Annotated in this window: 55 protein-coding genes, 1 tRNA gene and 1 riboswitch (1 of these 57 cut by a window edge); of the genes, 34 read left to right on the top strand and 22 right to left on the bottom strand. The window is 48.7% G+C overall.

What is annotated here, in order from left to right:
• Positions 1-688: the 5' portion of an NAD(P)/FAD-dependent oxidoreductase gene (locus H6G00_RS12775; protein ID WP_190797016.1), read on the bottom strand. 293 nt of this gene lie to the left of the window's left edge; 688 of the gene's 981 nt are visible here — the first part of the coding sequence; the start codon lies at positions 686-688; its stop codon lies beyond the left edge, outside the window.
• A 410-nt stretch (positions 689-1098) separates the two neighbouring features.
• Here H6G00_RS12775 and H6G00_RS12770 point away from each other — a divergent pair, with 410 nt between their 5' ends.
• From H6G00_RS12770 to H6G00_RS12760, 3 genes are all read left to right on the top strand, one after another.
• Positions 1099-1341 (top strand): hypothetical protein, encoded by a 243-nt coding sequence (locus H6G00_RS12770; RefSeq protein ID WP_190797015.1) that lies wholly within the window; start codon positions 1099-1101, stop codon positions 1339-1341.
• A gap of 331 nt (positions 1342-1672) precedes the next feature.
• Positions 1673-2140, top strand: a complete 468-nt coding sequence (locus H6G00_RS12765; protein WP_190797014.1) for a GNAT family N-acetyltransferase — start codon at positions 1673-1675, stop codon at positions 2138-2140.
• 4 nt (positions 2141-2144) lie between these two features.
• A complete protein-coding gene (locus H6G00_RS12760; protein ID WP_190797013.1) occupies positions 2145-2528 on the top strand; it encodes a DUF4440 domain-containing protein in 384 nt (127 codons plus the stop codon).
• 63 nt (positions 2529-2591) lie between these two features.
• On the opposite strand, the gene H6G00_RS12755 is transcribed toward H6G00_RS12760, so the two are convergent.
• Entirely contained in the window at positions 2592-3545 is a 954-nt protein-coding gene (locus tag H6G00_RS12755; protein WP_190797012.1) for an SGNH/GDSL hydrolase family protein, read from the bottom strand.
• 240 nt (positions 3546-3785) lie between these two features.
• Here H6G00_RS12755 and H6G00_RS12750 point away from each other — a divergent pair, with 240 nt between their 5' ends.
• Positions 3786-3926 carry a hypothetical protein gene (locus H6G00_RS12750; RefSeq protein ID WP_190645460.1) on the top strand — a complete coding sequence of 47 codons (141 nt, stop codon included), beginning with the start codon at positions 3786-3788 and terminating at the stop codon, positions 3924-3926.
• A 180-nt stretch (positions 3927-4106) separates the two neighbouring features.
• The gene (locus tag H6G00_RS12745; protein WP_190797011.1) at positions 4107-5924 is read left to right on the top strand and encodes an ABC transporter ATP-binding protein; all 1818 of its coding nucleotides are present in this window, start codon (positions 4107-4109) and stop codon (positions 5922-5924) included.
• A gap of 266 nt (positions 5925-6190) precedes the next feature.
• Here H6G00_RS12745 and H6G00_RS12740 read toward each other — a convergent pair whose 3' ends face one another.
• The 4 genes from H6G00_RS12740 to mrdA form a co-directional block, all read right to left on the bottom strand.
• Positions 6191-6331, bottom strand: a complete 141-nt coding sequence (locus tag H6G00_RS12740) for a hypothetical protein (RefSeq protein WP_190797010.1) — start codon at positions 6329-6331, stop codon at positions 6191-6193.
• Positions 6332-6463: 132 nt separating this feature from the next.
• Complete coding sequence (locus H6G00_RS12735; RefSeq protein ID WP_190797009.1) at positions 6464-7423, bottom strand: HEAT repeat domain-containing protein; 960 nt, start codon at positions 7421-7423, stop codon at positions 6464-6466.
• A gap of 32 nt (positions 7424-7455) precedes the next feature.
• Positions 7456-8382 carry a homoserine kinase gene (gene thrB, locus H6G00_RS12730; protein ID WP_190797008.1) on the bottom strand — a complete coding sequence of 309 codons (927 nt, stop codon included), beginning with the start codon at positions 8380-8382 and terminating at the stop codon, positions 7456-7458.
• Positions 8383-8477: 95 nt separating this feature from the next.
• Positions 8478-10295, bottom strand: coding sequence for a penicillin-binding protein 2 (gene mrdA, locus H6G00_RS12725; protein ID WP_190797007.1), 1818 nt, complete (start codon positions 10293-10295; stop codon positions 8478-8480).
• A 363-nt stretch (positions 10296-10658) separates the two neighbouring features.
• On the opposite strand from mrdA, the gene H6G00_RS12720 reads away from it, so the two are divergent.
• The 5 genes from H6G00_RS12720 (at position 10659) to H6G00_RS12700 (ending at position 16351) form a co-directional block, all read left to right on the top strand.
• Positions 10659-11786, top strand: coding sequence for an ABC transporter ATP-binding protein (locus H6G00_RS12720; RefSeq protein ID WP_190797006.1), 1128 nt, complete (start codon positions 10659-10661; stop codon positions 11784-11786).
• A 95-nt stretch (positions 11787-11881) separates the two neighbouring features.
• Entirely contained in the window at positions 11882-13033 is a 1152-nt protein-coding gene (locus H6G00_RS12715; protein WP_190645449.1) for a spermidine/putrescine ABC transporter substrate-binding protein, read from the top strand.
• Between the two features lie 61 nt (positions 13034-13094).
• Positions 13095-14012: an ABC transporter permease gene (locus H6G00_RS12710; protein WP_190797005.1), complete on the top strand. Its 918-nt coding sequence runs from the start codon at positions 13095-13097 to the stop codon at positions 14010-14012.
• A gap of 128 nt (positions 14013-14140) precedes the next feature.
• Complete coding sequence (locus H6G00_RS12705) at positions 14141-14878, top strand: ABC transporter permease (protein WP_190797086.1); 738 nt, start codon at positions 14141-14143, stop codon at positions 14876-14878.
• 186 nt (positions 14879-15064) lie between these two features.
• The gene (locus H6G00_RS12700; RefSeq protein ID WP_190797004.1) at positions 15065-16351 is read left to right on the top strand and encodes a phospholipase D-like domain-containing protein; all 1287 of its coding nucleotides are present in this window, start codon (positions 15065-15067) and stop codon (positions 16349-16351) included.
• 54 nt (positions 16352-16405) lie between these two features.
• Here H6G00_RS12700 and H6G00_RS12695 read toward each other — a convergent pair whose 3' ends face one another.
• Positions 16406-18199, bottom strand: coding sequence for a glycosyltransferase family 39 protein (locus H6G00_RS12695; protein ID WP_190797003.1), 1794 nt, complete (start codon positions 18197-18199; stop codon positions 16406-16408).
• 82 nt (positions 18200-18281) lie between these two features.
• Entirely contained in the window at positions 18282-18953 is a 672-nt protein-coding gene (locus tag H6G00_RS12690) for a hypothetical protein (RefSeq protein WP_199318456.1), read from the bottom strand.
• A 300-nt stretch (positions 18954-19253) separates the two neighbouring features.
• Here H6G00_RS12690 and H6G00_RS12685 point away from each other — a divergent pair, with 300 nt between their 5' ends.
• The gene (locus tag H6G00_RS12685) at positions 19254-19607 is read left to right on the top strand and encodes a DUF565 domain-containing protein (protein ID WP_190797002.1); all 354 of its coding nucleotides are present in this window, start codon (positions 19254-19256) and stop codon (positions 19605-19607) included.
• A gap of 97 nt (positions 19608-19704) precedes the next feature.
• A complete protein-coding gene (locus H6G00_RS12680) occupies positions 19705-20205 on the top strand; it encodes an orange carotenoid protein N-terminal domain-containing protein (protein ID WP_190645439.1) in 501 nt (166 codons plus the stop codon).
• 173 nt (positions 20206-20378) lie between these two features.
• Here the strand turns inward: H6G00_RS12680 and H6G00_RS12675 are convergent, their stop codons facing one another.
• A complete protein-coding gene (locus H6G00_RS12675) occupies positions 20379-20612 on the bottom strand; it encodes a hypothetical protein (protein ID WP_190797001.1) in 234 nt (77 codons plus the stop codon).
• A 474-nt stretch (positions 20613-21086) separates the two neighbouring features.
• On the opposite strand from H6G00_RS12675, the gene H6G00_RS12670 reads away from it, so the two are divergent.
• The 5 genes from H6G00_RS12670 (at position 21087) to H6G00_RS12650 (ending at position 27063) form a co-directional block, all read left to right on the top strand.
• Entirely contained in the window at positions 21087-21956 is an 870-nt protein-coding gene (locus H6G00_RS12670) for an inositol monophosphatase family protein (protein WP_190797000.1), read from the top strand.
• A 248-nt stretch (positions 21957-22204) separates the two neighbouring features.
• The gene (locus tag H6G00_RS12665; RefSeq protein WP_190797084.1) at positions 22205-23311 is read left to right on the top strand and encodes a saccharopine dehydrogenase NADP-binding domain-containing protein; all 1107 of its coding nucleotides are present in this window, start codon (positions 22205-22207) and stop codon (positions 23309-23311) included.
• Positions 23312-23414: 103 nt separating this feature from the next.
• Complete coding sequence (locus H6G00_RS12660; protein ID WP_190796999.1) at positions 23415-25016, top strand: mechanosensitive ion channel domain-containing protein; 1602 nt, start codon at positions 23415-23417, stop codon at positions 25014-25016.
• Between the two features lie 132 nt (positions 25017-25148).
• Positions 25149-26258, top strand: coding sequence for a hypothetical protein (locus tag H6G00_RS12655; RefSeq protein ID WP_190796998.1), 1110 nt, complete (start codon positions 25149-25151; stop codon positions 26256-26258).
• A 34-nt stretch (positions 26259-26292) separates the two neighbouring features.
• Complete coding sequence (locus H6G00_RS12650) at positions 26293-27063, top strand: FHA domain-containing protein (protein WP_190796997.1); 771 nt, start codon at positions 26293-26295, stop codon at positions 27061-27063.
• Positions 27064-27135: 72 nt separating this feature from the next.
• Here the strand turns inward: H6G00_RS12650 and H6G00_RS12645 are convergent, their stop codons facing one another.
• From H6G00_RS12645 to H6G00_RS12635, 3 genes are all read right to left on the bottom strand, one after another.
• Positions 27136-28632: a YdiU family protein gene (locus H6G00_RS12645; protein WP_190796996.1), complete on the bottom strand. Its 1497-nt coding sequence runs from the start codon at positions 28630-28632 to the stop codon at positions 27136-27138.
• An 82-nt stretch (positions 28633-28714) separates the two neighbouring features.
• Complete coding sequence (locus tag H6G00_RS12640; RefSeq protein ID WP_190796995.1) at positions 28715-29101, bottom strand: hypothetical protein; 387 nt, start codon at positions 29099-29101, stop codon at positions 28715-28717.
• Positions 29102-29293: 192 nt separating this feature from the next.
• On the bottom strand, positions 29294-29743 hold the full coding sequence (locus H6G00_RS12635) for a DUF4112 domain-containing protein (protein WP_190796994.1): 450 nt from the start codon (positions 29741-29743) through the stop codon (positions 29294-29296).
• 218 nt (positions 29744-29961) lie between these two features.
• Between H6G00_RS12635 and H6G00_RS12630 the strand changes: the two genes are divergently transcribed.
• From H6G00_RS12630 to H6G00_RS12615, 4 genes are all read left to right on the top strand, one after another.
• A complete protein-coding gene (locus H6G00_RS12630; RefSeq protein ID WP_190796993.1) occupies positions 29962-30141 on the top strand; it encodes a hypothetical protein in 180 nt (59 codons plus the stop codon).
• Positions 30142-30232: 91 nt separating this feature from the next.
• Positions 30233-30643: a fasciclin domain-containing protein gene (locus tag H6G00_RS12625; RefSeq protein WP_190796992.1), complete on the top strand. Its 411-nt coding sequence runs from the start codon at positions 30233-30235 to the stop codon at positions 30641-30643.
• Positions 30644-30993: 350 nt separating this feature from the next.
• Positions 30994-31091, top strand: a riboswitch (TPP riboswitch).
• Between the two features lie 8 nt (positions 31092-31099).
• Positions 31100-32476 (top strand): phosphomethylpyrimidine synthase, encoded by a 1377-nt coding sequence (gene thiC / locus H6G00_RS12620; protein ID WP_190796991.1) that lies wholly within the window; start codon positions 31100-31102, stop codon positions 32474-32476.
• 142 nt (positions 32477-32618) lie between these two features.
• Positions 32619-33203, top strand: coding sequence for a hypothetical protein (locus tag H6G00_RS12615; RefSeq protein WP_190645419.1), 585 nt, complete (start codon positions 32619-32621; stop codon positions 33201-33203).
• Between the two features lie 148 nt (positions 33204-33351).
• Here the strand turns inward: H6G00_RS12615 and H6G00_RS12610 are convergent, their stop codons facing one another.
• Positions 33352-33954: a GspH/FimT family pseudopilin gene (locus tag H6G00_RS12610; protein ID WP_190796990.1), complete on the bottom strand. Its 603-nt coding sequence runs from the start codon at positions 33952-33954 to the stop codon at positions 33352-33354.
• On the bottom strand, positions 33954-35777 hold the full coding sequence (locus H6G00_RS12605) for a serine/threonine-protein kinase (RefSeq protein WP_190796989.1): 1824 nt from the start codon (positions 35775-35777) through the stop codon (positions 33954-33956). Before H6G00_RS12605 ends, H6G00_RS12610 begins: the two co-directional genes overlap by 1 nt.
• A 282-nt stretch (positions 35778-36059) precedes the next feature.
• On the opposite strand from H6G00_RS12605, the gene H6G00_RS12600 reads away from it, so the two are divergent.
• From H6G00_RS12600 to H6G00_RS12580, 5 genes are all read left to right on the top strand, one after another.
• Positions 36060-36209, top strand: coding sequence for a hypothetical protein (locus tag H6G00_RS12600; RefSeq protein WP_190796988.1), 150 nt, complete (start codon positions 36060-36062; stop codon positions 36207-36209).
• Between the two features lie 148 nt (positions 36210-36357).
• Positions 36358-37389 (top strand): histone deacetylase family protein, encoded by a 1032-nt coding sequence (locus tag H6G00_RS12595; RefSeq protein ID WP_190796987.1) that lies wholly within the window; start codon positions 36358-36360, stop codon positions 37387-37389.
• 126 nt (positions 37390-37515) lie between these two features.
• Positions 37516-38478 (top strand): polyphosphate kinase 2 family protein, encoded by a 963-nt coding sequence (locus H6G00_RS12590; RefSeq protein WP_190796986.1) that lies wholly within the window; start codon positions 37516-37518, stop codon positions 38476-38478.
• A gap of 342 nt (positions 38479-38820) precedes the next feature.
• A complete protein-coding gene (locus H6G00_RS12585) occupies positions 38821-40827 on the top strand; it encodes a TolC family protein (protein ID WP_190796985.1) in 2007 nt (668 codons plus the stop codon).
• Positions 40828-41111: 284 nt separating this feature from the next.
• Positions 41112-42344 carry an MFS transporter gene (locus tag H6G00_RS12580; RefSeq protein WP_190796984.1) on the top strand — a complete coding sequence of 411 codons (1233 nt, stop codon included), beginning with the start codon at positions 41112-41114 and terminating at the stop codon, positions 42342-42344.
• A 215-nt stretch (positions 42345-42559) separates the two neighbouring features.
• Here H6G00_RS12580 and H6G00_RS12575 read toward each other — a convergent pair whose 3' ends face one another.
• Together H6G00_RS12575 and H6G00_RS12570 are read right to left on the bottom strand one after the other, a co-directional pair.
• Positions 42560-42772 (bottom strand): hypothetical protein, encoded by a 213-nt coding sequence (locus tag H6G00_RS12575; protein ID WP_190645407.1) that lies wholly within the window; start codon positions 42770-42772, stop codon positions 42560-42562.
• Between the two features lie 73 nt (positions 42773-42845).
• Positions 42846-43301 carry a DUF4383 domain-containing protein gene (locus tag H6G00_RS12570; RefSeq protein WP_190679844.1) on the bottom strand — a complete coding sequence of 152 codons (456 nt, stop codon included), beginning with the start codon at positions 43299-43301 and terminating at the stop codon, positions 42846-42848.
• 441 nt (positions 43302-43742) lie between these two features.
• Between H6G00_RS12570 and H6G00_RS12565 the strand changes: the two genes are divergently transcribed.
• From H6G00_RS12565 to H6G00_RS12540, 6 genes are all read left to right on the top strand, one after another.
• Positions 43743-44378: an HPF/RaiA family ribosome-associated protein gene (locus H6G00_RS12565; protein WP_190796983.1), complete on the top strand. Its 636-nt coding sequence runs from the start codon at positions 43743-43745 to the stop codon at positions 44376-44378.
• Positions 44379-44571: 193 nt separating this feature from the next.
• The gene (ubiG, locus tag H6G00_RS12560; RefSeq protein WP_190796982.1) at positions 44572-45333 is read left to right on the top strand and encodes a bifunctional 2-polyprenyl-6-hydroxyphenol methylase/3-demethylubiquinol 3-O-methyltransferase UbiG; all 762 of its coding nucleotides are present in this window, start codon (positions 44572-44574) and stop codon (positions 45331-45333) included.
• A gap of 225 nt (positions 45334-45558) precedes the next feature.
• Complete coding sequence (gene crtW, locus H6G00_RS12555) at positions 45559-46311, top strand: beta-carotene ketolase CrtW (protein WP_347278176.1); 753 nt, start codon at positions 45559-45561, stop codon at positions 46309-46311.
• Between the two features lie 409 nt (positions 46312-46720).
• Complete coding sequence (locus tag H6G00_RS35325) at positions 46721-47371, top strand: WGxxGxxG family protein (RefSeq protein WP_190796981.1); 651 nt, start codon at positions 46721-46723, stop codon at positions 47369-47371.
• 234 nt (positions 47372-47605) lie between these two features.
• The gene (gene gntT / locus H6G00_RS12545) at positions 47606-48946 is read left to right on the top strand and encodes a guanitoxin biosynthesis MATE family efflux transporter GntT (RefSeq protein ID WP_199318454.1); all 1341 of its coding nucleotides are present in this window, start codon (positions 47606-47608) and stop codon (positions 48944-48946) included.
• Between the two features lie 33 nt (positions 48947-48979).
• Positions 48980-50710, top strand: coding sequence for an ABC transporter ATP-binding protein/permease (locus H6G00_RS12540; RefSeq protein WP_190796980.1), 1731 nt, complete (start codon positions 48980-48982; stop codon positions 50708-50710).
• Here the strand turns inward: H6G00_RS12540 and H6G00_RS12535 are convergent, their stop codons facing one another.
• The gene (locus H6G00_RS12535) at positions 50711-50917 is read right to left on the bottom strand and encodes a chlorophyll a/b-binding protein (RefSeq protein ID WP_190679849.1); all 207 of its coding nucleotides are present in this window, start codon (positions 50915-50917) and stop codon (positions 50711-50713) included. It lies immediately after the preceding gene.
• A 278-nt stretch (positions 50918-51195) separates the two neighbouring features.
• Here H6G00_RS12535 and H6G00_RS12530 point away from each other — a divergent pair, with 278 nt between their 5' ends.
• Positions 51196-51744: a general stress protein gene (locus H6G00_RS12530; protein WP_190796979.1), complete on the top strand. Its 549-nt coding sequence runs from the start codon at positions 51196-51198 to the stop codon at positions 51742-51744.
• 81 nt (positions 51745-51825) lie between these two features.
• Here H6G00_RS12530 and H6G00_RS12525 read toward each other — a convergent pair whose 3' ends face one another.
• The 3 genes from H6G00_RS12525 to H6G00_RS12515 all read right to left on the bottom strand — a co-directional run bounded on the left by H6G00_RS12525 (position 51826) and on the right by H6G00_RS12515 (position 54651).
• Entirely contained in the window at positions 51826-53082 is a 1257-nt protein-coding gene (locus tag H6G00_RS12525) for a glycosyltransferase (RefSeq protein ID WP_190796978.1), read from the bottom strand.
• Positions 53083-53187: 105 nt separating this feature from the next.
• Entirely contained in the window at positions 53188-54021 is an 834-nt protein-coding gene (gene mazG / locus H6G00_RS12520; protein ID WP_190796977.1) for a nucleoside triphosphate pyrophosphohydrolase, read from the bottom strand.
• Between the two features lie 39 nt (positions 54022-54060).
• Complete coding sequence (locus H6G00_RS12515) at positions 54061-54651, bottom strand: metal-binding protein (protein WP_190796976.1); 591 nt, start codon at positions 54649-54651, stop codon at positions 54061-54063.
• Positions 54652-54777: 126 nt separating this feature from the next.
• Here H6G00_RS12515 and H6G00_RS12510 point away from each other — a divergent pair.
• Positions 54778-54850, top strand: a tRNA-Val gene (locus H6G00_RS12510).
• A gap of 210 nt (positions 54851-55060) precedes the next feature.
• Here the strand turns inward: H6G00_RS12510 and H6G00_RS12505 are convergent.
• Positions 55061-55312, bottom strand: a complete 252-nt coding sequence (locus H6G00_RS12505; RefSeq protein WP_190796975.1) for a hypothetical protein — start codon at positions 55310-55312, stop codon at positions 55061-55063.
• Between the two features lie 414 nt (positions 55313-55726).
• Positions 55727-56614, bottom strand: an 888-nt coding sequence (gene cas12k / locus H6G00_RS12500; protein WP_199318453.1) for a type V CRISPR-associated protein Cas12k, incomplete at its 5' end; no start/stop codon positions are given.

Genomic DNA, 56614 nt, shown 5'->3' with positions numbered 1-56614 from the left:
CATTCATCTGATGGTCTTCACCCAGGAATTGCTTGATTGGACTTTCGACCAGTTGATAGCCATGCTCCTGTAGTTTCTGTCGCAATTCGCCAACTTCAAACAGTCCTTGCGTAAACACGGTGATGTGTGGAGTAAACCAACCCAAGGGAAACGCAACTTCTGCATTGCTGGCACTGTTGGCCAATACGCCCACTGTTTTGTCTACCATTTCGTAGCCATCACAGATGAGGCAGACGTGCAGATTGTATCCGGCATAGTCATACACGTTTCGCATGGTGTCTAGGTTAGGCAAGTAATCAATGATGCCGCTGGCGGCAATCAGGTACTTGGTGCGAAAGGTCTGATAGAGGCTGTCCTGGCGACCAATCTTGACTTTAACGGCAAAGGTTTCGCCTTCATCTTCAATCTCTTCTACAAAACCATCGAGCATATCACCACCCAGTGAGAGGTATTGCTCTTTGCCTTGCCGCAGCAGCGATCGCCCTGGTGTGTCTGATGGCAATCCGAGATAGTTGTGCAGTTCTTGCATCCAAAAGGAGCGGGCTTTGCCTTTGTCGATGATCAAACTAGAAAGCAGGTAGCGTTGCAGATAAACGCCAGCCGATAAGCCCCCTGCGCCACCCCCGACCACAATCACGTCGTAAACATGATCGATACGTTCTGAGAGATTCTGTTTGGTTAATTTCATAACACCCTCTAAGATGCGATCGCCTGTTCCTCATTCTCTCAAAAATTTCCGTAGCCTAACATCTTGACGAAGCGTCACCATCCCAGATATGCTCTCACGTTAAGGTTGTCAATTTTACTAAAGACAACCCGACCACACCCAAAGATCTAGCGCTACCCAAGGCTGTTGGCAGCAGCCCTGAGCAGCTAACCCCCAAACTGGAAACAGCAGTCTGGCGGCTAATGGTGGATTTTAACACTCCCTTAGCCACCCCGACTTGTCATGTCAAAAAAAGCGTTGCGAATCCTTTAAGACACGAAAGTGAAAATAAACTCACTTTTAGTTCTTTCACTGGGTTTTTGCACGTGTGAATTAGTGCAGGGTGGCTAGGTTTTTGGGGTTTCCTCGTAAACCTCAAGGAGTCACAACTCATGTCTCAATGCTTTTTAGAATCTCCCAACACGCCCACTGTTGAGAGAGAAATTTCTGCGCTGCAAAATGATGAGCGCGATCGCTTACGAATCCTGGTAATCGGTTCTCGTGATGGTGTGATTGAAACCATTCATGATCTGTATCGACGTGGCTTTGCTGAGCCCAATGCATGGAGTCCGCTTTTACCTGCACCTAGTTCTGGTGAGGTGATGAGTATTTTAACGCGCGATCGGAGAAGATAGGAGAAGAGAGGAGGGGGCGATCGCTCCCTCACCTTTTATCCATCTAACGGGCTTCTTGCCCCATGCTTGCTCCACTTGAGTTTGAGCAGATCTGCGGAACCCTGCTGTAGATCTTCCTCAAATCAGGTAGATCTACAGCAAGGCTGCCGTTGATCCATCAATATAGGGTGGATCTACAGCAAAGTAGCCGTTGACCTACCTTAATTTGGGTGGATCTACAGCAAAGCTCTGTACAATAAATTGTTAGACTGCTCGTTGTTGTCTTTAGGGAAGCAACCCAACCATTACTCCTTTCAGATTGGTGTTGCCGAAAGGTTATTTACATACAACCATGAACACAATCACCTACAGACTCCCGCAGATTGGAGACGAGCATCAAATCAGTGGTTGTATGTGGGCTTCTGCGGTTCTATGGAAACTCACAGATGGCACACCAGAAAGTGTTGCCGAATGGCTACAGATTTGTCATCCAGAGGAATTAAGAGACAGAATCTTGAGTAATGAGAAAACGCTAGTTGCAACGTGGAATGAAATCGTTGTTGGATTTATTGCCTTTAAGAGGGGCAATCATTTGTCATTGCTGTTTATCCGCAGAGAATTTTCTGGGCAAGGAATTGGTCGAGAACTTTTCACCCAATGTAGCTATGATTTGAATGAAGTTACTGTCAACGCCGCAGAAGAAGCAGTTGGCTTTTATCAGAAAGTGGGGTTTAGACAAAGTGGCGATCGCTTTTTCAAGCATGGAATATGGGGAACACCGATGAAATGGATCAACCCTTCACCCGAGGTCATAGAGTAATCTGATGGAGAACCTATCGCTGCTAGCCACACTGCGCGAACTAGAGTGTAAACTTCATCAACCTGAGTGCCGTAGAGATCGAGAGCGCTTGGCACAGTTGCTTGCCCCTGACTTCAGGGAGTTCGGTCGGTCGGGAGCTTCATACACGCGTAGTGACACGCTGATGTTATTACCGACTGATCCAGAACCACCGCAGGTTCATGCTCAAGACTTTGCTGTGCAGAAGCTCTCAGACTCGATCGCGCTACTCACCTATCGAGATGCTCATGTGAATCTATCAGGAGAGTTGTTCCGTCACACCAACCGATCGTCGATTTGGCGGTTAGATTCATCAGGTTGGCAAATGGTGTTTCATCAGGGTACGCCTACAGACCCTATGCTGTCTTGACGACTTATTAAGATGGTATAGAAAATGCTCCTCCACACAACTGAACAATTCACGTTATTTTGATCAGTCAAGCAAGACACAGGATGACAGTACTTTAAACAAGTTTTCACTAACGAGTTGATTTCCCTGGGGACTGAGGTGAATGTGATCACGATAGAGGGCTTTGGATGATTCTGCACTGTTGAAGATGGGCAGAAAGTCCAGATAGAGAATTTGGGTTTCTTCAGTAAAGTCTTTTAGTCGCTGACGGGCTTTGATTTCATAGTCGCGTGAGCCAGGAGTGCCAATTTCTCGGAGTAAAGGAGTCATGGCTAAAACCAGTCGTCCGTTGGATTGACCAACCAACTCGTTGATTTGCTGAATTGCTTCCAGGTTAAAACCAACGCGATCGCCCCCTTCTGACATCACTTCATCCATTCCGGGGATGGGCTGCTGTTTAATCAGATAGCGGTTCACCAGTTCTGATAAAGCAAAAGGAGGTTTGTGGTCGGGGTAGTTGCGATCGCGCCCTACAGGAAGAGAAGTCGGAGCCGTACCAAACAGGTCGTCTGTGTTGATTAGCAGTATCACAACCTGAGCCTCAAAGCTGCTAAACTGCCGCAGATAGGCTAACTCATTGCGCGGACTCCAGGAATTTGCCGAAGCATTCAGGACTTCTAGCTGCTCAAATTCAGTCTGATTAAGAGAAGGCTGTAGCTGCTGCTGTAGCATGGCTGAAATCGTCTCATTTTGGTCTGTCCACCAGCCACCATTCGCGACAGAATCTCCCAGCAGCAGCAGTCGCAGGGCTGTTTGGGGTCGAGATGTTGTAACTTCGGGACTCCGCATTGAGTACTGGTTAATGGTGATTCGGTTGCCAAATCGACGCACTTTTTGGTTGGGTGCCAGCAAATAGCCAATTTGCTCATCAGCGATATAAATCAGCGGATCGCCGAAGCCAAACAAAATTCGCAAGCCTACTTCGGTGAGTAAAACCAGTCCGACGATTACCGCCACGACGATCAAAGCAACCTTCATCTAACTTCCTCATTCATAGTGCGTAGTTCTAGCTCAGCCCAAAGTTTTGCTTTACCAAACTTCAAGACAGATTTAAGCTTTTATCCTTCAATTTGCCCTCAGAAGCTCTAAGTCCTGGATAAAATCGAGGCAGGTTCGGCTCTAGCAATTTTCTCAACCCTATTCTTCAGTCCAATCTTTTTCAAGCCAGTCCATTCTGTCTTTAACCCTGAAAATTTCCAAGAGGAGGACACTGCATTTATGACAGATTTCAACCGAGGGATCATGAAGTTTAAGGGAGCAGATAGCCCAGTGGCGATCGCCCTTTTTTCTACCCTGCTATTAGGTTCGATTGCTTTGCTGATTTTGTGGGCGTTGCAGTCTGCTTACGTGCTTAATTAAACCTACAAACCAATACTCCAAAAATTTTAGGCGGAAGTGCAATTTAGCTGCACCTCCGCCTAAAATTTTTGGGCTAATAAATTATTTGTAATACGCTTATGCTACAATCTGTAATCTTGACGAATTTGGGGGCTACTCGACTGCTTCTACCGATTTGGCGTGGCAGTGAGGTTAAATATCATGGCAAAGTTTTCCGACATCCTCCGTTACTACAAACCGTATGCTGCGATCGCTGCCTTCAGCATCGCAGCCAGTAGCCTTTTTGAAATTATTGATCTGGTGGTGCCCTACGCGATTGGGCAAATTCTGAACGTGTTGTCCAACCAGCCTGTGGATGCGTTGCTTCAGCGCAGCGTTGATCTGGTGGCAAGTTTAGTTAATTTACCGTCTAACCGAGGATTAGCGATCGCTGTCTTATTAGGTCTAATTTTTCTAACCACTGTTGTGCGTGCGCCGATTCAGCCCTGGGTCGGGTCTTGGTTTCACTGGGATGTTGCTCTGCGTTCCCGGCGGGATCACGCCACGCAGGTGTTACGCAAAATTCTCACCTTACCGCTAGAGTTTTACGACGAAAACAACCCAGGGCGAATTGCCGGACGGGTCGCCAGAGGGCTGTCAAACCACACCTGGACGTATCCCGAAATTGCCGGACAGCTCATTCCTAAGCTGGCACGGGTGCTGGGCATTTTCATCATGATCTGGTTTATCGAATGGCGGATTGCGATCGCCTTCCTGGTCTCGTTTGTCTTTGTTCTCACGCTTAGCCTGTTCAAGCTAAAACAACTAATTGCTCAGGAAAGGGCGATCGAAAAACACGAAGAAAATACTGAGAGCCGTACCTCGGAAATCATTACCAACATCAAAACGGTCAAAGCTTTTGCCACTGAATCTCACGAGCTAAAGCGCCAAAGCACTCGGTTTAACCGTGAGTTTATGGTGATCGATTACCGGATTCATCGCGGCTACATCAAGCTTGGCATGATGCAGCGCACAATTGTGCAAATCTGTGTATTCCTGGTGCTGGCGTTCACTCTGATTGCGACGCTACGGGGGCAAATTTCCCTGGGTCATTTTGTCACCGTTCTGACGATTTCTAGCATGGCTTACTCTGAGCTAGACCCCATTGGTCAGCTCGCCGAGATTTTTGCTCGTCGCTATGCCTCAATGGTCAGCTTGCATGAGTTTATGCAACTGCCGACGGGGTCTGATGCTGCCAGTCTGGTGAAAGACCCTAATGCTGTGCAGCACTACCAGTTCACCGGAAAGATTGATTTTTCCCATGTCACCTTTGGCTATGACCCAAATCGTCCGGTGCTGAAAGACATCAACCTGCTGATTGAGCCCTATCAAACGGTGGCACTGGTTGGACGTTCTGGTTCCGGCAAGTCTACTCTAGTGAAAATGCTGTTTCGCTATTTTGAGCCGCAGCAGGGTCAAATCTTGATCGACGGGCAAGACATTCGCAGGTTAGATGTGGCGGGTTATCGCAAGCGACTGGCGATCGTTCACCAGGAAGTGGATGTGTTCAACGGTACGCTGCTCGATAACCTCACCTACGGCAACCCCAATGCTTCCTTTAAAGAGGTGGAGTTTGCCTGTCGGGTTGCGCGAGTAGACGAATTTATTCACCTGTTTCCCCAGCGCTATCACACCATTGTGGGTGAACGCGGGGTGCGGCTCTCTGGCGGACAACGGCAGCGACTAGGAATTGCCCGTGCCTTGCTGATGAATCCCGATGTGCTGGTATTTGATGAGGCGACTTCGAGCCTGGATTATGAATCGGAGCGATCGATTCAACTGGCAATGCGAAGCATTCTTGGTACTCGCACCACGATTATCATTGCTCACCGTCTCAGCACCGTGCGCGAGGCAGATAAGATTGTGGTGTTAGACAAGGGCGAAATTGTTGAAGTCGGCAATCATGACGAGCTATTGCAGCACGGCGGCATCTATCACCGTCTCCATGCGTTGCAAGAAACAGGTGAACTGCTGGTGTAAGTTCAAAAACCTTGCCGCATGAGTAGTCAAGTCCATCGCATTGTTTTAGTTGGGTCGCACTACTACTGACGTGACCCAGCTTAAAGGGTAGTCCTAAAACCTTGATCCCCCCTAGCCCCCCTTTTTCAAGGGGGGAATTCTAGAAGCCCCCTTTTTAAGAGGGTTGGGGGATCTGCCTGCGTAAGTCCTGCTCAAATTAAATCGGTATAACTCTGCACAGCTCCTCAACGATTCCGCACAGCTCCTCAACGATTCCGCATAGCTCCTCAACGATTCCGCAGGGCTGCTTGGCGATTCCGCAGGGCTGCTTGGCGATCGCGCATAGTGACTGAGCGGATCTGTTTCATCCCCTGATTAACTGACAAAACTCCTAAAACCACTGACATCCCATAGGTTGGGTGAAGCATCGCGGAACCCAACAGAATTGGGGCAGGAGTTGGGTTCCGCTTTGCTCCACCCAACCTACATCAGAAGATTTGTTAGTCAATCAGGTTGCATCTCTGTTGGAGAAAATTCCCAGTTTTTCTCCTTCCTGACTTTTAGCGAAATTCTCCTAGAATAATCGTTGCGGCTGGGCCCCGTGTTTCAGCAGCCTGAATTACCCGTTGCCACAACGCCGTCTCAGATTGATAAAGGCTCAAAGCGGCCACAGCGTCTTTTGCATCGGCACTTTTACCTTCTGCAACCAGTGACAGCAGAAATTCTAGCGGTTCGTCTTGCCGCAGCATGGCGATCGCCAACAGTCCTGTTTTCCGCAATTCTTTGTGTGTTGTCTGTAACCACCAGTGCTTAAGCTGCTCAAATGCTGCGTTACTGCGGGATTCGCCTAGTGCCAGAGCAGCCATCTCACAGGCTTGAGGATTGGCATCGTCTAGAAAACTGGCAACTAGCGGCAGAGAATCAGGAGAAAGATTGATCAGCGCTGTGAAACAATCCAAAAGCACCTGAGGTTCGTCGCCCAGCTTGACCCGCAAACGCAGCAGCGGAACTCCCTGTTTGCTGCCGCTGTAGGCGATCGCCCTAGCTGCTGCCGCCCGCGCCAGCGGAATCGGGTCAGCCAACAGGTCAGCCAATTCGCTCATCACGTCAGGATAGTTCATTCGCACCAAGCCGAGGGCACACACTCCGCGCAGACTGGGTGCGGTATCTTCTTGCCCACCCCAAACTGGCTCCATCTGCCGATGCTGAATGCCCCGCAAGAACAGGTCTGCTTCACTGCGTCCCATTTTGTAAAGTGCTTCGGCAATCCTGAATTTGCCTGTGCAACCAATGTCGCGCTCGATCGGTTTCTCTATCAGTCGGTCAAAGGCAGTGACCAGGTCAGGCGTTAGCTCACTAATGGCAGCTTTCCCAACGAGTTTGGCGGCAGAGGCGATCGCCACTGAGTATTTGCTCTGAAGAATTTGCCGCAGCCCCTCCAGGGATGCTTCCGCAGTCGGGTCTTCCCGAAACTGATTGACCTGCTCAATCAGTTCTTCCAGCTTGCGTGATTTTGCCATTTTCAGAGGTCAGCTTTTTGAATTTTGGAACCTCAAAACCGTTCAACCCAAGCTCCTCGCTCGTCAAGTTTTAATTCCTTGACCTGAACGGTAATTCCTACTGATTTCCAGGTGGTGGCGATCGCCTCCTCCACTGCTTCTGCCTGACTCAAGTTAGTTAAAGCGAGTAGCGTTGGACCTGCTCCGCTGATCACTAACCCATAGGCACCTGCGGCGATCGCGGCTGATTGAACCTGCTCAAAGCCAGCAATCAGAGTTTGGCGATAGGGTTGGTGAATTCGGTCTTGCAGGGCAGTACGCAGCCAGTCTGGTTTTGCGGTTTCCAGTCCCCGTAGCAGCAGGCCCAGATGCGCCACGTTAAAAATCGCATCGGCTCGGCTGTAGCTGGTCGGCAAAACTCGGCGGGCTTCACTCGTAGAAAGCTCAAAGTCAGGAATTGCCAGAACCGGAATGATGTCGCTGTGCCAGGGAATATCGCAAATCGTCCAGTTGCCGTCTGCATTTGAGGCAGATAGCCGACAGCCACCCAGCAATGCCGGAACTACGTTGTCGGGATGTCCTTCTAAGGCGATTGCCAATTCCATCACCTTTTCCTGGGAAAGCGGTGTCCCTGCTAACTCGTTTGCACCCAGTAGCCCACCTACGATCGCAGTCGCAGAACTGCCCAGTCCTCTAGCGAGTGGCACACCCAAGTCGATCTCGATTTGCACGGGTGGAACAGGTTGCTCCAAATGGTGATAGAGCTTGGCAAAGGCTTGATAAGCCAGGTTACTGTGATCGGTTTTGACTTGTTCAGCGTCTAACCCTGTGACGGCGATCGCCAACTCACCTGAGGAATTGGGGCTTAATCGGGAAAAGCGAAACTGGTTATACAGGCTTAACGCTGCCCCAATGCAGTCAAAGCCGGGACCAAGATTTGCGGTTGTAGCAGGAACAGTAACGGTGACGGAGTTGGTCATAGCGAAAATTTAGTTTACTGTGGCGCAGGCATTTTGCCTACTTGCGTCAGATAGGCAAGATGCCCATTCCACAAAGGATTGAAATTGCACAACGCCTAGTCCGAAACAACGGATTCCTGGCTCGCCGCTCCGGTTGGCTGTGTTCCTTTGAAGTAGGCTTCTAAAACCTGACGCACCATTGGCGCAGCTAAAGAACCGCCACCGCCACCAGAATTTTCACCAAAGGCGACTACGACAATTTCAGGATTCGTTTCTGGACCATACGCGCCAAACCAGGTGTGAGACTCACGGGGCGGATCTTCAGCAGTGCCGCTCTTTCCAGCAAGCGGAGGCAGTCCCGGCGCATTGACAGCTTTTCCGGTGCCGCTCGTGACGACTTGCCGCAACCCTCGCTGCAAAATTTGCAGCGTTTCAGGCTGCAAGTTGAGCGACTGCCGCCACTGCCTTTCCGCCTCATTGTCTTTGAGCAAATGTGGTCTAACCAGATACCCGCCATTCGCTGGGACTGAAAACATCACTGCAACTTGCAGAGGTGAAGCCTGCAAATAGCCTTGCCCAATTGACATATTAATCGTGTCGCCCTGATACCAGGGTTCGTCTAGCTCTGACAGTTTCCATTCTTCGTCAGGCACCAAGCCAGCCGCTTCCTCGTCGGTAATTTCAATCCCAGTTTTGCGCCCAAAGCCATAGCGCTGAGTCCACTCAATCAGCGGCACTTCACCCATTCTCATCGCGGTTTGATAGAAGAAGGTATCGCTACTCCAAGCCATCGCACCCGCAAAGCCAAGCGGACCAAAGCCAGCCCGATTCCAGTCCCAGAACTCGATACCACCTGCGCGAATGAACGGATAGGTCGGCAAAACGGTGTCAGGTGAGAATTCCCCCGACTCGATCGCCGCTGTCGTAGTAACGATCTTGAAGGTGCTGGCAGGTGGATAGCCCTGCAACGCCCGATTCACAAACGGAAAGTCCATGCCCTGAAGCTGCTGCCACTGGGCATCGGTAATGTAAGTGGAGAAGAGGTTGGGGTCAAAGGCAGGACGGCTGACCATCGCTAGCACAGCGCCATTGCGAGGATCGATCGCCACGATCGCCCCTTTCCTTTCTCCCAGAGCAGTTTCAGCCGCCTGCTGCAAGTCTAAGTCCAGCGTCAACTGCACGTCTCGCCCAGCCATTGCAGGTTTTTCGCCCAGCACTCGTAGGACGCGGCCCATGCCGTCTACTTCTACCTGCTGCCCACCCCATTCGCCCCGTAGCCGTTGCTCAAAGGCTGACTCAACGCCCATCTGACCAATCACATCGCCCAGGCGGTAGCCTTCATCTTCATGCTCCGTGAGTTCGTCGTCGGTCATTTCCCCGGTGTAGCCAATCACGTGCGCTGCCAGGTCACCATAGGGGTAGTTCCGCACGGCTTCAGCCTGCACCTGAACGCCCTTCAGTTCATGACTAAACTCGGCAAGTGCGGTTACCTGAGCCGGACTGATGCCCCGCGCAATTCGCACCAAAAACGGAGAGGTGTAGCCTGCCTGAGTTAAGCGAGACTGAATCTGGTCAGCCGGAATGTTTAAAACTTCTGAGAGGCGCTGTGAAATTCTGTTCCATTCAGCTTGTTGATTAGCGATCGGCCAGAGAAACACCGCATAGGACAGGCGACTACCCGCCAAAATTCTACCTTCCCGGTCTAGAATTTTTCCGCGCTCTGGCTGTCTTGGAATCAGACGAATGCGGTTGTTGTCAGCAAGCTGGCGGTTGCGATCGCCCTGCACCAACTGCAAATAAGTTAAACGACTTCCGATGCCCCCTAGCAGCGTCAGAGTGACCAGCAGCATCACCACCAAAGACTGATACTGTTTCCCAACGCTGCGCGCATTGGGCTGCTGAGTCGTAGCAGACGGGTGTTTGGTTAGAGTCATCGGCACGACAAATTAAGCCTCGACGATTTCCATCTGAAAAAACCTTTCCTAGTCTACCGCTACTCTCTACAAAGCAGTACCGTAGCTGATCCCCAAGGTTGTGTTCAACTTTAGCCCATTCTCAGGTAAGCAATGCCAATTTTCTCTTTTAGTATCTTGTATCCTAGTTGATGCAATAAAGTATTGGTGCAATTAGAGCTAAATTCTACGGGAGGCAGCTTAATGCAGCGGTCGGCCAGGCTGATCCGCCAAAACAAGCTGTATCACAGGTAACTATCAATTTTTAATGGCTGCCTAAAGATAGGCTTAGCTAACATCAATGATTCACCACTTAACTGGGAACTATTGCGGAGAGTTGCAACAATGTCTCAGACTGCTATGCAAAATCGACCCGTCGCCGAGACCAATACGCGGTTCGATGTCGAACTCCGCAAAGTATTCAAGGTATTTAACGGCGAAACCGTCGTTCGAGGAATTGATCTCAATATTCGACAAGGTGAATTTTTTAGCATTTTAGGTCCATCGGGCTGCGGCAAGACGACTACGCTCAGGTTAATTGCCGGATTTGAAGAACCTTCAGCCGGGGAAGTATTAATTCGAGGCAGGTCCATGTCTGGGGTGCCAGCCTATCGTCGCCCCGTTAATACTGTCTTTCAGAGCTATGCCCTATTTGGCCATCTCTCGGTTTGGGAGAACATTGCATTTGGTCTGCGGATTAAGCGTCAGAGTAAGGCAGAAATTCAAAAGCGAGTGCAGGAAGCGCTGCGTTTGGTCAAGATGGAGCAGTTTGCCCGGCGTTATCCAGCACAGCTATCGGGAGGTCAACAGCAGCGAGTTGCTTTAGCCAGGGCACTGGTTAATCAGCCGACGGTTGTGCTATTAGATGAGCCCTTGGGCGCGCTGGACTTAAAACTCCGGAAGGAGATGCAGGTTGAGCTTTCGACACTGCACAAAAACTTGGGCGTGACGTTTGTAATGGTGACTCACGACCAGGAAGAAGCTTTAAGCCTCTCTGACCGAATTGCAGTGATGCACGATGGCAAGCTAGAGCAAATTGGCACCCCAAATCAGATTTACGACTATCCTCAAACGCCCTTTGTGGCTGATTTTATTGGGGATACAAATTTGTTTAAGGGGCGAATAGAAACGACAGACTATGGCATGTGGCAGGTGAGAACAGAGCGAGGGTTGCGAATTTTGGTTAAGCCAACTGAATCCTTAAATGGCTCTACGCCCGATCAAGTGGTCGTGAGTGTGCGTCCCGAGAAAATTCAACTGAGTCTAGAAAAGCCCAGTAGCCCAATCAACTGTTTTGAAGGGCGGCTGATGCATACGATGTACTTGGGTACTCACGTCCATTACTTGGTGGAGTTGCTGTCGGGCGATCGCCTCACCGTTCTACAGCCCAATCGAGCTAAACTTGCTGCTGAACCAGATTCCCCTCTCTATATTTATTGGGCAGAAACTGATTGTCTAGCGCTAACAGCGTAGGATAGTTGAAATCTCGTCTCGCATTGGCGTACAAAATTGTCATCGTGTTTGATATTCCCCTGTTGTATTAGGTCAAGGAGAGCGTTTTACTTCTAATGAACACCCGAAAGCCCCGATTTTACCCAGGGCGATCGCCCCGGATCGCCAGCACCAGACGCGGTTTTCTACAACTGTCAGCCGCCGCCCTCTCGGGTGCCGTTTTGTCAAACTGTGCCCGTAACCTGGCAGACGTTAGCTCTGAAGAGCCAGCAGCTAGCAGTGCTGCTTCTGATGGCGGCACTCTGCATGTCTACAGTTGGGCAAACTATACGGATCAGGAGTTGCTAGACAGCTTTAAGGCAAAAACGGGCGTTGAAGTCGTTGTAGATACCTACGACTCCAATGAAACCATGCTGGCGAAGATGCAGGCCGGTGGCGGTAGCGCCTACAGCATCATCTTCCCATCTGACTATATGGTGAGTGAGATGATCGGGTTGGATATGCTGACTCCCCTCGATAAATCTCGTCTGGTCGGACTAGACAACCTGCGACCGCAGTGGCAAGACCCCGTTTATGACCCGGGCAGTGCCCACAGTATTGCCGCAACTTGGGGCACGACAGGTTTTATCTACAATCCCGCTAACCTAGGTGCGACCCTGACAGGCTGGGATTACTTCTGGGAAAACGGGGGGTCGTTAGAGCGGAAAATCACCTTGTTGAACGACGTGCGGGAAGTCATGGGCGGAGTGTTGCATTCGCTCGGCTATTCCTACAACTCCGAAGATCCGGCTGAGCTTGAGGAAGCCTATGACCGATTGGTAGAGCTAAAACCAGCGATCGCCAGCTTCATCACCAACGGTTGGGAAGACCAGGTTGCCAGCGGTGACCTACTTGTGTCAATGGCTTACTCCGTTGATGCAATTGCCTTAATCGAGGAGAATCCCGACCTGGAGTACGTTATTCCAGAAACGGGTTCCTCTCTCTGGACGGACACGATGGTTATTCCTAAGTCGGCACCCAACCTGGATGCAGCCTATGAATGGCTAAACTTCCTACTGGTGCCAGAAAACGCTGCCAGTTTAGTAGAGCGACTTAAATTTGCAACGCCCAATAAAACTGCCTACGAGCAACTATCTGCGGAAACTAAAGCTGATACGAAGTTGTTCCCACCTCAAGATTTGCTCGATCGATGCGAGGGAATTGCACCCGTCTCGGAAGAAGCAACAGAGTTGTATGACCAGTACTGGACACAGCTAACCAGTAGCTAATTGACTTGGGTAGGGGCGCAAAGTTTGCGCCCCTGTATTTTTTCCTCCTCGTTATGCGTCTATGTCAACTTCAACCCCAACGCCTTCTGTAGTTCCTGAAGCCAAAGTGAGTCCGAGGTGGCAGCAAAAGCTCGGTCGCTTGGTTGGTCCACTGGTGTTGCTGGGGCCACCAGGAGTTTGGCTGTTGCTGCTGCTGGTCATCCCAACGCTGCTAATTTTTCAACTCAGCTTGATTCCTGGGATTCGTCCTGGACAGCCAATGGATGGCTTTGGCTTAGGAAATTACCTGAACATTTTGCAGCCTATTTATCTTCAGGTAATCTGGCGATCGGTCTTTTTTGCCCTCGGCAGTACGGTCTTGACGCTGCTGTTGGGGTTTCCGGTTGCTTACTGGATTGCGCTGATGGCTCCCAAACGCTGGCAAAACCTGCTGCTGGTTGGTTTTGTGTTGCCCTTGTGGACTTCCTCTCTGCTCAGAGCCTATGCCTGGATCACGATTTTGCGACCCACAGGTGTACTGAACTCATTTCTCAGCACCTTTGGGCTACCCACGCTGGATCTACTCAACCGCAGTTCAGCCGTGTTTATTGGCATGAGCTACAGCTTTTTGCCCTACATGGTGCTGGTTCTCTATGCTTCTTTAGAAAAGCTCGACAAACGCTTGCTAGAAGCAGCAGCAGACCTGGGTGCTAGCGCCCCACAAACCTTTTGGAAAGTGACGGTACCACAAACGCTACCTGGCATTGCAGCAGGCTGTTTGCTGGTGTTTATTGCTGGTCTGGGAGATTTTGTAGTGCCAGAACTGTTGGGCGGCGCGTCTAGCATGACCGTTTCGCGGTTAATTTATAACCAGTTTCTTGGTGCAACTCGCAACTGGGGCTTAGGTTCTGGTCTCAGTATGGTGCTGATCTTGGCAGTGAGCATTGCGATCGCTCTGTTAATCAAGTATGGCGATCGCGACCCCGAAAGCTTCTCATAACTCATCCCCAATCCCTAACCTTTAATCCCCTCCTCTGCGGCGTGAACTCCCCTAAACCCACTTCCAAACCCACCTTTCCAATCCGGGCATCCTGGCAGGCAGTCATTTCGCTGGCGGTGTTTGTGTTCATGTACCTGCCGATTCTGATTTTGGCGTTCTATAGCTTTAACGCTTCACGCTTTAGCGCCACCTGGGAAGGGTTTAGTTTGAAGTGGTACGAGATCCTATTCAACGACTCGCGAATTTTTGCCGCACTGCAAGATAGTCTAGCGATCGCCATTTGTGCCGTCGGCGTGTCGGCTGTGTTGGGAACGTTGATGGCAGTAGGCTTAGCGCGATACCAGTTTTGGGGGAAAGGGCTTTATCGGGGGGCTTCCTATTTGCCGCTGATTATTCCTGATATTGCGATCGCCGTTGCAACCCTGGTTTTTCTCGCCTCATTTGCGATCCCCCTCAGCCTGTGGACGATTGTGGCATCCCACATTGTTTTTTGTCTGGCTTACGTAGCAGTAGTGGTTTCCACTCGCCTGTCTGGCTTAAACCCGCATTTAGAAGAAGCGGCTCTGGATTTAGGCGCAACTCCCACTCAGGCATTCCTCAAAGTTTTACTGCCTGAATTGATGCCTGCGATCGTATCTGGCTGCCTGCTAGCTTTTGTGTTGAGCATGGATGATTTGTTAATCTCTAGCTTCACAGCAGGCGGCGGTGCGAACACGTTACCCATGGAAATCTTCAGCCGCGTTCGCACAGGTGTTAAACCTGACATCAACGCGCTTAGCGTCGTGCTAATTCTGGCATCTGGCGTACTGGCATTTGTAGCCGAATATATTCGCTATCGCGGTGATCAGAGGCGATCGACTTATTAGATTTGATATATCGGTTGAAAGCAGAAACAAACAACATTGGCAGTCATATCCATGCAGGCTGGCTTGTGGGTGTAATGGACTGCTCCTATAGGAATATCTGGCTTTTGGTAGTAGCGAGAAATTGATTCATCCCTCTAAACTCCTGAATGTCATTCGAGGGCTTAGAGCCAGAACCTAGGAAAAATCATGGAACCAGAAGGAATTTTAGGCTGGATCATTACTGTTCTCCTGGTTCTGCTTGCTGCTACGCTACTAATCCTTTACTTCCGAGGCAGCTTTCGTCGCAAGATCAGTTACCCGCTGCGGAATGTTCCGAGGGTGGATGAGCCTAGTTTTTTCCTGGCGATCGCCGGATTTGCCTCTAGTCTGCCCACCCATGCGTGTCCCATCGGATTTTTTGTTGAAGCTGATGAGATCTATGCAGCACGGCTCCAGGCAATTCAAAGCGCTCAAAAGACAATTCATTTTGAAACTTTTTACATGACACCAGGGCGACGGGCAGATGATTTTGCGATCGCCCTGAGTGAACGTGCCCAAGCTGGAGTTGCAGTGCAGCTTGTAGTTGACTGTCATGGGGCAAGCTCTATGCCCAAAAAATACTGGAAGTCGCTCAAAGCCGCAGGTGTAGAAGTACACTTCTTCAGCCCGTTTAGCTGGAAAGCGCCCCTTGACTACAACACCCGCACTCACCGCAAACTATTGCTGGTTGACGGCAAAGTTGCCCTGATCGGGGGTGCAGGCGTTTCAGACGAGTGGGATGGTAAAAGCGATACAGGTGGCAGTGCACCTTGGCGAGATTTTGAGGTGCGCTATGAGGGATCAATCTTGAGCACCCTGGAAGGGGTTTTTATGGAGAACTGGACAACCGTGGGCGGCGTTGGTGACTTGAGTTCAGAAGTGTTTCAACCTTGCCCGCCCAAAGGACACACTGCCTTCGTGACGATGGGCACTTTTTCTCCTGAAAACTCTGCACTGCACATCCTATTTCAGACCAGCATTCAGGCAGCACGATGGCGACTCTGGATTAGCAGCCCCTATCTCGTACCCGATAAACACACCCAGAACGTGCTGGTAAAGGCTAGCAAAGCGGGTGTAGATGTACGAATTCTAACAATGGGGGTTCGCAACGATAAGCCTTATGTTTACTACACGGCGCGTGAGCTGTACGGGGATTTGCTCAAAGCTGGCGTAAAAATTTATGAGTATGTACCTAACATGCTCCATGCCAAAGTTGTGCTGGTCGATGATACCTGGGTTAGTCATGGCAGCACTAATATGGATGAGCGCAGCTTCTTCTTAAATGATGAGATGAATGTGTCCGTGAGCGATCGCCACCTGGCTCAACAGACCGAGAATTTTCTGCTAGACTCTTTCGCCAAAAGTGCTCTAATTTCCCTGGAAGATTGGCAAAAACGCTCGTTCTTAGAAAAATTTCGAGGCAAATTTGGACTGATATTCCGACAATTGCTCTAGCCTATTCACTCATGACGGATGGCAAATGCCAACCATTCAATTCAGCGACAACTGCTAATTCTCCTTGAGCGGTAGCTGAATCCGAATTAGCTGGTAGGCTCCTGCTTGTTCAACCAACTGATATTGTTCAGGCTCCAGGTCTGCTTCTCTTAGCTTGTGGGGAAAGGCTACCATCAGCACTGAAGGGGTATTTTGCTCAAAGAGCTGATCGAGCTGCTCTTCCAGGTCATCGGGATCAGAGATGAACAGAATAGGGCGTTCTGTGTAAAATACCAAGCTAGGTTTCTGAAACCCAAGCATCGTCAGCATTTCTTGCGGTTGTTGAGCTTGCACCATCGTCTCTGAAAGCTGTCGCAAAGGGAGTTGTCTTAGACTATCCACAACTGAGAAAGCAGGCATGACAGCAAACACGATGAAAGCAAAGAACCCCATGAAATTAACCAGCCAGAGCCAGCGTCCCTGACGACGCAGCAGCAAAACCAACATGATGATCGCCGCGATCGCCCAACTCGCTGCTCCCCAGGGCAAAAGTCCGGATTGGCGGATTACTTCTGGCAGGTTTCGCATGGTGGGGTCATCGCCCAGCCAATTCGGGCTGTAAAGCACTGCCCCAGCCAGCGCTACTAGAAAAATAGTATTGACAATACCTGTAATCAAAACGCTACGACTGATCTGTTGACGAGTAATTTGCTCGCTCCACAGCAGCGCCACCAGAATGGCTGCGGCAGGCATCAGCGGCAGGACATAGCTAGGAAGCTTTGTGACCGCAATGGTGAAAAAACTGAAGATTATCAACAGCCAGCTTGAGGCGAACAGACCCAGGTGTGTAGCGCGGGGTTGCTGTTGCCAGTGGGTGCGCTGCCAGATGCGAAGACGGGCGATCGCCACGGGCAGATATAGCGACCAGGGCGCGAACCCAACTAAAACAGCAAAGAAGTAAAAGTACCAGGGCGCATCGTGACGGTTGACGACCTCGGTAAACCGCTCAAAGTTGTGGTAGCCAAAGAAGTTATCGATATATTCCTGCCCGTTAGCCTGGATGACCAGGATATACCAGGGGACGGCGATCGCTAAAAAGATCAGCCCACCGCGCAGCAGTCGCATCTCACGCAGCACTGTCCAACCGTTGCCGACATAAAGCAAAAATGCGCCGATAATCAGCACAGGCAGCACGATCCCCACGGGACCTTTGGTTAACACAGCCAATGCAGACAGCACATAAAAAGCTAGATACCAGCGGGCTTGCACCTGGGGTCGCGCAGGCTGAGCATAGCCACAAAAGAAAGCAAGTAATGCGATTCCCATACAGCCGCTTAGCAGCATGTCTGAAACGCCTGTTCTAGCCCAGACAATCGTGTGCGTGTTAAGCGCCATCATGGCTGCACCGATCCAGGCCCCTAGCCAGCGTTGACGACTGGTTTTGTGAGGTGAGTTTGGAACTGTTGCCGTTTCAGCCGCAGCAGGGGAAGGAAAGCCAAACTGTTTAAGCGTGTAAAATCCCATTGTGGTGAGGGCGATCGCCGCCAGTGCTGAAGGCAGCCGCACAGCCCACTCGTTAACCCCAATGGTTTGGTAGGCGATCGCCATCAGCCAATAGATCAGGGGTGGCTTATCAAACCGAGTTGCCCCGTTAAAGTAAGGCGTAATCCAGTCCCCCGTTTCAGTCATTTGGCGGGCGGCTTCGGCAAATAGTGGCTCGGTTTCGTCAACCAAACCGATGCTGCCTAGATGCCAGATGAAAGCCACAAAGCTGATTAGGCAAATCCAAATGATTGAAAGTGTCCAGGCTGGAACGGGCTGTTCCCAGTGTTGGAAAAGTTTGCTGGGGCGATCGATCCCAAATTTCATGTAGAGCTATCAGATACTTAAGAAGGTTTAAGGTCTGACAGATAGTCTGCCAGACCTTACTTTAACTGGAAAACTGACTTTTCTATTGGACGATCAACTGCCATTCTCGGGTTCCGCTGCTCCAGGTGGGTCCTGCCGTTTTGCCGACCACGTATGGACCCCAATATTGCCGCGAACCATCCTGAGCAAAAACGACCAAAACATCTCCGTTTTGCAGTTGAAGCTCACCCTCTGGTAGAGAAAGCAGCAGACCACTAGCGCTGCCCTCTCCCGGTGCGAAGTCCCAATGAACAGGTTCTTTATAAGCGTCTGTTCTGTTTTCGGTAGCTGAGGCATCTGAGGCAGAGGTAGCATCACCTGGAACTTGCGACAAAAGCGCAACTCGTACAGGATGCTCAGTCTGATTGCTGACTCGCAGGTTGCCAGATTGAGCGATCGCCGGATTTGCATCTGGAGGCGCAGATGGAGAAGCTGGAGCCGCTGGGCTAACCGCAACTGGGGGCGAAGTGACGCTAGGAGAAGGCACCGTTTCTCTAGGAACTTCCTCGGCAATGGGAGGCGCAGAATCCAGCCCAATTTCTTCAGGTGGGATGGGTTCCATTAAAATGCTGACATCAAATCGTCCAATCAATAAGACAATAATGCCTATACCTAAAACTCCAATAACTGCGGGGTAGAGTTTTAGCTTCATATCTTTGGTCACTTCACCCTGCCCCCATGCAAACTCGCGAAATTGAATTAACGGAAAAATCAACTGCTCTTCAATAAGCCGCTAACAGCCTACCGCTAACAGCCTATGGTGTGTATCACATCCTATAGCATGAGTCGGAGATGCTCTTTAGGTTGGCATCTTACACTCAAATAGACTTTCAATTCTTTCTTCCTTTAGTCTAGTTCAGGACTTACATTACTTCATCCCGATACTTATGCGATCCGCAATTTTAGGGTTTGTGCAGCTGCGACTTCACCCTATCTCTGTTCTAATGGTTTAATTCTGATAGTTTGATGAGTTAAACCCGATTGCTGTTGCCTAGTTTCTGGAGAACCCCCGGACATGCAAAACACTCGTCTTAACAGTTTGGTCGATACCCTGCTCGGACGGCTTGATCGGTGGTTACAAAACCCTTGGCGACGGTTTTCGCTGACAATTATTAGTCTCTTGTTTGGGAACCTACTGGCAACAATAGTCGCAACAACCGCCGGACAAACCGCCGAACTGGATTCTATAGTTGCCCTACTGTTGGTTGCCTCTACGGAACTAACTAATTGGGTTGTAACCAGAGGCGATCGCCTTCGCAGGTCAGCCGAAGGCCCTTTTAAGCGCCCCTTGTTCACAGAAATGTTGAACGGCGTCAAGATTGGTTTGATCTACGGAATGTTTGTGGAAGCTTTCAAAATCGGCAGTTAAGCTATGTCTTGAGAGGGGTCATGAGCCTCTGCCTTTAGCAGGTTTAAGCGATCGCAGCGGTCTTGATAGCGTCAGAGAGACGATTTATGAGACTCTCATGACATATACGACTTCAAACCCCTCCAGCGAACTGGTCCAAAACTTTCGTAGTCTGGACGTAGACCAGCAGCTAGCCCTATTTTGGTTTGTCTACAAAGAAATGGGCAAATCAGTTACGCCTGCGGCACCTGGAGCTAGCACCGTTTCTACAGAAGTTGCAGAGGGGCTATTTAATCAAGTTAAGGATATGTCTCATGAACAGCAGTTGCAGATTCAGCGAGACTTGATTTCCGGAAATAATAATCTGATTAGCCGGGAGTACGGCGCACTAGGCGATACCACCAAACTGCTGTTTTGGTATCTGCTGGCTCAGGGTATGGACAGTGCCACAATCATCCCTATGCCACCCAACTATCAGCTTGCCTCTGAAGCAGAAGGTTTGCTCAATCAAATCAAAGGGCTAGAGTTTCAACAGCAAATTACCCTCTTCCGCGATATCGTTTCCCCCATGGGAGTTGATCCCACTACGGCAGAGCATGACGAAGCTACTGGACTCTAGTGCCAACTCTGAAAATTAGCAGACGTTGCTCGCTAGTTCATTGAACTACATACAAACAAAACAACGGGATGTGTAGAGCGCATCCCGTTGTTCTGGATGAAGAGATTGACAAAAGTCTGCCCGATTTCGCCCTAAAGTGCTTTACGACAAATTAGAACACCTGATGGCAGTACTTAATCCGCAGGAGGTGGGCTGCTCAATCCATAAGCTGTCGGTTGAAACTTAGCTTCCATGAGGTCGCTATCCCCGTCGCTATTCTCCACATCATCAATTACATTAGTTTCTTTGCCCTGCTCTTTGGCAAGCGTTTCATGAACTTCATCCCTACTCGCTTGAGACTGAAGATGAACCGGATCAGGGGTAGGAAAGGGAGGATTTGAATTGTTTGAAGGCTTCTGGGTTGACATAATTTTGAATTCTTAAATGAGCTACAAACTTTACTTTGGTGGTGAACTATATGGCAATCCTAATGGGTTATGAGAGGCATACCTCTGAGGAATGTTCTTCTCATAACCGCTCTTTTTACAGGTGATTGAAGATTGCTACATTTGCCAGTATTAAATTTCTCTAAACCGATTGCGTCCACCTAAGGAAGCAAGAATACAAACCCAACTGGCTGATAGAATTATACTCTTTGAATTAGGTTAACAACATACTGTTATAGCGTTTAACAAACGTTAAATGTATCCTCGCTCCTTTTCCCAGTTTAACCCTGTGGAAAGTAGGATTTGAACAAACTTAGGGAGTTGTAAGTTGACAGCTTTCAAGCAAATTTCCCTATTGAAATCTGAACAAACTAATTTGTTTCGCTAAGCATAAAGCTTCGTTGAGCTTAAGGGGTAAGATTGTTGCCATGCTGCTGATAGTGAGAGCCAAATCAGATGTCGCCAACTCCCCGTTTAATTCTGGAAACGCTGTTTCCCTATCTCAAGATCGCTGCTGCTTACGCGGTTGAAGTTCAGCCCAAGATTGCGGCGCGTCCTTCTAAAGAGTCAGATAGTTTCTTTGGAGCAGCGCTGAGTGATGCTGACCTGTCGATTCAAACGCTGGTAGAAGTGGCACTGGTGGGTGCTTTTCCTGACATTCGCTTTTATGGGGAAGAGTATGAGCAGTCTTACAATACAAAGTATTTTCGAGCTATTACTTTAGGCGAAAAAGATGATTATCTGGTGACGCTTGATCCGATTGACGGCACCCAGTTTTACCTGGACGGGCATTCAAATTATCAAATTATTGTGGGTGTGCTGAATTGGGATGAGTTTGAGGCGGCGATCGCCATCACTCCCGCACAAAACACCTACTGTTTTGCCTTTCGGGGGCAAGGCTGCTGGCAAGGCACTTTAGATGCGGGTTTGGCAAGCGGTCAGCCTTTGAAAATTGCTAAAACCAGTCCAACAATTCTGCTGGGATGGGGCATGGAGGCACTCGCGCCAAAGCTAAAAGACCATTACACTGTGATTGACGTTGCTACTTCTTACTCCGATGAAGTCCAGATCCCTAACGTGAATGGCATGTTAAGTGGAGATTTAGCAGGAGCAGTCACTCGTGCAGGCAAATTTATTGATAGTGCTGCATTGGCATTTTTAGCACAAGAGGCGGGCTGCATTGTCACGACTCACACTGGAGCACCCCTTCCACCACTGCACGACTGCGAAGATTATTCTCGTCCCGGTTTGGTCATTGCGGCTAATGTTATAGTACACCAGCATCTTTTGGAGGCGATCGCCTCTCTATCACAAGCATCGACCTGAAGATAAATTAGATCTCTTGCGTGAATAGTGGTGCGGCTTCGCCGCACCACTATTCACGCTTCAAAAAATGATTCATGCAGGAAATATATTAGAAGATGCGTGTTTGCTATGAGTCAGAAGCACTGAAGCATAAGCACTCACAGCGCTTATGCCCATAGGGACAAAATACCGCTCACAGATTCTTGCTTTATGCCGATGTAAACCCGTTCTAAAAGTGGTGAACTGAGGTTGGTGTTGAATAATACTGACTGATGACACAGGTTTTAGTTATAGGTGGACAGGGGCGAATCGGCAGCAGTGTTGCGGCCGACCTGATCGATCACACTCAGGCAGAGGTTATCGTCACGGGTAGAAGTGACACCCTCAAAGACGAATCGGGCAGCCAGCAGCTTGGTTCACGGGTACGATTTTTGCAGCTAGACCTCGCGGACCAAGAAAAGTTGAGGCAGGCGATCGCCCAGTCTGATGTGGTCGTTCACTGTGCTGGGCCCTTTCACTACCGTGACACCAGCGTCCTGAAGTTTTGTATCGAGCAGGGTGTGGACTACGTTGATGTCAGCGATACACGCGGCTTTACCGAGAAAGCTCTGTCTTATCAGGTAGAGGCGGAGGCAGCTGGAGTAACTGCTGTTGTTAACTCTGGTATATTTCCGGGTATTTCTAACAGCATGGTGCGACAGGGCGTAGAGCAACTTGACCAGGCAGAAGAGATTCGCCTTTACTACGTGGTGAGCGGCTCCGGTGGAGCAGGCGTAACCGTAATGCGAACAACATTTCTGGGATTGCTCAAGCCATTTGAAGCCTGGATAGATGGGCAATGGCGAAAAATCAAGCCTTACACCGAACGCCAAAAGATTCACCTCCCTGCTCCCTATGGTACGGTTCACACCTACTGGTATGAGATGCCGGAGACGTTCACTCTAGTGAATTCTTTTCCGGTAAAAACCGTTGTGACCAAGTTTGGTTCAGTGCCCGATTTCTACAATCACCTGACCTGGATTGCTGCCAATGTATTTCCTAAATCGTGGCTGCAAAACCCCAATGGCGTCGAGTTTCTATCTCACGTGAGTTATCGCATGACTTCTGTCACCGATTTGTTTAGCGGCAGAGGAGTGGGTGTGCAGGCTGAAGTGGTTGGGCAAAAAGCAGGACAGCCCAAACGCTACCGCTCAGCCCTGGTACATTCTAGTGCAGCGATCGCTACGGGTCTTGGTACGGGTTGCATTGCTCAATTCTTGCTGTCTGGTCAGTTAAAAAAACCAGGGGTTTGGGCTGTTGAGCAGGCCCTTCCTACAGATTTATTTGAGCAAGCCATGCAAGCGCGCAACATTACTATTCAGCAAGAGTGGGTGTAGCGTCTAAGCATATTTATGCTTTATGCCTGCCTGTTCTTAATAATTTAGCCCTCAAACTTGAGGCAGAATGGCATCGGGAACGATCGCTTGGGACTGAGATTCATTGGCACCTCATCGACTTTTATCTGCCATATCGCAGATTTTACAAACCGTTGGCATCGCCTTAATTCTGACGCTAATTCTGCTAATAGCCCCGGCGATCGCCCAAAAAGAAATTCCAGCTTCGGTGGTGTTAGACGGGCGAGAAATTTTTCAAATCAGCCCTTCAGGCGAATACACAGCCACCGAACGGGCAGAGTTGGTCAATTCGCTGCTACAAGAAGCAGTACAGGAAGATCAGCCCGTCCAGATTGAAATTGAGCAGCGCAACGGCTTGCCGACTATCCGGCTGAATGACCGCCATCTCATGACGGTGACAGACCGGGATGCTCCCCTAGGCAGAACCCCTGAAGAGCAGGCAAGAGAGTTAACCCGGCGGCTTAGGGATGCTGTTCAGCAAGCCCAGCAGCAGCGGACGGCAGAATTTTTGCGGTGGGCAGGAACGATCGCTGTGGGAGTCGTGGCGATCGCCATTTTGTTGCATTGGGGGCTGGGTCAGTTTTGGCAGCGATCGCTGCGCCCTTCCCTAGCTGCAATCTTGCCGCAGCCGAATGCCGATGAAGATGAAACCATTGAACACCCCCAAGCGTTGAATTTGCTGGTGAATCTGCTGCTGGCGATTGCCCGAACGGGCGTATGGCTGGGCGCAACGCTTTACATTACTAACCTGTTTCCGCTGACTCGTCAGTGGGGCTACCGCATCTTCAATAGCCTAATAGCTAGCTTTACCTCTCCCATCATTACCCTGGGGCAAAGCAGTTACTCAGTGACGGATCTGCTGGTTTTGGCATTCATGCTGCTGGGGCTGATCGTCTTTACCAAAATGGCAACGGATCTACTCAAGTCCCGCATTCTGCAAATGACTGGGGTAAACCGAGGCGCACAGGAAGCTGTTGCGGTAATCATCCGCTATGCCATGCTGTTTATTGGTTCGCTGGTGGTGCTGCAAATTTGGGGGCTAGACATCAGTTCCCTGGCAATTTTGGTCAGCGCCCTCGGGGTAGGAATCGGCTTTGGTTTGCAGGATATTGCCAAGAACTTCGGCAGCGGCTTGGTGCTAGTGTTCGAGCGTCCCATTCAAGTTGGAGATTTTATTGAAGTTGGTGAATTTCAAGGCAACGTCGAGCGTATCGGGGCACGCAGCACCCTAATTCGTACGCTCGATCAGATCTCGATCATTGTGCCAAACTCCCGTTTTTTAGAACAGGAAGTGATCAACTGGAGCCACGATAACCCTGTTTCTAGAATTCACCTGCCTGTCGGGGTAGCCTACGGCTCAGACATTGAAGCGGTGCGATCGGCGCTGTTAGAGTCGGCGCGAAATCATCCTAAAATTCTTTCAACTCCGCAGCCCCAAGTCTTTTTCAAAGAATTTGGCGACAGCAGCCTGAATTTTGAACTGCTGGTCTGGACAGCAGAACCCAGCAAGCAAGTTGTGATCAAAAGCGATCTCTATTTCCGCATGGAAGCTCTGCTACGTCAGAATCAGGTAGACATTCCCTTCCCCCAACGCGACCTGCACCTCCAAGTCGATCACCTGCCCCTGAAACTGTCCCCAAAAATGGAGCAGATGGTGCAGCAGTGGTTAGAGCGATCGCAGCTTTAAAGCTATTCAAGGGGTTGGATTTTCCATGCGCTTAATGCACAAAAAATTCAACCTCTCAAACAAACCTTCGTTTCTAAACTTTCCTGAAACGACTCCAGTTGCTTGGAGAAGTTATAGGGTGAAAGCAACTTCTTGGTATCGCAAGCTGGGTTTGCGATCGCTGGGTGGGAGTGGTGCGATCGCCTACTAGCCCGGGAAAAAGTCATAGAGGTAGAGCAAATGCGCCTTGTCTATTGGGGTTTGGCAATTGGCGGGTTCGTTCTGGTCGTTACTTGGTTGTGGGGAGCGCTCGTCGCGTTTTCCCTAATTCTTTTGCTCATTATTGGTTACGAGATTTGGCGACAGAGCCGTCCCTTAGCGTTATCAAATCGGTCCCGTAAAGCCAAGCTAGAAGACGGCTTAGTTGAGCGATCGCAGTCTGAAGTACCTCTACCCGATGCAGTTAAACTGACTGCAAAACCTGCTGGCAAGCTTCGGTTTCAACTGGTAGAAGAGAAATCAGTCAAGCACTCCAGCAGATCGGATTTTGATCAGCCCCTTGGTGCAATTCCTGCTCAATCTGCTGTAGGAGGCGATCGCACAGTCATTCAGGAGCCGCTGACACTGATCTCAGCTACAGAGGCAGATGCAATTGCAGAAGCAATTCAGAATTTTACTCAGGCCGAGTCAGACGCAGCTCTAGCCGATGCCCCTACCGTAATTGAGTCGCTCAACCAAATTCACTTTGCCGGGTCTGCTGAAGCAAACCCCAATGCAACGAGCTCGGCTGAAGAACCCACTGTTCTGCCAAAGGAGGAGAGCAAGCAGGCGATCGCCAAACCCTCCCGTCAGCCCAATCCCTGGGATGAACCTGTTACCACACCCGGTTTCCTCAATCCCCAAAACAATCAGACCGTCATTCGTTCCCCAGCCCCAAGCGAGCCAACTGTTGCCAGACCGTTCCAATCGCAGTCAGCAGATGAGCCGACCGTTGCCAGACCGTTCCAGCCTAATAGCTCCGCAGATGAAAAAACGGTAATCGGTCCCTCAAAAGCAAAAACTGGCAACAAGCCAAGCATTGCCACCCCGTTTCCAAGTCAAGACTTAAACAACGTCACTATCCCCAAGCCTGCTGATGGAAGCAGTCCTAATTCTCCATTAGCCAACCCCAAAGTCTCCTCCTTAACAAGTGCCGATTCAGAAAAAATTACTGTAATTGGGCAAAACCAAAGTCCTAATCAGGAGGAGCAAACAACGCTTTAACGGATTGGGTCAAAGTCAAAAGTGACAAAAAATCATGATTAAAATAAGGGCTATTTACTACCAAACAGGTGAGTCTCAGGAAAAAATCCTAACACCAGAAACATTAACTCAGGGGGGTGGTCTAATCGGACGAAATCCAAACTGTGATCTGGTGCTAAATAGTCCTGAAGTGAGTCGAGTTCACGGTCGAGTTTTGTATCAGTCGGGGCAATACTATTACACCGATTTGGGCAGTACCGATGGCTCTCAGGTCAACGACCAGACAGTGCAGACCAACCAGAATTTTTTGCTTCAAACAGACGATATTATCCGCATTGGCGGGTTCATTCTACTCGTCAAAGAACTGGACTTGCAGGCAGCAGCAATGAATAGCTCAAAAGCAACTTTGATTGATGGTAGTGCTGCCAATGTGTCATCCAATGCAAATCGAAACGCTGTGAGTCAACCTAATCCAGTGCAAAACGGTTTGCCTGATGATTCTTTGCCTCAAGACGGCTCATCCGATGGTCTCTTCTATATTTCTCAAGGCAACCCTACTAGCTCGGCACCTAGTTCTGCGGTTGAGGCACCCGCAGTGCAGCGACTAATGTTTAAGGTGGAAGAGTTAAAAGAGAAAGGTATTTTGAACCAGGGTTTTACAGAGTGTGTTTTTCAAGGCAAAGTTCTGGTAGAAGGCATCTCTTTTGCTAAACGCTTGCGCGAAAAAGCAACTGACCTCTGGCAATCTGAACTTGACTCTGGCAAACTCTGCCTCCTAGTGGAATATCCTGAACATTTCACCCTCTGGCAAGAAAAAGAAGGGTAAGATGTTGGGCGTTGCTGGGTGTTAGGCGATCACCCTTGCCGCAAAATCGGGAAAAGGCAGAAATCTCGACAATTACTTCATTGGCTGAACAGATTCCCAAATTCGCTTGAGTAGGTCATAAAAGGGAGCCCAGTCATCTTCAACGGTAATTGGTTCCCAAATTGCCTCAATTTCGGGTCTAAGTAAAATAGTGCTGGGATTGTGTTGTTGCAGCCGTTGGGCGATCGCCCCCATCTTTTCCTCCGGCAAAGCAGTGAGAATCTGATGATAGTGCGATCGCCACTGGTCAAAACAATCCATCACTGCATCAGATTGGGATTCACCTTCAGCAAAAATTAAGGCTTTATCGGTGCGCCAATCTGGTGAAAACTGTTGTCGTAACGCTAGAAAGAAGTCGTGATAACCAATTCGGGCTTCTTCTAACAGTTGCAAAGTGAGTTTAAGTAAGTGAGTGGCGACCCCTTGCGGATATCTTTCCGAGATCGCCTCATCTAGTTCCTCTAATCCTTCAAAACCCAACTTGTTCAGCATTTGCTGTAGATAGGCAGTGACATAGTGTTGCTCAAACTGAGCTAGACCTGACTCCATTTCTGCGGGGCTGATCACTGCTTTTAGTGGTACTTGCAGCATTTCTAAATTCCAGCGGCAGATTGAAGGCTGATTGCTATAGCTGTAGCGACCAGCGTAATCAAAATAAGCAGCAGTGAAGCGAGGATCGTATTGATCAATAAAAGCGTAAGGACCGTAATCAAAACTTTCCCCAGTAATCGACATATTGTCTGTGTTGAGTACGGCATGACAAAAGCCCACAGACATCCATTCTGCAACCAGTTTTGCGACTCGCTGCACCAGTTCTGCATAGAAATGAGCGTACTGGTCAGGTTGGTTCCACAGATGCGGATAGTAGTACTGAATCACATGATTCAGCAGCTTTTGGGTGAGATCAGGACGACCCAGGTGATGGAGTCGTTCAAACGTGCCAAAGCGAATGTGCGATCGCGAAAATCTCACCATTACCGAAGATCTCGTGGGAGACGGCTCATCTCCTCGCCAGAGTGCTTCCCCCGTTTCAATCAAGCTGAGGCAACGAGAAGTACGGACACCCAAAACATTCAGCATTTCGGATGCCAGCACTTCTCGTACACCCCCTTTGAGTGTGAGTCTGCCATCCCCACCCCTGGAGTAAGGCGTTGTGCCAGAACCTTTAGTGCCAAAATCGTACAGTTCACCGTCTACACCACGCACCTGCCCGTACAGGAAGCCTCTGCCGTCACCCAAAAACGGATTGTACTCACCAAACTGATAGCCGTGGTAGCGTAGCGCTAGCGGCAGTTGCTGCGCCTGAAAATGTCCAAAAGCCTGGATAAAATCTGCATCCGTAACCGACTTCGGATCAAGTCCTAGCTTAGGCAACACCTGATCATTACGAAAGCGAAGAATGTGACGGGGAAACTCCGCTGCTGAGACAATATCAAAATAATCGTCTCCCAGATTTTCTAGGGCTGGCTCATAGTTGAGCGATAGAAAAGGATTTGGAGAACTCGTCCGGTCAAGGGCTTCAGGGAACATGGTTACTGCTAGAACACCTACTTCATCTTCTCATCTTAGAAGGAAGTCCTGGTTCGTATAAACGTTTGGTCGCGATGGAGGTCTAACTATTTGATTTTTGCTCGTAGTATTCAGAGATGTGTTCGTAGACATCCTGAGGAAATTGAAGGTCTTTGTAGACATTGCAAGCATCAGGATCATCGGAATCAGGACAGATCTGAAAATCCTGATTTTTTTGCCATTCCAGGATGCGATCGCGTTTGGGTGGATTGTAGTCCTTGCCCTGCACCTGCTGGTAGAGCGATCGCGCCTCCCGTTCATCACAGTCTGGGTCTTTCTGAAGGTAAGTCACCAGTTCTTCTTCTGACATGAAGTGACGCGCCACCATAGCAAACGTCAGCCTGCCATAATGTCCGATATCCTGCTTTTCGTCGAGCGCCTCTAGCAAGTGCGCCATTACATCACTTTTACGGAGTTCCTTAACTGCCATAATGCACTTCCTTATTAAGCTGTGACTTCAGTACAGGGGATTTAAAGCGCTCTTGGATCGCTTTAAATCTGACCTGAAACTATTACCCTTCCTTTGTAAAACACTGCTTAAAAGGTGCCGTCTATCTTCAGAAGGCTGTTTGTAGAACAAAAGTACTCATTCTGGTAGGTTGCCCCGGGCAGAATTACCCGTTTACCTCGGAGCAGATATGTTTGCAGAAGCAGTCCCAGCCATCTCTGTACTCGACAGATTCAAGGAGTCAACTTGCTCAAGATCTGGTTCAGCCATCTGCAAATGCCTCTCTAAAAGAGCCAGATTTCGCACATTTGCTTTGTAGTAAGCGTCAAATAAGTCACCCAGAAGGGGCACCGAACCCACCACTGCCTCTAAGACAATGTTGGCAATCATTTGGCCTAGCACCTCCGAAGGAAGCTGAAAGCGCCGTGCCAGAAAAATAATATAAGCCGAAAACGCAGTTGTAACTACATCTCCTGCACCAGGAACCAGACCTAAAATAGGATCTAGCCCAATTCGAAAGTTAATAAAAGGAATGCGAATGGCAGTATCCATCAATCGACTCAGCTTACGAATGCGATTGAGGGTAGCAAGCCGTTCTACAGCATTTAAACTTGATGTATTCATGTCAAAGTAATATTCATATATTCATACGTCTAAAAGCTTGACATAGTTATTGAAAAGCAGCTTGTACCGTGAGAAATATGTTTTAAGGAAATTTTGCCTGTTTCAGGTTATATTTATTGACTCGATCGCTGTAGAATTCATTCCATTCGTGACCACTCACAGGATTACTCACAAGATTTATTGCAATGCCAAAAGCACACGATAAAGACAATTCAGGTATGAATAGACCGTTGAGTTGGCTAGGCGTTCTTTTAATTGCAGTTGTCAGCGGTTTGATTGTACGAGTCTTGGGTGATCCTATTGTTGAAGTTACGTCACCAAATCTAGAAGAATTTTTTGAGGATGTAGAGGAGTTTTTTGAAGATCCTAAAGACTTTTTTGAAGACCTGAATCGGTAGATTTGATTTAGAGCCTATCCTTTGAGCGATGAATTTTGCCTCATTTCAGACATACGCTCTCAGGGTGGCAATCTAAGCGGAGAAATGAACTATGGCTAACTTAGTAGAAGCTGCTACTGAAGCAGGTTCTTTTGGGACATTGATTACAGCGGTCGAACGTGCTGGTCTTGTAGATATTCTCAAAGGGGAAGGTCCTTACACTGTACTTGCGCCAACTGATGACGCATTTAAAAAACTCCCAGCAGAAACGTTAGAATCTTGGCTTCAAGATCCTCATAAGCTAAAGCAGGTGTTGTTATATCACGTTATCTCAGGGGATGTGCGCTCGGACGATTTGGCTGAAATCGATGAAGCCCCAACCCTAGAGGGTTCAGTGGTATCTGTTGAGCAGGGAGACGGCGTTCACGTAAATGAGGCGAAGGTACTGCAAACTGATATCCTGACTGACAATGGTGTGATTCATGTCATTGACGCTGTTTTAACGCCAGCACTTTTGGTGTAGAAAAGGTGTAAAGAAGAGAGGCGATCGCTCCTAGTCACCTGACAAATCTTCTGATGTAGGTTGGGTAAAGCAGAGCGTAACCCAACGCTTGCCTAGATTCTGTTGGGTTACGCGTTCGTTTCACCCAACCTACGATATACCCATAGTTTTGGGAGTTTTGTCAGTTAACCAGGCGATCGCCCTCAAGCCTTCACTGGAAAGGGCGATCGCCTGGTATACAGTGTTGGAACCCTATTTAGCGGCAAAAAACTTAAATCATTAAGCAACTTCTCTACAGCATTGCTGTCCAATACGAACCGTCAAGTTTTTACAGTCGGCGCAGCTTCGTTGCTCAAGGGTGATAAGATAAGCAGTCAAGCTAGGGGTGCCTGAGTTTCTCAGGCTGAGATTACACCCTTAGAACCTGAGTCTGGCTAGCACCAGCGGAGGGAAGCTGTTTATTTTGAGGAACCTCATATGCGGACTGAATGGATCGCCAAGCGGCGCGGACAAGGCAATGTGTCTCAAATGCACTATGCCCGTCAAGGTGTAATCACAGAAGAGATGCACTATGTGGCACGGCGCGAAAACCTGCCTGCCGACCTGATTCAAGCGGAAGTGGCGCGGGGGCGAATGATTATTCCCGCTAACATTAACCACAAGAATCTGGAGCCGATGGCGATCGGCATTGCTTCTCGTTGCAAAGTGAATGCCAACATTGGCGCATCCCCCAACTCTTCCGACCTGCAAGAAGAAGTCAACAAGCTTAAACTAGCGGTCAAGTATGGCGCAGATACCGTGATGGACTTGTCCACGGGTGGGGGCAATCTAGACGAAATTCGCACTGCTATCATTAATGCCTCACCCGTACCAATCGGCACCGTTCCGGTCTATCAGGCGCTAGAAAGTGTACATGGCACCATTGAAAACCTCACGCCTGATGACTTCCTGCACATCATTGAAAAACATGCTCAGCAGGGGGTGGACTACCAAACGATCCATGCAGGCATTTTGATCGAACATTTACCCCTGGTGAGAGGGAGGCTGACAGGCATTGTTTCACGAGGCGGTGGTATCTTAGCTCGTTGGATGCTACATCACCATAAGCAAAACCCACTCTACACTCACTTTCAGGACATCATTGAGATTTTCAAAAGATATGATGTTTCGTTTAGTCTGGGTGATTCCTTGCGTCCGGGCTGCGCTCACGACGCATCAGACGCAGCCCAGTTAGCAGAGCTAAAAACTTTGGGGCAGCTTACCCGCAAAGCCTGGGAAGATGACGTACAGGTTATGGTGGAAGGCCCAGGACATGTACCGATGGATCAGATCGAGTTTAATGTCCGCAAACAGATGGAAGAATGTTCAGAAGCACCTTTCTATGTGTTGGGACCACTGGTGACGGATATTGCGCCAGGATATGACCACATCACCTCAGCGATTGGAGCGGCGATCGCCGGTTGGCACGGGACAGCAATGCTTTGCTATGTCACACCCAAAGAACACCTCGGCTTACCCGATGCAGAAGACGTGCGAAATGGTTTAATTGCCTACAAAATTGCGGCTCATGCAGCAGACATTGCGCGTCATCGGCCGGGGGCACGCGATCGCGATGATGAGCTTTCGATCGCACGCTATAACTTTGACTGGAATCGCCAGTTTGAGCTGTCGCTCGACCCTGAGCGGGCACGGGAATACCATGACGAAACATTACCCGCTGATATTTACAAAACGGCTGAGTTTTGTTCGATGTGTGGTCCGAAGTTTTGTCCCATGCAAACCAAAGTTGATGCAGAAGCGCTAACCGAGCTAGAGAAGTTTCTGGCGAAGAAAAGCGTTGGCAGCGGTGTGTAACGATTTTTGGAATCAGGGGCTTAGGCCCCTGATTGGGTCCGAAAACCGGGATTAATTAGAATGCAAACCCCTCGTCCGGAATTACGTTCAGTAATTTGGAATCTATCGGGGGTAATATTTCTTTCATCTTCCCGAACCCGTTATGCAATATCCTCTCGAACTAACTTTTAAGATCTGGACGCTAGCTCCCACCATTTCAGTCACAGATGCTCAGGGCAACTTGGTCTTATACGTTAGACAAAAGCTGTTTAAGTTTAAGGAACACATCACTGTTTTTTCGGATGCTCAACAGACCCATTCGAAATTCACGATCAAAGCCGATCGCATCATTGATTTTTCTGCTCGTTATAACTTTGCTGACCACGATGGAGCCTACTTAGGCAGCGTCAAGCGTCGCGGTCTGCGGTCACTCTGGCGCGCCAGATATGACATTTTTGATGGTGATTCAAGCAACTTGATGATTCAAGAAGAAAATCCTTGGGTCAAAATTTGGGACAGCTTGTTTCAGGAAATTCCAATCCTGGGAGCGCTCAGTGGCTATGTATTTCACCCCAAATATCTGGTCAGCCGTCCCGATGGTCAAGTGGTGATGCGTTTGGAAAAGCTACCTTCATTCTTCTCAAGAAAGTTTGTATTAAAACCAGTTGATCAAATGAGCGATCGCGAAGAAGCTCAAGCTTTACTCAGCTTGCTCATGATGATTCTGCTAGAACGCGCTCGCGGTTAAATTAGCTATACATCTTAAAGGAGAAGGGAGACAGGACTGGGTTCTGCCTCCCTTCTTTAACTGAAGTGTCTACTACCAATTTCAAAATCTACAGATAGAAAGGCACCCCGCTCAGCGGGGTGCCTTTCTATCTGTAGCCTCTTAAGGATTAGCGAGCAATGTCTCCAGGTGGAGGCTGTAAATAGGGTGAAATGTTGGGCGCAATCTCACAGGCTGTGGCCTGGTTGATTTGAACGTAACTAATACCGCCTCTGCGATTCAGCACATTGATGCAGCGTCTGGTGCTGACTTGGAGTTGATCTTCGTTTCCCAATGCGACAAACACGAGCGCTTCATACTCTACGGTGCCGTCGGGCGTAAATGTGAGTGAGTTGTTGGAAGAGTCTGGAATGGTGAAAATTAGCCGATCTGCTGGAATATTGGGAGACAGCGTTTTCCATTCTCGTGGTTCTGTCGTGTAGGGTGACTGTGCAACCTGAATTCCTGTATCAGTTTTCCGAAAGTGAACCGTGTAGTTGTAGCCTTCCGAAATAGCTTGCTGCTGCGCTTCCTTGAGTGATTGACGAATTTGTTCGGCTAGAAGGTTGACTCGGGTTTGATTAACCAGACTGATGAAGTTAGGGATAGCGATCGCTGCCAAAACTCCCATCACGCAAATGACGACCAGCAGTTCAATCAAGGTGAATCCCTGACTGAAGTGCTGAGGTGGGCGATCGCTCCTCTCAGAAACTCGCAACTGATGAAGTTTCATCATCTCCCTCCATCCGTTGCCAGACGCTGCAAATCGTGTGGCGCAGGTGGTTGAATGCTAGGTTGATCCCTTTCACGAGTAGAACGGGTAGACGATTGACCTGACTGAATTCCTGGTTGAGTTTTCGGCTGAGCGTCTTCCTGAATCGTTGTGAGATATTGCTCAGCCTGCTGAAGCCACTGTCTTTGGTCAGGGTGCATCCGAGATGCATAACGGCGGCAAGACTCCCAGTTGGTCACCACTTCAGGCGATCCCTGAACTTCTGCCAACTGTGCCATTAAGCAATAGGCAGAGGCTTCTTCATCATTAAGCTGAATTGCCGCATTTAGGTAAGATGCTGCCTCAGTGTAATTCGCTTGGGTTAAGTAAGCCCAGCCCAGATTTTTGAGCATGGAATACCGAATAGTATCATTTTGCTCTAGTTTCAATCCTGCTTGCAGCAGCGAAATTGCCTGCTCTGGCTGCCCTGCTAAAATGTCAAGCCGAGCCAGGTTGCTGTATGCCTCTGGTAACCCTGCCTGCTGAGCAGTTTCGTAAGCCGTGCGAGCTTGCTCAAGGTCGCCTAGCTGCTCATAGTTACGTCCTAAGTGGAAGTAGGCTTCTGGATAATCGGGTTTGAGGGCGATCGCCCGCTCCAACTCAACTTGAGCCAGATACAGTTCTTCTGCAATCTGATGCGTAATGCCACGCTCGTGGTAGACCGTTGCCATCCGCATGGCTCCCCACTGCCAGGTGACCCCACCCAGACCCAGGGCGATCGCCACTCCGGGTACTGCCAGCGCCAAGCGCAGCTTTTTCAAGCCAGCGCGTTTAGGAGGCAGCAGCGCTGTTTCCTGCTCATGATCTTGCTTCTGAGGATAATCCTGAAGGTCGTATCCCTGCTCGATCGCATCCAGGCGTTGCCAGATTGCGTCTGTGTTTGGCGGTCGCTTACCTACCGTTGGAGCCATTAAATGGTCAATTAGGTCAGCTAACGGAGTACTAATGGAGGGAGCCTGATCCCGCCAACGCAGTTCGCCCGTGTAGAGGTCAGCGTCTAATTCCAGTGGATGCTTGCCTGTTAGCAGGTGTACCAAGGTGCGTCCCAGCGCAAAAAAGTCAGACTGCGGCAAAGGTCTGCCATCGATCTGCTCCGGCGGGGCATAGCCAGGGGAACAAATGCCGGTCAGAGCTTGCCCGCCGCCTACCTTGACTAACATGGTAGGCGTTACTTCCCGCACCGCACCAAAGTCAATCAGCACAAGCTGACCATTGGGACGGCAGATGATGTTAGACGGCTTAATGTCGCGGTGAAAGCACTGCTGCACTGAGTTGTTGTGCAGTACGCCAAGAATGTCAACCAGTTGTTTTAACCAGGCGATCGCCTGAGCTTGAGTCACTGGTCGGCGCAGCTTGCCGCGTGAGTTAGCCCAAGAATTGAGGTCAACCCCTTCGATAAACTCCATGACTAGGCAATGCAGCGTTTCAGCGCCAGCGCCAAGTCGGAACTGAAAGGATTCTTCCTCTACCTTAGGAATTCCGGGATGACGAAGCTGGCGTAATACTTTTGCTTCTCGCTGAAATAGCTTGGCGGCGATCGGCGACTGGTTTAGCAAGACCTTGAGAACTTTTTGCGTTTCAGTCTTGCCTGCCTTTATGTTCAGCGTGTCCTCAATCAAGTAAGTTTTGCCAAAGCCACCTTCGCCGACCTGCCGCTTGACGCGATATCGATTTTGCAACAGCAAGGTTGAATTGCAATGACGACAAACTGTAGCTGATGCACTATCGGGATCAGCCGGATTGGGGCAAGTCGGGTTAACGCAGTAATGAGGTTTAGGTCTCAACGTCAATTAAGTCAGAAAATTTCAAAGTTTGAATTAAATTGATTTATAAATAGAAGCCTTCCCTATTTCCATCGGAGTACACCATTAGGAGGATAAACTCATAGATCAGTTTAACCCCCTACCTGGAATTATGGGCTTCCCTCAAAAGGTTCAGAATGATGTTTCTCTAAATCTTCATAAGTAGCTTCGCATTCACCCATGTGGGTGAGGCACTTGACGGGTCGTTTATCTCAATGCTCTAGAGAACTTTAGAGTCAAAATATTAATATTCAAAATAAAAAAATGCCTTCTATTCCCAAAGCAATTGTTAAGTCGGGATATAAGGCTCAGTCAGATGACACTAGCGTTGATGTAGATGTGTTGATATTCAATCTATTGCGGCGGTTGAGTATTGAGGACAAAGCTGAACGAGGCGAAGAAACAGCGATTTAGAAAAACAGTGGCGAGATGTTTTAGGCGTCCTTAAGCTTCAGGGTGAAAGGCTGGATTTTGGCTATTTGGAGCAGTGGGCACAGACTCTTAACTTATCGGAGGATTTAATGATGGCATTGGATCAAGCAGGACTTTAATAAGGTTAGGAATGATTACAATCTACAGCGACGAGCATCATTATCAAAACGCTACAGCAGAACTTATTGATGGCAAGTTTTTACCTCCGTTTGAGATGCCAAAACGGGCAGAAATGGTGCTTGAACAGGTGCGATCGGCAAATCTGGGTGAGGTACTGCCACCTGAGGAGTTTGGGCTTGAGCCAATCTTGCAAGTCCATGATCAGCAGTTTGTCTCCTTTTTGAGTACGGCGTGGGGTGAGTGGGTGGCAGCTCACGGAGATTATGATGCGTTGCCGCTAAATTGGGCAACGCGAACGATGCGTCAAGACCGCATTCCAGAAGCCATTGATGGCAAACTGAGCTATTACTCCTTTGATGCAGGTACGCCCATCACTGCCGGAACCTGGAGAGCAATCCGCGCCTCTGCCAATGTGGCGTTAACCGGACAAAAGCGGGTGGCGAATGGAGAACAAGCTGTTTTTGCGCTCTGCCGTCCACCTGGACATCATGCAGGACGTGACCTCTATGGAGGCTACTGTTTTTTGAACAATGCGGCGATCGCTGCTCAAGCTTTTCGAGACGCAGGTGCGGAGCGGGTTGCGGTGTTGGACATTGATTATCATCACGGCAATGGCACCCAGTCCATCTTTTACGATCGTGCTGACATTTTCTTCCTCTCTCTCCATGCTCATCCCAAAGATGAGTATCCCTACTTTTTAGGCTATGAAGATGAAATCGGTGTAGGGCAAGGTGAAGGATTTAACCGCAACTATCCGATGCCTTGGGGAACGGATTGGGGAACTTATCAGAACGCGCTTGCAGATGCGGTTAATCACATTGGTGACTATGCTCCAGATGTTGTGGTTATATCGCTCGGGGTTGACACATTTGAGCATGATCCTATCTCAAAGTTTCGCCTAAAACAGGACGACTATCAGCGAATTGGGGAGGCTATTGCCCATCTTAGTAAACCAACTCTATTTGTGATGGAAGGGGGGTATGCAGTAGCCGAAATTGGCATCAACGCGGTTAATGTGTTGTCTGGGTTTGAAGCGGCATAATCTGACAGTGCACTTCAGTCGACATCTAGATAGCAAAGTCTAACAGAGGGGAGAGGTCTCGCAGCTTACAATTCCGCTACCCTGCATTTACAGCAAAAACTCGTGGGCGCTTCAGCGAGATTCTTTATGAACCATTCCAATTCTTCTAACCCCAATTCTGTTTCTGGCAGTGACAAAGCCGAAACTGCTAAAACAAAAAGGGCGGCAGCAGCAGCAACGGCAGCCGTGACAGACGTTATGTCACCCGAGACGGCGGTTGTTGGTGATCCGCCACCGAAACCCAACTATCCCCTATATCGAGTTCATCCAGGGGAGCCATTTCATCTTGCTGATATTGACCCAGACACTGCGGAGTCTTATCAGGGTAAGAAGGATGTCGAAGCAGAACTCGAATATCAAAGAGAACGCTTGCAGAAGCTACAGGAACGGCTGTTTGCAGAACAACAGCGTAGTTTGTTGATTGTGCTGCAAGCAATGGATACAGGTGGCAAAGACGGCACAATCAAACATGTGTTTCAGGGGATTAATCCTCAAGGCTGTCAGGTCTGGTCGTTTAAGCAGCCCAGTGTAGAAGAACTTAGCCATGACTTTCTCTGGCGCTATCATCAGCGAACTCCACCTCGCGGTATGATCACCATTTTTAATCGATCGCACTATGAGGATGTATTAATTGTTCGAGTCAAAGATTTAGTACCAGAAAACGTTTGGCGTAAGCGCTATCAGTTGATTAATGAGTTTGAACACATGCTCACACTTAATCACATCATGGTGGTTAAGTTCTTTCTCCACATTTCCAAGAATGAGCAAAAAAAGAGGTTGGAGAGTCGCTTAAACAATCCAGATAAGCGCTGGAAGTTTTCCTTTAGTGACATTAAAGAACGTCAGTTTTGGGATGATTATCAGCTTGCTTTTGAGGAGGCTATTACAAATTGCTCAACTGACTACGCGCCCTGGTATGTAGTGCCTGCTAATAAAAAGTGGTATCGCAACCTGGTTGTAGCAAGGGCGATCGCTGACACCCTTGAAGCGATGAATCCTCAGTATCCAGCAGAGACAGAAGCATTGGATAATGTGAAAATTCCAGAATAGGTAGCCCATAGCGTTAGTCACTACGAACCAACCCAGCAAGCTCTACCGCCTCTGGGAACGTTCTCTCATCAAACGCAGCAAGAGCAACCCAAAATTGCTTCTGTGTTCCAGGAATTCATCATTCGCTTGCGTGTCGATCGCCTGCTGTATGCCTATGAAGAAATTGAGCAGTTGCTGTAGCCACCACTCCAGGGAACCAGGGTTTTTAGCGGATTAGATGCAATGTACATCTAATGCCCCATGACCTTCCGGATCACCCTGCCAATGAGTGCAAGATCTGAGGTGACACCCTGTAGAAACCCATACCCGGCAATCGAAACAAGATTCCAGGTAATTATTTCCATGCGCTTTTCAACTTTTGTATTTTGCACACTTACACTAATTGCCGCTCAAGCGATTACGCGACGGGCGATCGCTACCCCTGCCCCTGCTCTAGAGGAAACCAAAGAAAGTCCGGTTAGTGTTGCAGATGATGCAAAACCTGAACTTAGTCCAGTCACTACTCCACCTGAAGTAGAGCCTGTTAAACCTTTTGCACATCGAGAGGTTGCCCACAGTGTAACAGGCGATCGCCCCACCTCAGCACCGACAGCCCCTGAGCCAGATGCCAAGGTTGAAATAGCTTTACCGACACCAGAACTAGAACCAATTGACAGTGTCGAAATTGCAGCCGTTTCCCCTGAATGGACAGCAGTTGCACCGCAAGATTCAGTGGAATGGTCCCGTCCTAACTTTGCCCCCTTTGAACCAACCCTTGAAGAACAAAATCTCCAGGTGCCAACTTCTGAAGAACCAATAGTTGTACCAGTAGTTGTGCCGGAAAACGAACCGGTTCAACTACCAAACGTAGAATCAGATCAAGTTGAATCAGAGGTTGCACCGCAGATGGAACCGGATGCTGCGCCAGAAGGTGAACCTGCTCAACTACCGAACGCTGAACCGGGAATCGAAGTCGATGCCGAGTCAGGAATTGAAATAGAGGCGCAAGCGCCCCCTAACCCAGCTAGTTTAGACACTTTAGAAGAATTTGCCCCACCTCCCAATCCTTTAACCAGACCCACCTTTCCTGAAGAAGTGGAAGTGGGAGAAGCTGTGCCAATCACCCTGGAGCAGGCGATCGCCCTGGCACAGCGTCACAACCTCGACCTGCAAACCGCTCAACTAGAGCTAGAACGCACTGAGGCGGAACTGCGTGAAGCTCAAGCAGCTAACTTGCCTCAACTGACGGCTGGCGCTGACCTCACCCTGCAGCAAAGTCAAAGTTCCTCTGGTCTTCCCGAAGAGTTAGAAGCTGCACTAGGAGTTGAAAGTGGCAATAACTCTTCCACAGCAGCAGTATTGGGCGGTTCCGTAGAACTGAACTATGACATCTTTACATCAGGTCGGCGATCGGCTCAAATCAGTGCGGGTGAGCGGCGAGTGCGGCTTCAGCAGCTCCAGGTAGAAGTTACTTCAGAAGCCACTGTGTTGGATGTGGTGAACGACTACTATGACCTTCAGGAAGCTGATGAGCAGGTGAGAATTGCCCGTGCCTCGCTAGCAGAAACGGAATCTAGCCTGCGAGACGCAACGGCTTTAGAGCAGGCTGGCATTGGTACCCGATTTGAGCAGCTTCAGGCTCAAGTAGATGTCGCTAACGCCCAGCAAGACCTGGTCGAAGCGTTGAGTCAGCAGGAAGTTTCTCGTCGTCAATTGCGACAGCGACTTGGCATTGCTGAGTCGGTGAATGTAGCGGCGGCTGATCCCGTTCGGGTCGCAGGAGACTGGTTGCCCAATCTTGAAGAAAGCATCGTTCTCGCTTACCAAAACCGGGCGGAGCTAGAGCAGCAGTTGGTACAGCGCGAGATTAGCCAGCAACAGCGACGAGCAGCGTTATCGGAGTTAGGACCGCAAGTTTCAGCTTTTGCTAGCTATGGGGTGCAGGACACACTCAACCAGGAAGGTGGGCTGGATGATACTTATCAGCTAGGTTTGCGAATGAACATGAACCTGTTTGATGGTGGAGCAACTAGAGCTAGAGCCGCACAGGAGGAAGCCAATGTGGCGATCGCCGAAACTCAATTTGCCAACGTGCGTAACCAGGTGCGGCTTGAAGTCGAGCAAGCCTACTTTACCCTCCAGTCCAGCTTTGAGAATACGCGCACAGCCACTCAAGCCGTAGACTTTGCCACCGAAGCCCTGCGCCTAGCTAGACTGCGCTATCGGGCAGGAGTCGGCACCCAAACTGAAGTCCTGCAAGCGCAATCCGATCTTACTCAGGCAGAGGTCAATTTGCTGCAAGCAATTCTCGGCTACAATCGCTCTCTAGCCTCGCTGCAGCGGGCAGTTGGCAGCTTCTCGGAGGTGTGAGGAGGAAGGAGAAGGGAAGCGGTAAGGGTTCATCGAATTCCTCCACCCGATTGACTGACAAATCTTCTGATGTATGTTAGGTGGAGCAAGGCGGAACCCAACTCCTGCCTCGATTCTGTTGGGTTTCGCGATGCCTCACCCAACATACGACTTAACAGACACAGAAACTTGCTGGCCCTTGCTGTTTAAAGCTTGATCTGGTAACTCTTCTGAAAGTGCCCAAATTTTTGGGCAGCTTTTGGAATTGACCTGTTGCTGTTGAGTGGTGTTAAGTTGCACAGCGTATGAATTTTTCTGACTCCAGGCTGTTGGTATTGCTAGCTGCAAGTTCTTTGATTGCCATGACTGGGGCAATCCTAGCTCCCATCTTGCCGGAAATGGCAAACAGCCTCCATTTTGAAACGGCCCAAGCTGGCAACCTGATCAGTTTTCACTTTCTGACCTTAGCAATCTTTACGCCATTGCTTGGAATTTTGGCTGACCGAATTGGCCAAATTCGGCTGCTGCTACCGTCCCTGATCTGCTACGCCGTCTTTGGCATATCAGGAGTATTAATGCACAGCTTCACGCCGCTGTTGGCAACACGGGCCCTGTTAGGGATCGCTAATGGCGGCATTGCAGCAGCAGGGTTGGGATTAGTCAGCAAGCTTTACCAGGGCGAGGCACGGGCACAGGCGATCGCCTATGTCGCCACCACTTTAACCCTGGCTAACATTGTCTATCCGTTGATTGCAGGCTGGATTGGCACAATCGACTGGCACTTTGTCTTTGGGTTGTACGGATTGGGAATTCCACTGGCGCTATGGGCTGCTGTTGTGTTTTATGGCAGTCGCCAATCTACTGGTTTGAATGTTGAAGCTCTGTCTACCCAAAAGGATACCGAGAAATCTTCAGCAGAATCTTCCCAAAATGCTACGGTGTCGGAAGTTGCCACACCCGCTCAGCTATTTCGTCAACCTCAAATCTTGAAACTGTTGCTGTGTTTAGCGTTGGTGTCAGCCAGCGTGTACGCTCTGATCGTCTATTTGCCGATTTATATGAAAACGGATATGAGCAGCAATACCGTTTCAATTGGCATTGTGTTAGCGACGAAGGCAGGTGGCGCAGCGCTAGTTTCTGCCTTTCTGGTGCGACGTTTGGTCAAACAAATTGGTGAAAGTTGGACGATCATTCTAGGGGCTGTAACCATGTCACTCACTTTGGCGGCAATGCCTTACCTGCACCAGATGCAAACTTTGCTCCCCGTCGCGATTTTGTTTGGTTTTGGCTTCGGCATCGTTGTACCAACGCTCTACAGTAGCTTAGCTGAGCTAGCGCCTGACAACCTACAGTCAACTGTCTTGGCAACTGGAACAGGCGTGAGTTTTCTGGCACAGTTCCTATCTCCCATTCTGTTGGGGTTTGTCTTCACCCATTCCAATCTTCCAACGGTGTTCTATACCACTGCACTGGTAGCGCTAACTGTAGGCTTGTTGAACCTTCTTCCCAAGCGCAGTTTGGTACCCGCAGAAGAATAAACCTTTTGCATGAATGCTAGTGTTTGAAGGATGTTCGAAAAGCCTGTTCTGTAACCCAGAGAAATTGTAGGGGCATAGCATTCGGTAGGTAAACTTTGGAATAGACCAAAAATTCTTGCCCGAATGCTATGCCCTACCGAAATATACGCTACTCTGCAAACACTCTCTTAAAAACCCTCTAACAATCAGAAGGGCTGGAAGCACAACCCCTATGTTTACTCCTGTTTCTGTTGCTCCGCTGAGCTTTCACTAGGACGCTCTGTCGCAGCAGGGTTAATCTCTGTTCCCTGCTCATCAAAGGGATATCCTTCGCCTTCATCTAAAAGGTTCTCTGGATCTCCTACAAGGTTTGCAGCAGAATCAATCTGACTATTGTCATGACTGTGTTTCGTTCCACCGCCTTTGTGACTAGCATGACCACCGGGCATAATTTTCTCCTTAAATTTGTTGATCGATTAAGTGTTGTAAGTTTTGCTGATTCCAGGGATATTAATGGTTGAACTAAGCCGCTTTCTGAGCATTAGCGGATACTCCAACTCGGTCGAGCACTGTAGGCTTTACGAATCCGTAGTAGTAAGCAATGCCGGCAAGAATTGCATTAAACCAAACGTTGTTGCCAAACAGGGGTGCAATGCCAAAGAAAGTGTTGGTGAAAGGAATTATCCCTAGAATGGCATGTGCGGCATACACAAAAGCGAAAATTTGGTTGAAGGTGATTGAGCCACCTAGACTGGTAAAAGCAGCAATTCCCCAAAGTCCAACCAAAACTCCTATAGCGTTATGGAAGTAGTTGGTTGGAAAGATGCCAAATAGATTGCCATAACCGCTAGCGAAGGAGACATCCGCAGGCGGAGCGACAAAAGCAGGCACAAAACCCGCTAATCCTAATAGCAGGAAAAGAATGCCCAAACTTAGCGCACAGTAGCGAACTTGCATGTTGTCAGATGATGCTTGCATAGTAATGTCTTTTCCAAAATGAACTGTATTGAATGGCGTAGCAATAGCACTTAATTGAACTGCTAGCTACTCACTTAACATTCAAGACCAGTTTCAAAAGCCTAACTTCATTCTTAAAGTCAGTTCCGGCTATGTCCAAAGAGGAGTTCATGATGAATTTGTTTTGTGATGTTCATCTCTTACGCTAAGTCTAGAAAAGATGAACATGCTACGCAGGCAGAGTTCTTAGTCTCAAGATGCTGTTGGGTATCGTCTTGTTTCTCTTATACCTCTCCTATTAGACAGGTACTTGGATGAATATAACGGCTCGTGAGTTAGAGGAGAGATAACTTTCAATTCCTTAAGATGGTGCTTCCATGAGCGTTTCCCAGGCTCCTCATCTACCCTACATGCGCTTTACTGCCTGGAAGCCGGAGTTCTCAGATGAAAGGAAGGATGCAGATGAAAGTTCCACCAGAAATTACCTACCGAGGCGTTGACAAGACTGAGGCGATCGCCTCTCTAATCGATGAGAAACTAAACAAATTGGAGCAGGTCTGTAATTACATCAGTAGTTGCCATATTGCAGTTGAAAAAGTACATGACCACCCTCGCGGTGGATCTCCTTATCGAGTTCGACTCGATATGACCGTTCCTCCCAGCCATGAGCTGGTCGCAGAGAGTAATCCCAGTCCCGGGGAGCGCAACCAGTATCCTGAACTCGATACGGTAATTCGAGATGCATTTAGCAAAGCTTGGCGACAGCTTAGAGACTTAGCAAGACAGCAGCGTGAGCATGATACCGCTGGAGTAAGCGACGAAGTCCAAGATACTACTGCTCTTGTCACCAAATTATTCAAAGAGCAGAACTATGGCTTTCTCAAAACTCTTGGAGGAGAAGATATTTACTTCAATCGCGACAGTGTACTACATGATGATTTCGATCGCCTTGAGATAGGGACAGGTGTTCGGTTTGAAGCCGTAGAGAGTGAAGAGGGATTGCTCCACGCGACAACAATTCAAATTGTCGATAAGCCAGGGGCAAGTGTTGGAAAGTCAGAAGAGACGTCTATTGAGCTACCACTAGGTTGGGAGTAGTCTGAACAGCGAATCAAATTGAACAAATCAGGAGTTTTCCTTTGACAACTCCTGATTTCGCCAAATAGAAACAATATCGGGTTAAACAGATTTCACGACACATCAATTTCTATAAGACTGTAAGGGCGCACTGCGGTGCGCTCCTACCCATATCTGTAACATTCTCAGATTAAATTGGTATAGAAAGGAAACGATGAAGAAAAATGACTTGGAATACTACGATTTAAACGCTGAGAAATGGTGGAAGAACGGCGAAACCTTACATTTGTCAAATCACTTCAATCAAACAAGGTTTGAGTTTGCCGCTAGCTACATTCCAAACTGGAAAAATCTTAAAGTTCTAGACGTTGGCTGTGGAGGGGGATTAGCTTGTGAAGCTTTAGCCAAACTGGGCGCTGAGGTATCAGGAATCGATCTGTCTGAGAACTCAATTAAAGTTGCAAAAGAGCACGCAAGCCAAAGTCAACTTGAAATCGATTATCAACAAGGATCTGCCGAAGTCCTGCCCTATAGTAGTCATACCTTTGATGTGGTGTTATGCTTTGATGTGCTAGAACACGTATCAAACCTAGATAAGGTGCTTTCAGAAGTTCATAGAGTCCTATCCCAGGGCGGAGTATTTCTATTTGATACAATTAACAGAACTTTTAAGTCAAAATTGGTGATGATTTGGCTTCTAGAGGATGTTCTAAACCAGATACCCCGTGGACTTCATGATTGGAACAAATTTATTAAGCCTGATGAGTTGAATTTGATGCTGAGAGAGAAGCATTTTTCTAATATTGAGGTTAAAGGATTTGATGTTACTAATGGGATGAACTTTGGAGTTCTTAAAGACATTCTTCTCAAGGGATTGAGTACTCGGAGTGAAGGTGGAGAAGCAGATTTGTTTAAGATTCAAATTAACCGAGATACTTCTATGTGCTATATCGGCAAAGCCGACAAGCTTCTATAAACTGTACTTTTCCTAGGTTCAAATAGCAAGCCTGCGGTATCAAACATCACAAGGCTTGAATGCTGATGTCGCTCGATATTACTCTCAAGATAGGAATCAGTTAGGACTATAGGTAGACTTCCCTAAGTACCTGGGTAGTTAGGATTTAGATATATAGCGAAGCCTTGACAGATTTTAAGATTTGGCGATCGCAAATAATTTTCTACCCTGCAATGGAGTTCCTACGTGGTTCAGACAGCATCTATTAAGCCTGTAGAATTCGCTTCAACAACTGTTAAACAGGCAAAAAATTATGGAGTCCTAATTGCTTCTACGATCTTTGGTCTTTGGATAAGCAGTCTAGTTTTGCTGCTTTCTACAGATGTGTCAAAGCTGCCGATTCTAGGAGTGATTTTTGTTGTACTTTGGCAGACTTTTTTGTACACGGGGCTATTCATCACGGCGCATGACGCGATGCATGGAGTGGTCTTTCCCAAAAATCCTAAAGCCAACTATTTAATTGGTTCAGTTGCAGCGTTTTGCTATGCATTTTTTTCCTATAAGCGCTTGTTAAAAAAACATTGGCTGCATCATCGCCACCCGGGAAGTGAGCTTGACCCAGATTTTCACGATTTCAAACATAAAAGTTTCTTTTCCTGGTATTTTCTCTTTATTAAAAGATACTGGAATCTACAGCAATCAATCAGTTTGATAGTTGCCTTCAATTTGAGCAAGTATATCCTCCATGTGCCTGAGACAAATCTAATTTTGTTTTGGATTATTCCTCCTGTTCTAAGTTCGTTACAGCTGTTTTACTTTGGAACGTTTCTACCTCACCGAGAACCCCAGGACGGCTATACCAATTCTCATCATACTCAAAGCACTTCGTTGCCTGTGTTCTTGTCTTTCATCACCTGTTATTACTTTGGTTACCATGAAGAGCATCATGAGCATCCTGATGTACCCTGGTGGCAACTGCCAGCAATTCGAAATAGCTAAAAGCTAATACCGTTTTTACCTGAAACTGCACCTTTTTAAGCACACTCTATACACATTGAGCAAGCTCCAAAATAGTGAATTTTCCAGTGAGAAGCTTTGTGTTTCTAGTTACAAATCAACTTAAAACAAAGATGTTCCTATGGTAGACGCTCTAGCAAACTTCCAGGATTAACATCAGAATTAGCAACAAAGATAGTTCTAGTTTTCCTCGTTGTTTGCCTGGAGGTGTTGAGTCCTAAATCACTAAAATTTTGCTCAACATTTCCAGGATTCCTTCTGTTAATAGCGGAACAGATAGGAGGCAAAGCGACGGTTATGAATCATTAGACTCTTTTACGGCTAGCACTACCGCTCTACCTACACCTTAAAAACTCACTTAGACATTGAGAAAGTACCAGAAACTAAAACCATGAAATCTACAGCTTTAACACAAACTATTCTAAGTAGCGTTTGCGCCCTTAGCCTGGCCGCTTTCCCTTTTGCATTTAATGCTTCTGCTCAGACAGGAGGTGCTGGTGGAACGACAGGTGGCACCACAGGTGGCACGACTACAGCTCCTAGCAGTCCTTCAGGTGGAACTGTTGACGGTGCGACGGGTGGAGCAACCGGTGGCACGACAGGCAGCACCACAGGAGACATTGAAGGAAATACCACGGGTACCACGGATGGAACTGACGGTACGGTTACAACGCCCGGTACTGCTATCGATGGGACAACAGGTGGGACAACAGGCGGAACAACCAGTGGTACGACAGGTGGCACCACGGGCGGAACAATCGGTGGAACAACTGGTGGAACTACGGCTCCTGCAGGTACCACGGGTGGCTCAACCGATGGTACTACAACCGCTCCTACCGTAAGCCCTAACACGACGACTACGAGTGGACAGGAAACTAGCGATACAACCAGTGATGTTCAGGCGGCTGAGGGCGATCGCGACTTTGACTGGGGCTGGCTAGGCTTGCTTGGATTGCTGGGTTTGGCTGGTCTCAAGCCTAAGGACAGAACTCCAACCCGTCGTGAAACAACCGTATCGAGTTCTAGTTCCAACAGATATTAGAGTTGTTTTGTGTGAACTAGTTATCTTTCCGCAAACAAGGATGCACTCTCGGAAGACAGGGAGACATCCTTTTCTCTCAATAGACCTCAAGCATGAATGGTAGCGTGGCAAAGCCACGCTACCATTCATGCTTGGAAACGTGATTTATGCAGGAGGTTAACCTCCAGGTGCGGGGTTAATTGCAGTGAGTTGTGAGAGGCTAGGGAGTGTAGCTGTTCCTTTTCACCTATTTTCATGCATTCTATGCAGTTTCGCGATCGCTTCTTTCAACTAGCTGCTGTCAATGTGCTTTCTAACCTGATGGTGCCGTTAGCAGGGCTAGTCGATATGGCGTTTTTAGGGCATTTGCCAGAAATCCGTCATTTGGCAGGTGTGGCGCTAGCAACAGTTTTATTCAATTACATATATTGGACGTTTGGCTTTCTGCGGATGGCGACAACGGGAATGACCGCCCAAGCAGTCGGACGGCAAGATCAAGATGGTGTCCTATTAGTTGGGTTACGTAACGCTGGACTGGCACTGGCAATAGGAATAGCAATCTGGATTTTGCAATATCCCCTACGAGAAATCGGGTTTGCCCTTTTGAGTGCAGAGCCAGAGGTAAAAGCAGCAGGCATTAATTACTACAACGCGTTGATCTGGGCAGCACCTGCAACTCTGATAAATTTTGTGCTGATTGGTTGGTTTCTAGGGCGAGAGCATGGAGGTAAAGTGCTGGTGCTTTCGCTCATTGGAAATGGAACTAATGTGGTACTAGATTACATATTCGTGGTGCAGCAGGGGTGGGGGAGCGCAGGTGCAGGTTGGGGAACAGGACTCAGTCAGTGTCTCATGCTTCTGATAGGGCTAGTCTTGGTGAGCCGAGAACTGAAGCTAAGCCAGGTTCAAGCGGTCACAGCAAAACTGTTTGACCTGAGCGATTGGAGAGCGGCGTTTCTCCTGAATGGTGATATTGTAATTCGCACCTTTGCGCTGGTGTCAGCGTTTGCGCTATTTACGAATTTCAGTTCTGCCCTGGGAACAACGGTATTAGCAACGAATACTTTATTGCTGCAAGTCGTCACACTGGCAGCTTATTTTATTGATGGGTTAGCGTTTGCAACGGAGAGTTTTGCGGGCAAGTTTTATGGTCAAGGCGCAAGCGATCGCCTGCTGACACTAATTTGGCTATCTGGTGGAGTGAGCCTAGGGTTAGGACTTGCCTTTGCGGCGGCGTTTGCTCTCTTTCCCACGCCCTTGTTTGGACTACTGACAAACCATGCAGACGTGTTGGAGCAGGTGAATCGGTTTGTGCTGTGGCTATTTCCGGTTCTCGGTTTTGGGGCGATCGCCTACACCCTGGATGGCTACTTTTTGGGTTTGACTGAGGGACAAATTTTGCGTCAATCTACTGTTGTGGCAACTTTGCTAGGCTTTGTGCCAATGGGGGCGATCGCCTGGCAACTTCATAGTGCCCATTTGCTATGGATGGCAATGGTGTTATTAATGGCAACCCGAGCCATCACCCTGACCCGCCGAGTGCCTGAAACACTGCGGGTTAAATCGGTAATGCAAGCAAGTGATGTAAGCAAGTAATGTAAGCAAACCAGTCCTAAAGGAAATAAGTTGATGGATCGATTGAATTTACAAGTCTTTCAGCAGTTTTGGGCGATCGCCAAATCCTACTGGACAGGGGACGAAAAATGGCAGGCTAGAGGGCTATTGCTGGGAGTTGTTTTGTTTTTGTTAGCCTACACAGGGCTAAGCGTCTTGCTCAACAACAAGCGTGGAGTGCTAATTTCAGCCCTTTCTGCTCAGGATGAGCCGCGATTTTGGCAAACGGTGATGATCTTCTTAGCAGTGCTAGTGATCTATGCACCGCTGCTGGCTGGCTACACTTATTTGCGCGATCGCCTCAGTTTGCAATGGCGACGCTGGCTAACTGAGCGGTTTGTAAATCGCTACTTCAGCGATCGCGCCTACTATCAACTCAACATTTCAGACATCAACATCGACAACCCGGACCAGCGAATTGCTGAAGATGTTCGCAGCTTTACTCAAGAATCACTCACCTTTTTGTTGGCACTCGTAGAATCATTTCTAGCTGTAGTTGCCTTTAGTGGTGTACTGTGGGGCATTTCCAGACCACTCGTGTTTTTTCTAGGACTGTATGCGCTAGTTGGGACATTAGTGACAACGGGTGTATTTGGCAAACCGCTGGTGCGGCTAAACTTTGAACAGTTGAGACGAGAAGCCAACTTCCGATTTAGCCTGGTGCGAATTCGGGAAAATGCAGAAGCGATCGCCTTTTACCGAGGTGAAGAACGCGAATCAAACCAGGTTGAGCAGCGGTTTTCAGAGGTGTTTGAGAATGTCAAACGGCTCCTTGTTTGGGAGTTAAGTCTAAACGTTTTGACTAATGCCTATGAGTTTATTCCGTTCATTTTGCCTGCACTAGTGGTGGCTCCTGGGATTTTTGCCGGAGAGATTGAAGTGGGCAAAGTGAGCGAAGCGCAGGGCGCTTTTGTGCGCGTCTTTTTCTCACTTAACATCATAGTTGCTCGCTTTCAGTCACTCACCACTTTCACAGCCGGAATCAATCGTTTGTACACTTTCGCTGAATTTCTAGAACAGGTTGAAACGGATCAAACCCAGACAACAGCAGCCACATCAACAGAAGGTACGGCCAAAGGAATACAAACTGAAGCATCCTCCAATTCTGAGCGACCCTCCGTCATTCAAGTGGTCGAATCCGATCGCCTTGTTTTAGAGGACCTCACTTTGCAGACGCCGAATCGACAACGCACCTTGATTAAGGATCTGTCGATAGAAATTCCGTCGGGGCAAGGATTATTGGTGATGGGTCCAAGTGGATGTGGAAAGAGTTCGCTGCTGCGGGCGCTCGCGGGTCTGTGGAATGCTGGAACAGGCAAAATTACGCGTCCTAAAGCAGACCAAATCCTGTTTCTACCTCAGCGTCCTTATATGGTCATGGGAACATTGCGCGACCAGTTGCTTTATCCCAACACTCGGCTTCAGGTCGAAGACCAACACCTTAAGCAAGTTTTGGAACAGGTGAATTTAGCAGATTTAGATGAACGGTTTGGTGGCTTTGATGCCGAACGAGAGTGGGCCGATGTTTTATCTCTAGGAGAACAACAGCGGCTCACCTTTGCCCGGTTACTGTTAAACAAGCCAAACTACGCCATTTTAGATGAAGCAACTAGCGCTCTTGACCTCGACAATGAAGAACGACTCTATCAACATCTGGCTGCAATGGGTGCCACTTTCTTGAGCGTAGGACATCGCTCATCTTTGGCGGACCATCACCAACTAGTTTTAGACCTGGCTACAGGCTGATTAATGAATCAGGTGAAGCACATCTCGAAGGACGCTGTAGCCTGCCCAATCCCAAAGCAAGTAAGCTACAAAACCGAGCATGGCAAGACGACCATTCCATAGCTCTTGTTGGGGGTTCCAGCCAAAGATCCAGGCATTGCGATCGCTGCCATTATAGGCTGGAGCAATAGGAGTAACTGCAGTTTTTTCGGGTGTAGTGGTTTGCATGGCTAAATAGTCTCCAGTTCACTAAGATTAGCCTCATGCTATCGATTGCCTACGCTGACAAGGTCTGTCTTTGAGCTTATCTAGCTTTACTTCTAGAGAATAGTTTGTGAAGAAGTACCAGAAGCACCAGTTGTGAGTGAATGTTGCTTACATCTTTTGATTGATGAGCATTTAGAGGAGAACAACAAGAATAATGGCATAACCCAAACAATAGTTCTGCATCTGTTCCGTTCTAAACATTTAATTAGTTAGACAGGTGATTGCAGAAGGAGGAAAACATGGCTGAAGGTCAAAAATTAGCAGTTGGAGTGTTCCCTAACCATGAGGACACTGAGAGCGCATTAAATGAGTTAAAAGCGTCTAACTTTTCAATGGACAGAGTCTCCGTCATTGCTAAACAGGGTGATGAGGAGAAGCAAGTTGCTGGAGTTGAGATGAGCGATCGCGTCGGAGGACAAGATGTAGAAAGCCCTACACAAGTCGTCTCAAATGCCGTCTCAGGAGCTACCTGGGGCACAATCCTACTAGGTTTAACAAGTCTAGCTATTCCTGGAGCGGGTCCTGTACTGGCGGCAGGTACTTTAGGTGCGGCTCTTCTAACTAACCTTGCAGGAACCGGACTTGGAACCTTAGAAACCAATCGTTTGATTCATGCCTTAGCGGATTCTGGTATTCCCGAAGAGCAAGCTAGAGTTTATAGCGATCGCCTGATCGGGGGAAACTATCTGGTCTTTTTAGAAGGCTCGGACACCGAAGTGGGGCAGGCAGAATCAGTCTTACAAAGTCAAGGCGTTCAGGAGTGGGGTATCTTTGACCGTCAGAGCTAAGGTGACTGAGATTGGTTAAGAAGGCAGTAATCGACGAAGATTTGTCCCGCAGGTTTTCGTGGTGAAATTGGATACCAAACCTCAGCGCTGAAGCTGGGACTCAACTACTGAGACGACTCGTGCTACCCCATCCTCAGCTTGCAGTTGTACCTGCAACTGTTGGGCCCGTTCTCGGAAGCTGGAATCCTCAAGAACGGTTTGGATGCTGGCAACGAGGCGATCGCTAGTGAGTTCTGATTGACAATGAGTGGCGGGACAAACTCCCAGTTGTACGAGTAAATTTCCCCAAGTTGGTTGGTCTCCAAAGAAGGGGACAATGATAGAGGGAATACCTGCTCGTAATGTCGCAGCTACGGTTCCTGAACCGCCATGATGAATTGCAGCACTGACTCTAGGGAAAAGCCAATCATGAGGAGCTTCCTCAAGTCGGTAGATGGAGGGGGGCAGGTCGGTGCTAACGCTCCCCCAACCTGAACAAAGAACGGCTCGCTGTCCGGTTGCTGCTAACGCTGAGACGATCGTTTGAGCTAACTGCTCAGGATGCCGAGGAATCATGCTGCCAAAGCCGACATAGAATGGCTTTGGCTCTTCATCTAAAAAGGCTTGTAGTTCGGGTGAGGGAGTAAATGAGTCTGCTGTATTGAGAAAGCAGTATCCCGCTTGGTGAACTGCTGGGCCCCAATCTAGAGGAGGGGCGATCGCCGCTGCACTATAGCAATTAACAATGGTCAAGGGTGAAAGGAACGGAGGCGCATCACGGCGATATCGGGCTCCTGCCCAGGGCAATTGAGGCAGGTGCAGCACGTCTTGTCGAAACCGATTGATCAGCTTTGCATTAGAACGCCAGCCGAGGAATCCCACCAGATGATAGCTCAAAAGGTTGGCTAGCCCTGGCAACCGCTGGTCGGTACGTTCGGCAAAACCCAGGAAAGGGAAAGTTCGCGTTGCAGCGATAGGAATTTGGGTCGCCAAAATTGCAGGAACCTTGAGCGCTTCAGCGAGATGGTAGCCCCACAGCGCTAGAGGCGAAAACACAATCAAATCGCTCCCCTGACAGGCATTCCAGGCATCCAAAAGCTGTTGCCATAGTAGTTCCTCAGGAATCAGCTTCACCCGATTGCCTTCGAGTAGCTCAAGTCCTGTTGGTGAACTCAGAAGTTGCTTAAAATCACCCGCAATCGGTGCAAACGGAATGTTCCAGTGAGCGGCAAAGTCAGCAAAGTTAGGACTACTCGCCAATGTGACTTGGTGTCCGCTTTGGATTAAGCCCAAAGCGATCGCGCAGAAGGGTTGAATGTCGCCACGAGAGCCAATTGTCAAAATGGTGATGCGGCCCATGTCTCTCGTCCTGTAAGTAAATGAACAAGCGCTATCGTGAATTAGGTTTGAGTCCAGGTAGTGGCTTGGCACTGCCAAGCCACTACAGCAAGCTACGCTGCGACCCTAATCCCCACCCGCCAATTTTGCCTTTGCTCGCTGCCACAGCGTTTCCAGTTCGTCCAGGGTATAAGTCGAAAGGGGGCGATCGCACACTGCCTCTACCTGAGCAAACCGCTGAATAAATCGCTGGTTGGTACCCTCAAGCGCTTCGGCTGGGTCAAGTTCATGCCAGCGGGCAATGTTGATCAGGGTAAAGAGTAAATCACCCAATTCGGCTTGCTGGTTGGCTTTGCTTTCAGAAGCGATCGCCTGCTGAAATTCTGCTAACTCCTCGTGAAACTTTTGCCATACGCCGTCTACGTTTTCCCACTCAAATCCAGCCGCCGCCGCTTTTTGTGAGATTTTCATCCCCGCCATCAGTGGAGGGAGCGATCGCGCATAGCGGCTGAGCCGGGGAGTGAGTCGCTGAGGCTCAGTAGGAGACTGTTCTTCAGCCGCTTTGATTTGCTCCCAGTTTTGATGCACCTCCTCCACGCTCTGTACCTTGACATCGCCAAACACATGTGGATGACGGCGAATTAGCTTTTCGGTAATTCCTTCTGCCACATTCTTGAGGTCAAACTGCCCAGCTTCACTAGCAATCTGTGCCTGTAAAACAACTTGCAGCAGCAAATCCCCTAACTCATCGGCGATCGCCTCCTGATTGCCCTGCCGAATCGCATCTACCACTTCGTAGGCTTCTTCGATTACATAGGGAATCAGCGTTTCAGGCGTTTGAGCTAAGTCCCAGGGGCAACCCCCATTGGGCGATCGCAACTGTGCTACAACTTCAACTAGCCGTTGCAGGGCGCTGAGAATAGCTGACTCAAATGAGTGAGATGCGGGTGGGGTAGACATAAAAAAACAAAGACTAACATGAGAATGGGTTGATCTTAGCTAACGTTTACTTTGCCGTTGTCCCTTACTCCGTCTAGTCGTGCGTTTCTTGGCTTTGGGTGCAGGTGGCAAGACAGCTTTCCATCCTTGAGTTTTATAGCGCTTTTGAGTGGATACGGCCCAATCCGCTACGTAATGACTCAATGCCCCCAATTCTAAGCCCAGGCAAAACAGCAGCCACTCAATCGTGTAGCGCTGAAACGATCGGTGCAATGATTGCCCAATTCCATTCCACGTCCAGCCAACGCGCAGCACTTCATTAATCAAAGCTAAGCCTAATAACCCCAAAAAGGTTAGCCAAACCGAGAGATAGAGAACCCGCACCGTTGTGCCGATAATCGGGCCGTGTGACCAGATTGAGCGATGCTTCATGCTGCCCCGGTAGGGAATCCAGATCCAGCGGAGCCAGCCCCAGCGCTTGTAGTGAATCGACAGCACATCCAGGTCAGGTCCAAACATCAAACCGCCAAACAAAAAGCCTGCACAAATAATCAGCGTAATCGTGCTGTTGCGGGCGATCGCCAACGTCAGCCCCGCCAACACGGGCAGAGTCCAAAGCGTAATGCGATCGTGCGTCCGACCCGATGGCATGATTGAACAGAGCAAATTAGATTAGCAGTTTTAATAGTTTATCTGCGATTTAGCGCAGCAGAATCAAATTTATCTGCTATATTAGAATTCGTGCGATTTCAGTTGATGAAATTTCACAGCCTCTCCGGGCGGTTAGCTCAGTTGGTAGAGCGCCTGCCTTACAAGCAGGATGTCGCGGGTTCGAGTCCCTCACTGCCCATCTGTCGAATTATTATGAAATGGACAGCTATTTGACATCGTTAACAAGTTCTTGTCGTCATAACGGATTCTTGTCGCCGTAACAGATTGTTGTCGCCAAACACAAGAAATCTGACCGTTAACAGATTCTTGTCACTAAAGCCTTTGTAAGGCAGGCGCTCCTTTCAATCCACCCTATAGTTAGGATCCTAGCGTACTAATTCTGTATCAACTAAAATTCTTGAGGTGGTTCTTGTCGATTTTTACCGTTCCTCAAAGCATTGCGGTTGCCTTCAATCCATCCATTGCTGGAAAGGCGATCGCAACAATTATAGTAAATGTTGAGATGCGGAATTGCCCAATCTTTCGATCCGCCCACTGCTGAAAAGGCGATCGCAACTTCAACCAAGAACCGATTTTCTTTGACTTTGGCTACTTTCAATCCGCCCACTGCTGAAAAGGCGATCGCAACCGCAGTGCCCAAATCTTAAAGATGTCGGGACTTCTAGACCTGTTTTTGGCAAACCTCATTTTGAGGCTCCGTTTCTAGGAGAATAGAAGTAACTCCAACCCGTGGAGAACTTCTAGAAGGTTTGTCATGTATGAATTGTCAAACCTACTGGGGATCTTGCCCTTGCTTCGGTTTGCCAAATTTGAAGGTTAGGGTGGATTCCTCCTTGCTCGGAGGTGAAATTGGTTAACCATCGCTGCGGTAGACCCGCACCCTTTTGCTAGGAGCGCACCTAACTTCGAGGTGGACAGCTAACCGAGCCAGAAAGCAAGACTATCTTCTGACAGTCAAACTAGCTCGTGATTGGCGATAGCACAGAGACCATTTCTGGCATGAACTACGGCGCATCTAATTTATACAGTACACTTGAACTAATTGCAAGTAGTTTTATTTTCGAGACTGATAGGCTGCGATCGCTAAATTTTTGGCTTTTTCTTGAGGAGTTCCTACAAGTGGTTGTTTCACGATCTCGATAGAAATTCCAATTTGAGCAGCTTGGCTTTGGACAAACTCGCTCAGTTGAGCGTATCTCCAACGATGGACACTTGCACGGTACTGGAGGGCGTATTGTCGCTGCTGTTCTACAGAGCCAGGAATTTTCTGCTCTGCTCTAGCTTGAACCTCGCTTTGGATAATTTCTCGAATATTGCCAAGGTCAGGCAATACAAGACTGCTAACCCGGTATTTTTGAGCGATTGCTAGAATTTCATGAGCTATTAAGCGGTCTAAGTGTTTTCCTGCATTAGATTCTCTAAATTTATTGGATGCACCTTTTTGCTGGTTGTTGAGGCGCTTATGAGCATTGCGTTGCTGTCGCAGACGGTATCGATTGAGAAGCTTATAATTCTCTCCCAGAAGTTGGCGGATACTTCTATAGGTGATAGCTTTTTCAGTTCTGATATCGACGATTGCAAGAGTAGCAGGTTTATCAAGTCCATAGCTTACCCCTGCCAGGATTGATGGCTGCCCTTCATATGGAAAACGGCTGGGGCGAGGAAATGGATTATCAAGCAGAGCTAGCATTCTTTCCCGCTTGCTAATAAACGCTTCCTGGTTCTTGTTCAGATTCTCTTTAGCTTTAGTACCAGCAATAACTTTTGCACATTCATTAGCTTTTCTTTGCCGGATTCGTTCTGTACCTTCTTGAGTCCAAGTATCAGTGTCTACAGCACAGGATAAAATCAACCGATGTGCTCTCCAAGGATGCCCTTCGTTTCTACCCTCCTGCCATGCGATTCGTCCAGACCGCAGTGTAAATAAGCTAGATGAGTGTTG

This window comes from Leptolyngbya sp. FACHB-541 (assembly GCF_014695875.1).
Taxonomy (GTDB): domain Bacteria; phylum Cyanobacteriota; class Cyanobacteriia; order Elainellales; family Elainellaceae; genus JAAUTN01.
This window is presented reverse-complemented; position numbering and strand designations above follow the sequence as displayed.

Bases quoted from the DNA above. Each gene is read 5' to 3' on its own strand.
- mazG (WP_190796977.1), bottom strand. From the start codon at position 54,021: ATGTCTACCCCACCCGCATCTCACTCATTTGAGTCAGCTATTCTCAGC.
- H6G00_RS12750 (WP_190645460.1), top strand. From the start codon at position 3,786: ATGACAGATTTCAACCGAGGGATCATGAAGTTTAAGGGAGCAGATAGC.
- H6G00_RS12525 (WP_190796978.1), bottom strand. From the start codon at position 53,082: ATGGGCCGCATCACCATTTTGACAATTGGCTCTCGTGGCGACATTCAA.
- H6G00_RS12565 (WP_190796983.1), top strand. From the start codon at position 43,743: ATGAAAGTTCCACCAGAAATTACCTACCGAGGCGTTGACAAGACTGAG.
- H6G00_RS12610 (WP_190796990.1), bottom strand. From the start codon at position 33,954: ATGAAACTTCATCAGTTGCGAGTTTCTGAGAGGAGCGATCGCCCACCT.
- mrdA (WP_190797007.1), bottom strand. From the start codon at position 10,295: ATGACTCTAACCAAACACCCGTCTGCTACGACTCAGCAGCCCAATGCG.
- H6G00_RS12595 (WP_190796987.1), top strand. From the start codon at position 36,358: ATGATTACAATCTACAGCGACGAGCATCATTATCAAAACGCTACAGCA.
- H6G00_RS12720 (WP_190797006.1), top strand. From the start codon at position 10,659: ATGTCTCAGACTGCTATGCAAAATCGACCCGTCGCCGAGACCAATACG.
- H6G00_RS12530 (WP_190796979.1), top strand. From the start codon at position 51,196: ATGGCTGAAGGTCAAAAATTAGCAGTTGGAGTGTTCCCTAACCATGAG.
- H6G00_RS12650 (WP_190796997.1), top strand. From the start codon at position 26,293: ATGATTAAAATAAGGGCTATTTACTACCAAACAGGTGAGTCTCAGGAA.
- H6G00_RS12515 (WP_190796976.1), bottom strand. From the start codon at position 54,651: ATGCCATCGGGTCGGACGCACGATCGCATTACGCTTTGGACTCTGCCC.
- H6G00_RS12615 (WP_190645419.1), top strand. From the start codon at position 32,619: ATGCAATATCCTCTCGAACTAACTTTTAAGATCTGGACGCTAGCTCCC.
- H6G00_RS12685 (WP_190797002.1), top strand. From the start codon at position 19,254: ATGCAAAACACTCGTCTTAACAGTTTGGTCGATACCCTGCTCGGACGG.
- ubiG (WP_190796982.1), top strand. From the start codon at position 44,572: ATGAAGAAAAATGACTTGGAATACTACGATTTAAACGCTGAGAAATGG.
- H6G00_RS12770 (WP_190797015.1), top strand. From the start codon at position 1,099: ATGTCTCAATGCTTTTTAGAATCTCCCAACACGCCCACTGTTGAGAGA.
- H6G00_RS12630 (WP_190796993.1), top strand. From the start codon at position 29,962: ATGAATAGACCGTTGAGTTGGCTAGGCGTTCTTTTAATTGCAGTTGTC.
- H6G00_RS12535 (WP_190679849.1), bottom strand. From the start codon at position 50,917: ATGCAAACCACTACACCCGAAAAAACTGCAGTTACTCCTATTGCTCCA.
- H6G00_RS12765 (WP_190797014.1), top strand. From the start codon at position 1,673: ATGAACACAATCACCTACAGACTCCCGCAGATTGGAGACGAGCATCAA.
- H6G00_RS35325 (WP_190796981.1), top strand. From the start codon at position 46,721: ATGAAATCTACAGCTTTAACACAAACTATTCTAAGTAGCGTTTGCGCC.
- H6G00_RS12585 (WP_190796985.1), top strand. From the start codon at position 38,821: ATGCGCTTTTCAACTTTTGTATTTTGCACACTTACACTAATTGCCGCT.
- H6G00_RS12755 (WP_190797012.1), bottom strand. From the start codon at position 3,545: ATGAAGGTTGCTTTGATCGTCGTGGCGGTAATCGTCGGACTGGTTTTA.
- H6G00_RS12590 (WP_190796986.1), top strand. From the start codon at position 37,516: ATGAACCATTCCAATTCTTCTAACCCCAATTCTGTTTCTGGCAGTGAC.
- gntT (WP_199318454.1), top strand. From the start codon at position 47,606: ATGCATTCTATGCAGTTTCGCGATCGCTTCTTTCAACTAGCTGCTGTC.
- H6G00_RS12695 (WP_190797003.1), bottom strand. From the start codon at position 18,199: ATGAAATTTGGGATCGATCGCCCCAGCAAACTTTTCCAACACTGGGAA.
- H6G00_RS12625 (WP_190796992.1), top strand. From the start codon at position 30,233: ATGGCTAACTTAGTAGAAGCTGCTACTGAAGCAGGTTCTTTTGGGACA.
- H6G00_RS12705 (WP_190797086.1), top strand. From the start codon at position 14,141: ATGTACCTGCCGATTCTGATTTTGGCGTTCTATAGCTTTAACGCTTCA.
- H6G00_RS12680 (WP_190645439.1), top strand. From the start codon at position 19,705: ATGACATATACGACTTCAAACCCCTCCAGCGAACTGGTCCAAAACTTT.
- thiC (WP_190796991.1), top strand. From the start codon at position 31,100: ATGCGGACTGAATGGATCGCCAAGCGGCGCGGACAAGGCAATGTGTCT.
- H6G00_RS12740 (WP_190797010.1), bottom strand. From the start codon at position 6,331: ATGCTTCACCCAACCTATGGGATGTCAGTGGTTTTAGGAGTTTTGTCA.
- H6G00_RS12540 (WP_190796980.1), top strand. From the start codon at position 48,980: ATGGATCGATTGAATTTACAAGTCTTTCAGCAGTTTTGGGCGATCGCC.
- H6G00_RS12575 (WP_190645407.1), bottom strand. From the start codon at position 42,772: ATGCCCGGTGGTCATGCTAGTCACAAAGGCGGTGGAACGAAACACAGT.
- H6G00_RS12600 (WP_190796988.1), top strand. From the start codon at position 36,060: ATGCCTTCTATTCCCAAAGCAATTGTTAAGTCGGGATATAAGGCTCAG.
- H6G00_RS12760 (WP_190797013.1), top strand. From the start codon at position 2,145: ATGGAGAACCTATCGCTGCTAGCCACACTGCGCGAACTAGAGTGTAAA.
- H6G00_RS12645 (WP_190796996.1), bottom strand. From the start codon at position 28,632: ATGTTCCCTGAAGCCCTTGACCGGACGAGTTCTCCAAATCCTTTTCTA.
- H6G00_RS12580 (WP_190796984.1), top strand. From the start codon at position 41,112: ATGAATTTTTCTGACTCCAGGCTGTTGGTATTGCTAGCTGCAAGTTCT.
- thrB (WP_190797008.1), bottom strand. From the start codon at position 8,382: ATGACCAACTCCGTCACCGTTACTGTTCCTGCTACAACCGCAAATCTT.
- H6G00_RS12710 (WP_190797005.1), top strand. From the start codon at position 13,095: ATGTCAACTTCAACCCCAACGCCTTCTGTAGTTCCTGAAGCCAAAGTG.
- H6G00_RS12675 (WP_190797001.1), bottom strand. From the start codon at position 20,612: ATGTCAACCCAGAAGCCTTCAAACAATTCAAATCCTCCCTTTCCTACC.
- H6G00_RS12670 (WP_190797000.1), top strand. From the start codon at position 21,087: ATGTCGCCAACTCCCCGTTTAATTCTGGAAACGCTGTTTCCCTATCTC.
- H6G00_RS12635 (WP_190796994.1), bottom strand. From the start codon at position 29,743: ATGAATACATCAAGTTTAAATGCTGTAGAACGGCTTGCTACCCTCAAT.
- H6G00_RS12700 (WP_190797004.1), top strand. From the start codon at position 15,065: ATGGAACCAGAAGGAATTTTAGGCTGGATCATTACTGTTCTCCTGGTT.
- H6G00_RS12640 (WP_190796995.1), bottom strand. From the start codon at position 29,101: ATGGCAGTTAAGGAACTCCGTAAAAGTGATGTAATGGCGCACTTGCTA.
- H6G00_RS12745 (WP_190797011.1), top strand. From the start codon at position 4,107: ATGGCAAAGTTTTCCGACATCCTCCGTTACTACAAACCGTATGCTGCG.
- H6G00_RS12715 (WP_190645449.1), top strand. From the start codon at position 11,882: ATGAACACCCGAAAGCCCCGATTTTACCCAGGGCGATCGCCCCGGATC.
- H6G00_RS12570 (WP_190679844.1), bottom strand. From the start codon at position 43,301: ATGCAAGCATCATCTGACAACATGCAAGTTCGCTACTGTGCGCTAAGT.
- H6G00_RS12735 (WP_190797009.1), bottom strand. From the start codon at position 7,423: ATGGCAAAATCACGCAAGCTGGAAGAACTGATTGAGCAGGTCAATCAG.